The 45605-nt window shown below is 68.0% G+C and carries 45 protein-coding genes; 25 read left to right on the top strand and 20 right to left on the bottom strand.

All coding sequences use genetic code 11. The features are described from left to right. The first annotated feature begins 480 nt into the window (after positions 1 to 480). Positions 481 to 3258, top strand: a complete 2778-nt coding sequence (locus D573_RS0100005) for a valine--tRNA ligase (RefSeq protein ID WP_018937217.1) — start codon at positions 481 to 483, stop codon at positions 3256 to 3258. Between the two features lie 196 nt (positions 3259 to 3454). On the opposite strand, the gene D573_RS0100010 is transcribed toward D573_RS0100005, so the two are convergent. Beyond that, entirely contained in the window at positions 3455 to 4129 is a 675-nt protein-coding gene (locus D573_RS0100010) for a YdcF family protein (RefSeq protein WP_018937218.1), read from the bottom strand. Positions 4130 to 4139: 10 nt separating this feature from the next. Continuing rightward, on the bottom strand, positions 4140 to 5453 hold the full coding sequence (locus D573_RS0100015; RefSeq protein WP_018145368.1) for an NAD(P)/FAD-dependent oxidoreductase: 1314 nt from the start codon (positions 5451 to 5453) through the stop codon (positions 4140 to 4142). 221 nt (positions 5454 to 5674) lie between these two features. Here D573_RS0100015 and D573_RS0100020 point away from each other — a divergent pair, with 221 nt between their 5' ends. From D573_RS0100020 to D573_RS0100080, 13 genes are all read left to right on the top strand, one after another. Beyond that, positions 5675 to 5947: a phosphopantetheine-binding protein gene (locus tag D573_RS0100020; protein WP_026182088.1), complete on the top strand. Its 273-nt coding sequence runs from the start codon at positions 5675 to 5677 to the stop codon at positions 5945 to 5947. Beyond that, a complete protein-coding gene (locus D573_RS0100025; RefSeq protein WP_018937219.1) occupies positions 5944 to 6558 on the top strand; it encodes a hypothetical protein in 615 nt (204 codons plus the stop codon). The genes D573_RS0100020 and D573_RS0100025 overlap by 4 nt, the downstream gene beginning before the upstream one ends. Next, the gene (locus D573_RS0100030) at positions 6555 to 7904 is read left to right on the top strand and encodes an AMP-binding protein (protein WP_018937220.1); all 1350 of its coding nucleotides are present in this window, start codon (positions 6555 to 6557) and stop codon (positions 7902 to 7904) included. The genes D573_RS0100025 and D573_RS0100030 overlap by 4 nt, the downstream gene beginning before the upstream one ends. A gap of 13 nt (positions 7905 to 7917) precedes the next feature. Further along, a complete protein-coding gene (locus D573_RS0100035; protein ID WP_018145364.1) occupies positions 7918 to 8250 on the top strand; it encodes a hypothetical protein in 333 nt (110 codons plus the stop codon). Then, on the top strand, positions 8247 to 9146 hold the full coding sequence (locus D573_RS0100040; RefSeq protein ID WP_018937221.1) for a lipid A biosynthesis acyltransferase: 900 nt from the start codon (positions 8247 to 8249) through the stop codon (positions 9144 to 9146). The genes D573_RS0100035 and D573_RS0100040 overlap by 4 nt, the downstream gene beginning before the upstream one ends. Positions 9147 to 9204: 58 nt before the next feature. Beyond that, entirely contained in the window at positions 9205 to 9750 is a 546-nt protein-coding gene (locus D573_RS0100045; protein WP_018937222.1) for a LolA-related protein, read from the top strand. Between the two features lie 541 nt (positions 9751 to 10291). Continuing rightward, a complete protein-coding gene (locus D573_RS0100050; RefSeq protein ID WP_018937223.1) occupies positions 10292 to 12697 on the top strand; it encodes an MMPL family transporter in 2406 nt (801 codons plus the stop codon). 67 nt (positions 12698 to 12764) lie between these two features. Next, positions 12765 to 13952, top strand: coding sequence for a beta-ketoacyl-[acyl-carrier-protein] synthase family protein (locus tag D573_RS0100055; RefSeq protein WP_018937224.1), 1188 nt, complete (start codon positions 12765 to 12767; stop codon positions 13950 to 13952). After that, entirely contained in the window at positions 13949 to 14728 is a 780-nt protein-coding gene (locus D573_RS0100060; RefSeq protein ID WP_018169141.1) for a beta-ketoacyl synthase chain length factor, read from the top strand. Before D573_RS0100055 ends, D573_RS0100060 begins: the two co-directional genes overlap by 4 nt. 30 nt (positions 14729 to 14758) lie before the next feature. Then, positions 14759 to 15220: a hypothetical protein gene (locus tag D573_RS0100065; RefSeq protein WP_018937225.1), complete on the top strand. Its 462-nt coding sequence runs from the start codon at positions 14759 to 14761 to the stop codon at positions 15218 to 15220. Next, positions 15217 to 15939 (top strand): 3-oxoacyl-ACP reductase FabG, encoded by a 723-nt coding sequence (gene fabG, locus D573_RS0100070; RefSeq protein ID WP_018937226.1) that lies wholly within the window; start codon positions 15217 to 15219, stop codon positions 15937 to 15939. Before D573_RS0100065 ends, fabG begins: the two co-directional genes overlap by 4 nt. Before the next feature lie 7 nt (positions 15940 to 15946). Continuing rightward, positions 15947 to 16672, top strand: coding sequence for a glycosyltransferase family 2 protein (locus tag D573_RS0100075; RefSeq protein WP_018937227.1), 726 nt, complete (start codon positions 15947 to 15949; stop codon positions 16670 to 16672). Between the two features lie 92 nt (positions 16673 to 16764). Continuing rightward, positions 16765 to 17160 carry a hypothetical protein gene (locus D573_RS0100080; protein WP_018145355.1) on the top strand — a complete coding sequence of 132 codons (396 nt, stop codon included), beginning with the start codon at positions 16765 to 16767 and terminating at the stop codon, positions 17158 to 17160. A 243-nt stretch (positions 17161 to 17403) separates the two neighbouring features. Here D573_RS0100080 and D573_RS0100085 read toward each other — a convergent pair whose 3' ends face one another. Further along, the gene (locus D573_RS0100085) at positions 17404 to 17877 is read right to left on the bottom strand and encodes a YhcB family protein (RefSeq protein WP_018145354.1); all 474 of its coding nucleotides are present in this window, start codon (positions 17875 to 17877) and stop codon (positions 17404 to 17406) included. Between the two features lie 159 nt (positions 17878 to 18036). On the opposite strand from D573_RS0100085, the gene D573_RS0100090 reads away from it, so the two are divergent. After that, positions 18037 to 18588, top strand: a complete 552-nt coding sequence (locus D573_RS0100090) for a hypothetical protein (protein WP_018145353.1) — start codon at positions 18037 to 18039, stop codon at positions 18586 to 18588. A gap of 67 nt (positions 18589 to 18655) precedes the next feature. Next, complete coding sequence (locus tag D573_RS0100095; RefSeq protein ID WP_018937228.1) at positions 18656 to 19225, top strand: hypothetical protein; 570 nt, start codon at positions 18656 to 18658, stop codon at positions 19223 to 19225. 79 nt (positions 19226 to 19304) lie between these two features. On the opposite strand, the gene dacB is transcribed toward D573_RS0100095, so the two are convergent. From dacB to efp, 3 genes are all read right to left on the bottom strand, one after another. After that, positions 19305 to 20705 (bottom strand): D-alanyl-D-alanine carboxypeptidase/D-alanyl-D-alanine-endopeptidase, encoded by a 1401-nt coding sequence (gene dacB / locus D573_RS0100100; protein ID WP_018937229.1) that lies wholly within the window; start codon positions 20703 to 20705, stop codon positions 19305 to 19307. 175 nt (positions 20706 to 20880) lie between these two features. Further along, complete coding sequence (epmA, locus tag D573_RS0100105; RefSeq protein ID WP_018175849.1) at positions 20881 to 21840, bottom strand: EF-P lysine aminoacylase EpmA; 960 nt, start codon at positions 21838 to 21840, stop codon at positions 20881 to 20883. Between the two features lie 25 nt (positions 21841 to 21865). Then, complete coding sequence (gene efp, locus D573_RS0100110; protein WP_026182087.1) at positions 21866 to 22429, bottom strand: elongation factor P; 564 nt, start codon at positions 22427 to 22429, stop codon at positions 21866 to 21868. 77 nt (positions 22430 to 22506) lie between these two features. On the opposite strand from efp, the gene epmB reads away from it, so the two are divergent. The 3 genes from epmB (at position 22507) to D573_RS0100125 (ending at position 27600) form a co-directional block, all read left to right on the top strand. Beyond that, positions 22507 to 23550: an EF-P beta-lysylation protein EpmB gene (epmB, locus tag D573_RS0100115; protein WP_018937230.1), complete on the top strand. Its 1044-nt coding sequence runs from the start codon at positions 22507 to 22509 to the stop codon at positions 23548 to 23550. Positions 23551 to 23639: 89 nt separating this feature from the next. Beyond that, a complete protein-coding gene (locus tag D573_RS0100120) occupies positions 23640 to 25523 on the top strand; it encodes a hypothetical protein (RefSeq protein ID WP_018937231.1) in 1884 nt (627 codons plus the stop codon). Between the two features lie 4 nt (positions 25524 to 25527). Continuing rightward, entirely contained in the window at positions 25528 to 27600 is a 2073-nt protein-coding gene (locus D573_RS0100125; RefSeq protein ID WP_018937232.1) for an EAL domain-containing protein, read from the top strand. Positions 27601 to 27928: 328 nt separating this feature from the next. On the opposite strand, the gene dnaJ is transcribed toward D573_RS0100125, so the two are convergent. The 4 genes from dnaJ to hrcA form a co-directional block, all read right to left on the bottom strand. Further along, entirely contained in the window at positions 27929 to 29077 is a 1149-nt protein-coding gene (dnaJ, locus tag D573_RS0100130) for a molecular chaperone DnaJ (protein ID WP_018145345.1), read from the bottom strand. A gap of 124 nt (positions 29078 to 29201) precedes the next feature. Further along, entirely contained in the window at positions 29202 to 31133 is a 1932-nt protein-coding gene (dnaK, locus tag D573_RS0100135; RefSeq protein WP_018937233.1) for a molecular chaperone DnaK, read from the bottom strand. A 140-nt stretch (positions 31134 to 31273) separates the two neighbouring features. Further along, complete coding sequence (grpE, locus tag D573_RS0100140; RefSeq protein ID WP_018175853.1) at positions 31274 to 31840, bottom strand: nucleotide exchange factor GrpE; 567 nt, start codon at positions 31838 to 31840, stop codon at positions 31274 to 31276. A 119-nt stretch (positions 31841 to 31959) separates the two neighbouring features. After that, entirely contained in the window at positions 31960 to 33018 is a 1059-nt protein-coding gene (gene hrcA, locus D573_RS0100145) for a heat-inducible transcriptional repressor HrcA (protein ID WP_018175854.1), read from the bottom strand. Between the two features lie 114 nt (positions 33019 to 33132). On the opposite strand from hrcA, the gene D573_RS0100150 reads away from it, so the two are divergent. Further along, positions 33133 to 34011, top strand: coding sequence for an NAD(+) kinase (locus tag D573_RS0100150; protein WP_018169154.1), 879 nt, complete (start codon positions 33133 to 33135; stop codon positions 34009 to 34011). Positions 34012 to 34015: 4 nt separating this feature from the next. After that, on the top strand, positions 34016 to 35677 hold the full coding sequence (gene recN / locus D573_RS0100155) for a DNA repair protein RecN (RefSeq protein WP_018937234.1): 1662 nt from the start codon (positions 34016 to 34018) through the stop codon (positions 35675 to 35677). A 185-nt stretch (positions 35678 to 35862) separates the two neighbouring features. On the opposite strand, the gene D573_RS0100160 is transcribed toward recN, so the two are convergent. Genes D573_RS0100160 through D573_RS0100170 form a run of 3 tightly spaced genes read right to left on the bottom strand, consistent with a single transcriptional unit; the run spans position 35863 to position 37557 of the window. After that, positions 35863 to 36348 carry a gamma-glutamylcyclotransferase gene (locus tag D573_RS0100160; protein ID WP_018937235.1) on the bottom strand — a complete coding sequence of 162 codons (486 nt, stop codon included), beginning with the start codon at positions 36346 to 36348 and terminating at the stop codon, positions 35863 to 35865. A gap of 2 nt (positions 36349 to 36350) precedes the next feature. Beyond that, positions 36351 to 36863, bottom strand: a complete 513-nt coding sequence (locus tag D573_RS0100165) for a YcgN family cysteine cluster protein (protein ID WP_018937236.1) — start codon at positions 36861 to 36863, stop codon at positions 36351 to 36353. Then, complete coding sequence (locus D573_RS0100170; RefSeq protein ID WP_018937237.1) at positions 36856 to 37557, bottom strand: hypothetical protein; 702 nt, start codon at positions 37555 to 37557, stop codon at positions 36856 to 36858. Before D573_RS0100170 ends, D573_RS0100165 begins: the two co-directional genes overlap by 8 nt. Positions 37558 to 37659: 102 nt before the next feature. Between D573_RS0100170 and D573_RS0100175 the strand changes: the two genes are divergently transcribed. The 3 genes from D573_RS0100175 to D573_RS0100185 all read left to right on the top strand — a co-directional run bounded on the left by D573_RS0100175 (position 37660) and on the right by D573_RS0100185 (position 39587). After that, positions 37660 to 38796, top strand: coding sequence for a hypothetical protein (locus tag D573_RS0100175; RefSeq protein ID WP_018175858.1), 1137 nt, complete (start codon positions 37660 to 37662; stop codon positions 38794 to 38796). A 93-nt stretch (positions 38797 to 38889) separates the two neighbouring features. After that, positions 38890 to 39105, top strand: a complete 216-nt coding sequence (locus tag D573_RS0100180) for a hypothetical protein (protein WP_018145335.1) — start codon at positions 38890 to 38892, stop codon at positions 39103 to 39105. Positions 39106 to 39155: 50 nt separating this feature from the next. After that, positions 39156 to 39587: a hypothetical protein gene (locus D573_RS0100185; RefSeq protein ID WP_018175859.1), complete on the top strand. Its 432-nt coding sequence runs from the start codon at positions 39156 to 39158 to the stop codon at positions 39585 to 39587. 74 nt (positions 39588 to 39661) lie between these two features. Here the strand turns inward: D573_RS0100185 and D573_RS0100190 are convergent, their stop codons facing one another. Further along, the gene (locus D573_RS0100190; RefSeq protein ID WP_018175860.1) at positions 39662 to 40327 is read right to left on the bottom strand and encodes a tetratricopeptide repeat protein; all 666 of its coding nucleotides are present in this window, start codon (positions 40325 to 40327) and stop codon (positions 39662 to 39664) included. A 212-nt stretch (positions 40328 to 40539) separates the two neighbouring features. On the opposite strand from D573_RS0100190, the gene D573_RS0100195 reads away from it, so the two are divergent. Then, positions 40540 to 40818, top strand: a complete 279-nt coding sequence (locus D573_RS0100195; RefSeq protein WP_018937238.1) for a hypothetical protein — start codon at positions 40540 to 40542, stop codon at positions 40816 to 40818. A 107-nt stretch (positions 40819 to 40925) separates the two neighbouring features. Here the strand turns inward: D573_RS0100195 and D573_RS0100200 are convergent, their stop codons facing one another. From D573_RS0100200 to D573_RS14915, 6 genes are all read right to left on the bottom strand, one after another. Then, positions 40926 to 41114, bottom strand: coding sequence for a hypothetical protein (locus tag D573_RS0100200; protein WP_018145331.1), 189 nt, complete (start codon positions 41112 to 41114; stop codon positions 40926 to 40928). Between the two features lie 223 nt (positions 41115 to 41337). After that, positions 41338 to 43455, bottom strand: coding sequence for a TonB-dependent receptor domain-containing protein (locus tag D573_RS0100205; protein ID WP_018937239.1), 2118 nt, complete (start codon positions 43453 to 43455; stop codon positions 41338 to 41340). Between the two features lie 255 nt (positions 43456 to 43710). Beyond that, positions 43711 to 43884: a hemin uptake protein HemP gene (gene hemP / locus D573_RS13985; RefSeq protein WP_018937240.1), complete on the bottom strand. Its 174-nt coding sequence runs from the start codon at positions 43882 to 43884 to the stop codon at positions 43711 to 43713. Beyond that, positions 43881 to 44297 (bottom strand): biopolymer transporter ExbD, encoded by a 417-nt coding sequence (locus tag D573_RS0100215; RefSeq protein ID WP_018937241.1) that lies wholly within the window; start codon positions 44295 to 44297, stop codon positions 43881 to 43883. Before D573_RS0100215 ends, hemP begins: the two co-directional genes overlap by 4 nt. Positions 44298 to 44300: 3 nt before the next feature. Further along, positions 44301 to 45050, bottom strand: coding sequence for a MotA/TolQ/ExbB proton channel family protein (locus D573_RS0100220; RefSeq protein WP_018169164.1), 750 nt, complete (start codon positions 45048 to 45050; stop codon positions 44301 to 44303). 42 nt (positions 45051 to 45092) lie between these two features. Continuing rightward, on the bottom strand, positions 45093 to 45395 hold the full coding sequence (locus D573_RS14915) for an energy transducer TonB (protein ID WP_018169165.1): 303 nt from the start codon (positions 45393 to 45395) through the stop codon (positions 45093 to 45095). Positions 45396 to 45605: the final 210 nt, after the last annotated feature.

Below are 45605 nucleotides of genomic sequence, written 5' to 3' on the forward strand. Positions count from 1 at the left end.
TGTTTTGACCTGCCTCCCCGTTGTCGTCGCGCCGAGTGGAGAGGCTTTTCGCGGGACGATTCTAAATAGACACGGGGCGCTGGATGTCTGAGCGGAGCCGAAAGCGCAGCGAGTTCAGCGCCGCCCGCGAAAAGCCTCGGAGCGAGGGAAACCCCGGCCCGCGCAGCGGGCCGGGGTCGCGGCAGTCGGGCGTGTTTCTTGGGTACTTCTTTGCACGAGCAAAGAAGTACCTCGCGGCGCGCTGGCGAGTCAGCGCCTGGCAGTATGCGGACCGGAGGCACTGTAAACACCCAACGACGAACCGGGACCAGCCACAACAAGGCAGGCGGCAGCCTGGAGCCACCGTAAACACCGGAGGACGAACCAGAGCCAGCCTACACGGCAGACAACCGCCAAGGGCATATCCCCCGGGCGGCCAGCGCGCCGCGCCGTTATAATGCGCGGCTTTCCCTACACTCCGACCCGAGCGCGCCCGCGATCATGGACAAGAGCTTCGACCCGAAAAGCATCGAACAGACCCAGTACGACCGCTGGGAGGCCGCGAATATCTTCGCGCCGCCGGCGACGGGCGAGGCCAACTACTGCATCCTGCTGCCGCCACCGAACGTGACCGGCACCCTGCACATGGGGCATGCCTTCCAGCACACGCTGATGGACACCCTGATCCGCTACCGGCGGATGCACGGCGACCGCACCCTGTGGCAGGGCGGCACCGACCACGCCGGGATCGCCACGCAGATGGTCGTCGAACGCCAGCTGGCCGCCGACGGCAAGGGCCGCCACGACCTCGGGCGCGAGAAGTTCCTCGAGGCCGTCTGGGACTGGAAGGCCGAATCCGGCGGCACCATCACCCGCCAGATGCGCCGCCTGGGCGATTCCATGGACTGGTCGCGCGAGCGCTTCACCATGGACGACGGGCTGTCCGACGCGGTGCGCGAGGTCTTCGTGCGGCTGCACGAGGAGGGCCTGATCTACCGCGGCAAGCGCCTGGTCAACTGGGACCCGGTGCTGCACACCGCGCTCTCCGATCTCGAGGTCCTGTCCGAGGAAGAGGTCGGCCACCTGTGGCACTTCCGCTATCCGCTGGCCGACGGCTCTGGCCATCTGACCGTCGCGACCACCCGCCCGGAGACCATGCTGGGCGACACCGCCGTCGCGGTGCATCCGGAGGACGAGCGCTACCAGCACCTGATCGGCAAGACGATCCGGCTGCCGCTGGTCGGGCGCGAAATCCCGATCATTGCCGACGACTATGTCGAGGCCGAGTTCGGCTCTGGCTGCGTGAAGATCACCCCGGCGCACGACTTTAACGACTACGCCATGGGGCAGCGCCACGACCTGCCGGTGATCAACATCCTGACCATCGACGCCTGCATGAACGACAACGTGCCGGCCGCCTATCGCGGGCTGGACCGCTACCAGGCCCGGCAGAAGGTCCTCGACGACCTGGATACAGAAGGACTGCTCGAAAAGATCGACGACCACAAGCTGATGGTCCCGCGCGGCGACCGCTCCGGCACCGTGGTCGAGCCTTATCTGACCGACCAGTGGTACGTGAAGGCCGGCCCGCTGGCCGAACCGGCGATCAAGGCAGTGGAGGACGGCCGCATCCGCTTCGTGCCGGAAAACTGGTCGAAGACCTACTTCGAATGGATGCGCAACATCGAGGACTGGTGCATCTCACGCCAGATCTGGTGGGGCCACCGCATCCCAGCCTGGTACGACGCGGACGGCAACGTGTACGTGGGCCGCGACGAGGCCGAGGTGCGCGAGAAGCACGGCCTGGGCGCGGACGTAACCCTGGAGCAGGACGAGGACGTCCTCGACACCTGGTTCAGCTCGGCGCTGTGGCCGTTCTCCACCCTCGGCTGGCCGGAGAATACGCAGGAGCTCCAGGACTTCTACCCGACCAGCGTGCTGGTCACCGGCTTCGACATCATCTTCTTCTGGGTCGCCCGCATGATCATGATGGGCGAACACTTCATGGGCGATGTCCCCTTCCGCGAGGTCTACGTCACCGGCCTGATCCGCGACTCGGAAGGCCAGAAGATGTCCAAGTCCAAGGGCAACGTGATCGACCCGATCGATCTCATCGACGGCATCAGCGCCGACGACCTGGTCGCCAAACGCACCCGCGGCCTGATGCAGCCGCAGATGGCGCAGAAGATCGAGAAGGCCACGCGCAAGGCCTTCCCCGACGGCTTCCCCGCCTTTGGCACCGATGCCCTGCGCTTCACCCTGGCGGCACTCGCCACCACCGGGCGCGACATCAAGTTCGACCTCGGCCGCATCGAGGGCTACCGCAACTTCTGCAACAAGCTGTGGAACGCCTCGCGCTTCGTGCTGATGAACGTCGAGGGCCACGACTGCTCCGCCGCGGCCGATACCGCGGAGCACCGCACGCTGGCCGATCGCTGGATCCTTGACCGCCTGGCCGCCACCGCCGCGACCGCCACGCAGCAGCTCGATGCCTACCGCTTCGACCTCGCCGCGCAGACACTCTACGAGTTCACCTGGCACGACTACTGCGACTGGTACCTGGAGCTGACCAAGCCGGTGCTGAACGACGACGCCACGCCGGAGGCGGTCAAGCGCGCCACGCGCAATACCCTGGTCACCGTGCTCGAGGCCCTGCTGCGCCTGCTGCACCCGGTGACCCCGTTCATCACCGAGGCCATCTGGACCAACGTGAAACCGCATGCCGGCATCACGGATGACATCGAATTCCTGGTGCAGCGCCCCTGGCCCGGCCGCGACGGCTTCCCGCGTGACGCGACCGCCACGGCCGAGCTCGACTGGGTGAAGGACTTCATCACCGGGCTGCGCCGCATCCGCGCGGAGATGGACATCGCTCCCGCCAAACCGCTGCCGGTGCTGGTAAAGAACTGGACCGACGCCGACCAGGAGCGCTACACCCGCCACCGTGGCCTGCTGGAGTTCCTCGCCAAGCCCGAGAGCGTCACCTGGCTGGACGCCGCCGACGAGGCCCCGGAATCGGCGATGGCCCTGGTCGACGACATGCAGCTGCTGATTCCGCTGGCCGGGCTGATCGACAAGGACGCCGAGCTCGCGCGCCTGGACAAGGAAATCGGCAAGCTCGACAAGAACCTCGAACAGAGCGAGCAGCGGCTTTCCAACGCGAGCTTCGTCGACCGCGCCCCGGCCGACGTGGTGCAGAAGGAACGCGACCGCGTCGCCGAGATGCACGCCACCCGCGACCAGCTGGCCGCCCAGCGCGAACGCATCCGCGCGATGTGAGGGCGCTGTTCACCACGAGGCACACGCAAAAGACCGGAAAAGCATGTACGGGAGACGGGAAGGATCCAGGCTGACGGGCCGTACTGAGGACCGGCTGCACCCAAGGCGGTAGTAGCCTCGGGCCCATACCCCTTGAATCCCTGTTGATCGCTCTTGCCCGCCTTCGTGTCTTCGTGCGCTTCGCGCTTGAAGAACATCAGCTGATCCGTTCGAGCATGCCCCGGTGGCGGATCAGGCGCGCCAGGGTGCGGCCGGTGTGGTACCAGTGCAGCATCCAGCATTCGCGCGCCAGTCGCGCCGCCGATACGGTGGAGCCCGGCTCCGCCGGACAGGGGCAGACGCGCAATCCCATGCCGCGCGCGATGGCAACCGCCCGGGCGAGATGGAAGCGACTGGTCACCAGCACCAGGGGCGCATCACCGGCCTCCGCCGTCGCCGTCAGCAGATCGCGCGCATTGCGCAGATTCTCCAGCGTATGCCGCGAGGCGTCTTCGGTACGGATGCGCGTCGCCGCGATCCCGTGGTGTTGCAGAAAGGCCGCGCCCGCGGCGGCCTCGCTGGGAGCCCCGACGGAGGTCTGCCCACCCAGCACCAGGATCCGGGCATCGGGGTTCCGGCGCGCCAGACGCACGGCACGCAGCAGGCGCAGGCGGTAGCCCGGACCGGGCGCGCCCGACTCCAGCTGCTGCCCCAGCACCAGGATGCAGTCCCCGCGCCCGGGGCAGCGCCGCCGCCGCGACCAGTGCACGGTGTAGAGCCACAGCGCCAGCCAGGACAAGCCGCCGGTGGCCAGGATGATCAGATTCGACAGCGCAAAGGTCGCCAGGCCGTCCGGCCCGATGCGACCCAGTCCGACGCGCACCTCGCCCACGGGAGCCTTCTCAGGCCTCGTCTTCGGGCGTGGTGCCGCCGGTGAAGTGCAGCCGCGCGTTGCGCCGGCGCCGCGCCCAGAAGGCCAGGGCCCGCGGCAGGTTCAGCGCCATCTGCACGTAGTACACCGTCTTGAAGGCGCGCAGGGACCACTGCACACGGGTATTGCGGTAGACATCCCCGGCCAGCAGCGAGATCACCGCCTGCTCCATCCCGAAGGTATTGCGCGGACCCATGAACAGCTTGCGCATCACCGGGCTGTTGAAACGATAGATCAACCAGGAGAAACGGCGGACGCCACGGCGCACGTCGCGCTCAAAGGCACGCAGATAGCGTGCGGAGCGCGCCGGATGCTCCAGGCAGCGATCCACCGCATCGGCGGCGCGGAAGCCCCCCGACATCGCGATATAGACCCCGCTGGAGAACACCGGGTCGACAAAGGTGAACGCATCGCCGACCAGCAGATAACCCGGGCCGTGGGCCTGACTGGAGCGGTAGGAGAAATTGCCAGTGGCGTTGACCGGGCCGGCCAGCTCCGCGCCCTGCATGCGTTCGAAGGCCGGCGGGCAGAGCTTCAGCGTGTCCCACAGGAACGTCTCGGGCTTGGTCTTGCGCGTCTTCAGGTATTCGGGAAAACAGACCGCGCCCACGCTCATCGCCCCGTCGCGCAACGGGATCATCCAGATCCAGCCGTGCTGGAACCAGTAGATACTGATGTTGCCGGCATCGCGCCCGGCACGCCGCGGCACGTTGTTGAAGTGCCCGAAGATCGCGGCGCTGTTGTGTTCCGGGTTGCGCGCCTTCAGGTCAAGACGGCGCGCCAGGAAGGTATCGCGACCGGAGGCGTCGACCACGAAATCGGCCTCGAACTCCAGCGTGTTGCCGGAAGCATCGCGCGCGGTGACCTGCTGGGTCCCGCCCTTGGCGGGATCGGCCAGGGCGACATCGAATACAGTGACCTCTTCCAGCACCCGCACACCCAGGCGGGCGCTGTTTTCCAGCAACAGGTGGTCGAACTCCGAACGCCGCACCTCGCATGCCGACGCGGGTGTGTCGTCGTTCAGGGCACGCTCGAAGTAATAGGTTCGCGGCGCGTCGGGCGCCTCGGGGATGGTGAACTCGGCCCCGTGCTTGGGGATGCCGATTGCCGCGATGGCCTCGGCCACGCCCAGTTCCTCGAACAACGGCATATTCATCGGCAGCAGGGATTCGCCGATGTGGAAGCGTGGATGCCGGGCCTTTTCCAGCAGCACCACGTCGCGCCCCTTCTGCGCCAGTCGGGAGGCCACCGTGGAGCCGGCGGGGCCTCCTCCGATCACCACCACCTGGCAGCGCCCGTCGGTTACGGCTTCCTGTCCCGGTTGTCTCAAATCACGTCTCCGCTTGCCCGCCCGCAACCCCAGATAAGGCGACCCGGTCTGGTCGCGAGGGTACCACGGCCCCTCGGGTGTGGGTATCATCGGCGCCCACAGCAGGGTGACCCTCGCGCGAACGGCAAGTTCGGAGGCGATCACAAAATGCGCACATCACTGCACCGGGGGAACACGTGCCATCACAAACAGCGTTCGAACAGGAAGTCGCCCAACTGATCGTGGACAGCCTTAATCTGGAGGAGGTCGCGCCGGAGGAAATCGAGCCGGAAGATGCGCTGTTCCGTGAAGGACTGGGGCTGGATTCCATCGATGCCCTGGAGCTGGCCCTGGCCATCTCCCGCGCCTACGGCGTCCAGATCCGGTCGGATGACGAAAACAACCGCGAGATCTTCGCGTCCTTGCGTGCGCTGAGCGCCCATATCGAGGCCAACCGAGCCACGTCGTGAACACCCCACTCGCCGCCTGCGTGGCCCTGAGTTATCCGGTCGCGGTCGTCCTCGGCGTGACCTTCGAGATCCCGCTGGTGCCGCTGGCGGTCCTGGCCAGCCTGATCCTGGTGGCTGCATGGGCCTCGCTGGCCGCCACCGGACGTGGCGTGCTGGCCGCGAGCCTGGCCGTGGGCATAAGCCTGTTGCTCCTCGGCGGGATGGCCACCTGGCTGCTGTACGCATTGCCGGTACTCATCATGGGGCTCTTGTCGCTTCTGTTCGCGCGTTCGCTACGCAGCGACTCCACCCCGCTGATCACGCGCTATGCCCTGGCCATGGGGGCCTCCGACACCCCCGCGGTGCACCGCTACACGCGCAACCTCACCATTACCTGGGCCCTGCTGTGTGCCGGACTGGCGATCGTGTCCGCCTGGCTGGCGCTGTTCGCCACCGCCACCACCTGGGCCCTGTTTGCCAACGGGATCAACTACCTTTTGCTGGCCGGCCTGTTCCTGCTGGAGTATCCGCTGCGCCGCTGGCTCCTGCGCGACGAGCCGCACAACGGCTTCCTGGCCTATCTGATGGAGCTGGCGCGGGTCGATCACCACCGGATGCTGAGGCACCCGTGACAGATACCCCGCAGGTCACTCGACCACTGATCGCCGACACGCCCGCCCCGCTGGCGCGCATCGGCGACCGGGCGATCTCGCGTGCCGCCTTCCTCGCCGACGCACAGGCGCTGGCCGCACGCCTGCCGCAGGCGCAGGCGGCCTTCAACCTGTGCCAGGACCGCTACCACTTCGCGGTCGCCTTTGCCGCCATTCTGCTGCGCGGCCAGGTCAATCTGCTGCCCCCGAACCGCGGGAGCACCACCCTGGCCGAGATCGCCAGCCAATACCCGGACGCGCCCGCCCTGGTCGACGGCCCGGATGCCGAGATCGCAATCCCGATCCTGCGGGTATCCGCCCGCGGCGAAGCGGGCGAGGCCACCGGGGCGATCCCCGAGATCCCCGCCGACCAGACCGCTGTTCTGACCTTCTCCTCCGGCAGCACCGGCACCCCCACGGCCCATGCGCGGACCTGGAAGGCCCTGCATGCTGTCACCTGGCAGGCGCTGGAATGCTTCGATCTGGTGGATGGCTCCGGACCGACCCTGATCGGCACGGTCCCGCCGCAGCACATGTACGGTCTGGAGTCCACGCTCCTGTACGCCCTGCTGGGGCACGCCACCCTGCTCGCCGGGCGCCCGTTCTACCCCGAGGACATCCGTGCCGCACTGGCGGACTGCACCCCGGCCGTTCTGGTCACCACACCTTTTCATCTGAGCGCCTGCCTGCGTGCGGGGCTGGAGTGGCCGACCCCGGAACGCATCCTCTGCGCAACCGCGCCCCTGGACCCGGAAACGGCCGGCCAGGCCGAACGGGTGTTCGGCTGCCGGCTGGACGAGATCTACGGTTGCACCGAGGCCGGCGCCATTGCGACCCGCCGCACCACCCGCGAATCCGACTGGACGGCCTACCCCGGGGTGCAACTGCGCCGCAATGACGACGGCCTCGCGCGTGTCCAGGGACCCCAGCACCCCGAAGCGGTCCCGCTTCCGGACCACATCGAGGTCCGGGACGTCGGCCACTTCCGCATGGAGGGGCGCCTCGCCGATCAACTGAACATCGCCGGCAAACGCGCCTCCCTGGCCGATCTCAACCGCCGGCTCAACGCAATCCCCGGGGTACTCGACGGGGTGTTCATTCCGCCGGGCACCGATCAGGAAGCGCACGGCGTGACCCGGCTGGCCGCCCTGGTGGTGGCACCGGATCGCAGCGCGGCCGAAATCCAGGCCGCACTGGCCGAGTGCATGGACCCGCTGTTCCTGCCGCGCCCGCTGGTCCGCGTGGAGCACCTGCCGCGTTCGGCCACCGGCAAGCTGCCGCGCCAGATCCTGCTGGACCTGCTCGCCCACCACGGCCAGTGCGCCTGAGCCGCTCGCCCTGATGCAGACCCTCATCCAGTCCACCATTCGCCGCATCGGGGCCGGTCACCCATCCCTTCCCGGACACTTCCCCGGTCACCCGGTGGTGCCCGGCGTGGTCATCCTCGACCAGGTCGCGGCGGTGGCCCACGCCCACGGTCTCGGGCCGGTCGAGGCCCTCCCCCAGGTCAAGTTCCTCGCACCCCTGGGACCCGAGACGGCATTCCGGGTCGAGATCGATCCGCCCGGGCACGGCGGCCGTCAGGCCTTCCGCGTACTCGCGGCGGATGGCGAGGCCCCCGTCACCTTCTGTGCCGGCCAACTGATCACGACTCACGACACCGCGGACGCATGAGCCGCGGCTGGTTTCAGCAGGCGGAACGGGGCTCGCCCCTGGCCCTGCGCATCATCCTCTGGGTGGCCCTGAATCTCGGGCGCCGCGCCAGCCGCACCCTGCTCTACCCGATCACGGCCTACTTCCTGCTGTTCGCACCGCAGTCGCGCCGCCACAGTCGCAACTACCTGCGCCGCGTCCTGGGGCGCGAACCGCGCCTGGGCGATTTGGCCCGGCACCTGCACTGCTTTGCGGCGGTCATCCTCGACCGCGTCTTACTGCTCGCCGGCAAGGACGCCTGTCTGGACATCCAGGTACACAACCGCGAGACCTTCCTGGAACACGTGGACAGTGGCCGCGGCGCGATCCTGCTGGGCGCGCACCTGGGCAGCTTCGAGGCCCTGCGGGCGCTGGCGGTGGGCAAGTACGACTTTCCGGTCAAGGTCCTGATGTACAACGACCATAACCAGAGCATCACCCAGGTCCTGGAGGCCCTGAACCCCGAGGTCGCCGCCTCGGTGATCCCGCTGGGGCGTACCGAGACCCTGATCCAGGCCCGCGAGTGCCTGGATCGCGGCGAGCTGATCGCGACGCTGGGCGACCGCGTCGCCGAGAGCGACAAGATGGTCGCCTGCAACTTCCTCGGCGACACTGCGCTGTTCCCGCAAGGCCCGCTGCTGCTGGCCGCGGTGCTCAAGGTCCCGGTGATCCTGTGCTTCGGGCTCTATCGCGGGGGCAACCGCTACGATATCTTCTTTGAACCTTTCGCCGAGACCATCGAGGCCCCGCGCGGGCAGCGCGATGCAGCCCTGGCACACTGGGTACAGCGCTACGCCGATCGCCTCGAGGCGCGGGTGCGCGAGGCCCCTTACAACTGGTTCAATTTCTATGACTTCTGGGACGATCCATCCAAATAGGCGAGGCCACGGCTTTGGCCCGCGTATCCGCCAGTCCGGCATCACGCTGATCCTGGCCTTGGGCCTGCTCGTCCCTGTTTCGGCCCTGGCCAACGACACCCTCGGCGCCTTGCTCGAAGCCCTGACCACCGAGCGCGCGGCGACCCTCGCGTTCGAAGAACGCCGCGACGACCCGATGCTGGAATTCCCGGAGACCCGCTCGGGCTCCCTGGCCTTCGATCCCCCCGACACCCTCATCCGGCAGGTCGACGGCCCGCGTGGCGAGACCGTGCACATCGGGGGCGACACCCTAACCCTGGAACGCCGCGGCACCAGCCGCGAGATCGACCTGAACGAACAGCCTGCCCTGGCCACCCTGGCCGGACTGTTCCGCGCCCTGCTGACCGGCGACCGCGAGACGCTGGAGGCCGACTTCGAGATCGACGTCACGGGGGACATCGACGCCTGGACCCTGGAGCTGGTCCCGCAGGATCGCACCCTGCGCCGCATGGTCCCCGAACTGACCCTGAAAGGCGCCGACGGCGAACTGCACGAACTGGTCACCATCGAGGCTGGCGGCCACCACAGCCGCATGCGTTTCGAACCGCCGCAGTACGCGGACTAGGGAAACACTGATCAATGTGCACGCTCGCGTTGGCACCCCAGGTTTTCCGAGACAAGGCGCGCTGTGCAGCGGGTAGTGGTTCTACCAGCAAGCGGCGCAACGCAGGATCGGGGAACCTGGGGTGCCAACCCCGAAGGGGCTCGGCCGCTTTTGCACGGGAACGGCGTTGCGGCTCCCTTGTGCAGAATGACTGCACGGCAGTCACCGCGCCTTGTTCGCACGCAAAAGCGACTCGAGCGCGAGCGTGCACATTAATCAGTGTTTCCCTAGTGGTCCTTCAATGGGATCATTACGGGTTCAGTTGGTCTGTCAACGTTCAGGGCAAGGCGCGGTGCGCAGGCAATGGCCGTAGCCCTTTACAAGAGCCGGAACGCGGCCATGGGCCGTTGACAGACCAACCCTTCGGGCGTTCCTGTGGTGCTCCGCTGCGGCGTTGCGGCGCTTGCCAAGGGCTACGGCCATTGCCTGCGCACCGCGCCTTGCAGCGAAACGCCACAGGAGCGCTGAACCCGCAATGATCCCATTGAAGGACCACTAGCCCTTGCTGCGCCGCCACCCCTCCCGCGTTGCCCTGACGCTCTGGCTGGCCGCCCTGCTCCTGGCCACGCTGACGCTGACCCTGCGCGGCGAACTGGTCACCGACCTCCAGGGCTTTGCCCCTGACCCGGTCAGCGCGGACGGGATCGCCCTGGACCCCGGGGCCGGCCCCGCCGGACGCATGCTGCTGCTGGCCATCGCCGGTGGCGAGGCCCGCGAGCGGGCGGCAGCCAGCGATGCACTGGTCGCGGCCCTGGAGGATGCCCCCGATGTTGCCGGCATCCACAACGGCCGCCTCGACCCCGACGACCCGGCGCTGGATTTCCTGATCGAGCATCGCTACCTGCTAAGCCCCCGGGTCGATGCCGAACACTTCAGCCAGGACCGCCTGAGCGAACACCTGGAGGCCCGCCGCGACGACCTCGCCAGCGCCGTCCCGGAACTGCCGCGGGAACTGATCCCGCGTGACCCCACCGCGGAGGCCCGGGTCGTCCTGGAGCAGCTCGCCGCCAGCGGTGGCCAGGCGACGACCGGCGCCGAAGGCGTCTGGGTCACCCCCGACCGGGGACGGGCCCTGCTGGTGCTGCGGAGCGCGGCCGACGGCATGGACCTGGATGCCCAGGCCGCCCTGATCGAACGCACGCACGCGGCCTTCAGCGCCATCGACGAACCGAATCTGCAGCTGCAGATTGCCGGCCCGGCGGTGATCGCGGTGGACTCCCGCGCCACCATCCGCGGCGAGGTGACCTGGATCACCGCAGGCGCCAGCGTCGCGCTGGCCCTCCTGCTGCTGGCGGTGTTCCGCCATCCGCACCCGGTCTGGCTGGCGGCCGTGCCCCTGGCGAGCGGCATCCTGATCGCCGCGGCCGTGGTTACGCTGGTCTTCGGACACCTGCACGGGATCGCGCTGGCCTTCGGCATCACCGTGCTGGGCATTGCCCTCGACTACCCGCTGCACCTGTTCGCCCATGCACAACGAGGCGATGGTGAACCGTCCGGCGGCGAACGGGCCGACGGCGGGCGCCTCCCGCAGGTCGCGCGCGAGCTGTGGCCCGCCATTGCCCTGGGAGCCGGCAGCACGGTACTGGTGTATGCCCTGATGGCAATGACCGGGTTCTCCGGCATGGCGCAGCTCGGGCTGTTCGTATTGACTGGCGTGGCCGTGGCCGCCGTGGTCACCCGCTGGATCCTGCCCACGCTGGTCCCCACCCGCTTGCAGCGCGAAGGCCTGCCGCCGCTGCGCCTGCCCCTGCCCACGGGTCTCGCCCAGCCCCCCGCCATCGCGCGCTGGGGCCTCGCCCTGCTGGCCCTGGCCGCGATCGCCGTGGTCGCGAGTGCCGACCCCTTCCCGTGGGAGGATCGTCTGTCCGCCCTGCACCCGGTACCGGAGGACCAGATTGCGCTCGACCAGGACCTGCGCAGCGCCTTGGGGCTGCCGGACGTCCGCCATGCCCTGCTGGTCAGCGGCGACACGCCGGAACAGGCCCTGCACGCCAGCGAGGCCCTGACACCGGGCCTGGAGACCTTGCGCGAGACCGAGGCCCTGGACGGCTTCGGCCATGCCGCAAACGTCCTGCCCAGCCGCGCACTGCAGCGCGAGCGTCAAGCCGCGTTGCCGGAACCCGATACCCTGCGCGAACGCCTGGATGTGGCGAGCGCAGGGCTGGGGTTTCGCGACGGGGCCTTCGAGCCCTTCGTGAACGACATCCAGACGGCCCGCCAGCAAGACCTGCTGGAACCCGAGGGCCTTCCCGACGGGCCGCTGCGCAATGCCCTGGAACCCCTGCTCCAGCCTCGCGATGACGGCACTGGCTGGATCGCCTGGGTGCGCTTGCAGGGCGTCCATGACCCCGATGCCCTGACCCGCTGGGCCGAAGACGCACCTCTGGCCAGCGTGCCGGAACTGGACGGGGTGGGCATCCGCCACATCGACTTCTTCCGCGCCTCCGAAGAACTGGTGATCGGCTTTCGCGTCGAGGCCCTGCAACGGCTCGCGCTGGGAATGGTCGCGGTGGCCCTCCTGCTGCTGGTCGTCACCCGGGCGCCGGGACGCAGCCTGCGTATCCTGACCGCGGTGGGCACCGGGTTGCTGCTGACCCTGGCCACACTGATCCTGCTGGGCATCCAGCTGTCGCTGTTCCACCTGATCGCGATGCTGCTGATCACCGGGCTGTGCCTGGATTACGCCGTGTTCTTCAGCCGCCCACTGCGGGATGCCGCGGCGCGCCTGCGCAACCTGCGCTCGGTCAGCGTATGCGCACTGTCCACGCTGGTGGTGTTCGGTCTGTTGGCCCTGTCCAGTCTTCCGGTCTTGCAGGCCATGGGCCTCACGGTGGTGCTGGGCGTGGTATTTTCCTTCCTCGCAGCGGCCCTGCTGGCCCCCGAGGCCAGCCGCCGGCAAACTGCCTGAAGCAACGCCGAACTGGCCCAATCCACCCGGAAACCCCTCCGGCCACAACCCGCAGATACGCCCGTCCATGGACCCCCTGGTCATCACTGCCCACACCCTGACGAGTGCCGCCGGCACCGGGATCGCCGCCAACGCCGAGGCCCTGCGCAGCGGCACCAGCGGACTGCGTGCCTGCGACCTGGAGCGCGTCAACCTGGACACCTACGTCGGCCGCGTGCCGGGTGTGGAAGCCATCGCCCTCGAGGGTGCCCTGGCCCCGTTCCAGTGTCGCAACAACCAGCTGGCCGAACTGGGGCTGCGCCAGGACGGCTTCATCGCTGCGGTGGCGGCTGCAGTGGAGCGCCACGGGGCCGATCGGGTAGCCGTTTTGCTGGGCACCAGCACCTCCGGGATCGCCGCCACCGAGGCCGCGTACCACCGGCGTGACCCGCAGACCGGGGCCCTGCCACCGGACTACGACTACCAGCACACCCAGAACATGTTCTCGCTGGCCGACTTTGTTGCCACCCGCCTCGGCCTGTCCGGCCCCGCCATGGTGGTCTCCACTGCCTGCTCGTCCAGCGCCAAGGTCTTTGCCGATGCCCGGCGCTACATCACGGCGGGACTGTGCGACGCCGCCGTGGTCGGCGGCGTCGACAGCCTGTGCGGCATGACGCTGTACGGCTTCAACGCCCTGCAGCTGGTCGCCGCGCAGCCCTGCACCCCGCTGGATCGCGACCGGGCCGGGATCTCCATCGGCGAGGCCGCCGGCTTCTTCCTGCTGGAGCGCCCCTCCGCGAATGCCCACGGCGCACGGCTGACCGGTTACGGCGAATCCAGCGATGCCCACCACATGTCCGCCCCGCACCCGGAAGGCCTGGGGGCCGCGACGGCACTACAGCAAGCCCTGGACCGTGCAGGGCGGCAAGGCGACGAGATCGACTATGTGCTGATGCATGCCACGGCGACCCCGGCCAACGACCGTTCCGAGGCCCGCGCCCTGATCCACCGCCTGGGCCCGACCCCGCGCGCGGTGGGCAGCAAGGGCCTGACCGGGCATACCCTCGGGGCCGCCGGCGCGGTGGGGGTCGCGCAGGCACTGGCCAGCCTGGCCGGCGGCTTCGTGCCGGCGACCGCCGGGCTGCGGCACCCGGACCCGGAACTGGGCCTGGATGCACGGGCAGAGACCGAGGAACGCCCGGTTCGGCGGGTCCTGGTCAACGCCTTCGGGTTCGGCGGAAACAACTGCAGCCTGCTGCTGGAGGCACCGCAATGAACACCATTGGTCTGCATGCGGTCGGACTGCTGGGCCCGGGACTGGACGACTTCGAGACCGCCCGCGCCATCCTCGCCGGCACGGCGCCTCTGGCGGGCGACGCGATCAATATCCCACCCGTGCGGCTGCTCCCCGCCAACGAGCGTCGACGCACCACGACCACGATCCGCCTGGCCCTGAAGGTGGCGGAAGAGGCCACAACCGACAGCGATCGCAGCCAACTGCGCAGCGTGTTCGCCTCGTCCTCCGGCGACATGGACATCATCGATCGCATCTGCGACGCGCTCACCCAGCCGGAGCCGGTGGTTTCGCCGGTCCAGTTCCACAATTCGGTGCACAACGCCCCGGCCGGTAACTGGTCGATCGCCACCCGCAACCCCGCCCCGGCGACCGCCGTATCCGGCTACAACGCCACGGTGGCCGCCGGCTTGCTGGAGGCCGCGACGCTGCAACAGTGCGAGGGTGGCGAGGTGCTGCTCACCTGCTACGACGTACCGTCGATGGAGACATTCATCCGCGTGCGCCCGATCCACCATGCGTTCGCGGTCGCCCTGCGCCTGGGGCCGGTGGAGGGCGCCACCTGGCGGCTGCAGATGGACCTCAAGGGACCCGCCACCGCCGATCGCTGCGTGGCAGACGAACTGGAGGCCCTGCGCGAGAGCAACCCAGCGGCACGCGCCCTGCCGCTGCTGGAGCAACTGGCCCGGGGCACGGCCGGCCATGTTACGCTTGACGCGCCGTTGGGCCGGTCGCTGAGCATCCGCATCGAGCCCTGAACAATCGCCCGGATCAGGAAGATCCCGCGCATGCCATCGCGACCCGAAACCCTGGATCACGACGCTATCTGCCGGCTGCTGCCGCACGCCGGGGCGATGTGCCTGCTGGATTCGGTAGAGGCCTGGTCCGACGACGCCATCCACTGTCGTGCCGACAGCCACCGGGATCCGGCCAACCCGCTGCGCGGGGAAGGCGGCCTGCATGCCCTGGGGGCACTGGAATACGGCGCCCAGGGCATGGCCGTGCACGGGGCGCTGCTGGCGGATGGCGGCCCGCCCCGGGCCGGCTACCTGGCGGCCGTGCGCAACCTGCAACTGCGGGTCCAACGTCTCGACGGCCTCGACGACCCGCTCGAGATCCACGCCGAACGCATCCTGTCGGATACCCACAGCTCGATCTACGACCTGCGGGTCACCGCCGGTGACCGGCCGGTGCTGAGCGCCCGCGCGACGGTGATCCTGCAACCCGCCGACGAGGAAAAGACCCCGTGACTGCACGCGCCCTGATTACCGGAGCCAGCGGCGCCATCGGCGCCGCCATTGCCCAAGCCCTGGCCGCGGCTGGCCATGAGGTGGTCCTGCACGCCCATCGCAATGCCGACGCGGCCGAAGCAACAGCCGCGGCCATCCGCGCCGACGGCGGCCAGGCCCGCGTGCTGGTGTTCGACATCACCGACGAGGGGGCCTGCCGCGAGGCCCTGGAGCCCCTGGCGGCCGAACAACCGGTGCAGATCCTGGTGCATAACGCAGGCATCCATGACGATGCGCCGCTGGCCGGAATGCGCCGCGAACAGTGGGACCGACCGATCGACGTCGGACTGAACGGCTTCTACAACGTCACCCAGCCACTGCTGCTGCCGATGATCACCACCCGCTGGGGCCGGGTCGTGGCGATCTCCTCCGTCGCCGGGCAGATCGGCAACCGCGGCCAGACCAACTATGCAGCGGCCAAGGCCGGGCTCCATGGTGCCATTCGCTCGCTGGCCCAGGAGGTCGCCTCCCGCGGGATTACCGCCAACGCGGTCGCCCCCGGCATCATCGAAAGCCCGATGAGCGATTCGAGCTTCGATGCCGACCGCATCCGCAGCGTCGTACCCATGCGCCGCGCCGGCCAGCCCGCGGAGGTCGCGAGTGTGGTCGGCTTCCTCGCCAGCGAGGGCGCCAGCTACGTGTCCGGTCAGGTGATCGGCGTCAACGGCGCCCTCGCCTGACCCCGCCATGAGCCACGTCGTTGCCCTGATCCCGGCCCACAACGAGGCCGCCACCATCGAAGACGTCGTCGCCGGCGCCCGCGCCCACGTGGACCGGGTGATCGTGGTGGACGACGGCTCCGAGGATGCGACCGCAAGCCTGATCGAGGACCAGGCGGAGGTCCTGCGCCTGTCCGAGAATGGCGGCAAGGCGGCCGCGTTGTGGGCCGGGATGCAGCATGCCCTGGCCACCGGGGCCGATGCCGTGGTGACCCTGGACGCCGACGGCCAGCACGACACCACGGAGATCCCGGCCCTCATCGCCGCCTGGCGCGAGACCCCCGAGCGGCTGATCCTGGGGGCCCGACTCAAGGGCCGCGAACATACCCCGCCGCTGCGCCTGTTCGGCAACCGCATGGCGGACTTCTGGATTGCCTGGGCCTCGGGGCAACCGCTGCAGGATTCGCAGTCGGGGTTCCGCCTGTATCCCGCGGCGCTATTGCGACGCCTCGAGCTGCGTCATCACCGGGCGCGCGGCTTCGTGTTCGAAAGCGAGGCCCTGATCGTCGCCGAGCGGCTGGGATTCCCGGTGCGAGTGGTCCCGGTACGCTGTATCTACCCGGAGAACCACCGCCCCAGCCATTACCGCGCGACCGCGGACACCCTGCGCATCATCGCCATGGTCGCCGGCCACCTGCTGCGCCGCGGGATGCGCCCGCTGGGGCTGTTGCGCTCGCGGGGCCTGGTGCGCTGAAGGCCCCGGCGTGCCGCTCCGGGCCGCGCCCTTGGAAACCACCGGCACGCGTGTCTACACTCTCGACGCACCCATCCCAGAAGGAAAACGCCATGAATACCAGGACGTTGCTGGTCATCCTGTTTGCCAGCCTGATCGCGCTGGCCGGCTGCCGCGGCACGGTCCCCGTGCACAACGTCAGCGATACCACGGTCACCGATGTTGCGGGTGAACGCCCCAGCGCCGAACAGATGGAACGCGCCATCCGCACCGCCGGAACGGCGCTGGGCTGGCGCATGGAAGAAGTGGAACCGGGGCTGCTCGAAGGGCGACTTGCGCTACGCGACCACGTCGCCGAAGTGGAGATCCCCTATGCGGCGGGTGAATACAGCATTCGCTACAAGGACAGCACCAACCTGAACTACGCGGACGGCAATATCCACCCGAACTACAACAACTGGATCCAGAATCTGGACAACCAGATCCGGGCGCAGATCTCCGCCCTCTGATCCCACCCCGCAGCGCGTCGGGCACACCCCGGCGCGGTGCGCACGCTCCAGGGCAAAGGGCCTTTCATCACGAAGCGCATGAAGGCGGGGAGATCGGAAGGAATGCGGTGACGGAAGCGTCTTGCGCCTCCGTTGCGGTCTTGCCCACCATCCAGTTTTACACCGACCGGGTGATGCTTTTCAGGTTTTCTTCGTCCCTTCCTGTGCGTCGCGGTGATCCCAAACCGACTCCGCGGTCACGGGTCAGTCGGGGCGCGGGCGTTCGTCCGGCTTGCGTGCCTCGCCCTCGGAACTCTTGGGGGTCGGCTCGTCGTCCTGGGCGTCCGATTCGTTGGCGCCGCCGGCCGCCTCGCCGGGACCGGCGCCGTAGTCACGGCGCGTCATGTGCGACAGCAACTGCCCGGCCCGGTCCTCGAGGCGATCACGGGTCGGCTTGTCTGCCAGTTCCTCCGCGCTCTGCGCCAGGTGGTGGTAGAGGTCGCGGTAGGAACCCGCCATGGTCGCGAACAGCGTGGCCGTGCGATCGAAATGGTCGTTGACCTGGCTGCGGTAGCGGGTCAGTTCCTGCATGCGCCGGTCGAGTTCCTCTTCCAGCTCGCGGATCAGCTTGCGCTCATCACTGGTGACGCGGCCCACCCAGAAACCCACGAGGGCGGCAACCACGATGGCCAGAATCCCGAGGGCCACCCACAGCCCCACTGCTGTCTGTTCTTCCACCACGACATCCTCTGAAAATGGAGCCGCCATTGTGCCGCAGGCCCTCGCCGAACGCACTGCCGGGCATGCTAACCTCGCCACAACAGGGACACCGGAACCACGCAGGAAGGCCCCCGGAAGCCGTTTCAATCCGCCGTACAACCAAGAGCCAGACCCACCATGATCGAACCGCAACATGCCCAGCAGATCCGCCAGGCCCAGGCCGGCCTGATCAACCTGGTGGTGCAGGCCACCCAGAACCCGGAGACCCGCCGCGAACTGGAGCCAGTGCTGAACCAGGCCCACGAGGCCGGCTGGGGCGAGCTGATCCTGCGCATCCGCCGCGTGCTCGAAGGCGAACGCGACACGTCCCTGCTGCAGGGGCTGGACGACGAGGACACGGTGATCCTGACGGCGATCCTGGCCGGCCTGCAGGATCCCTCCACCCTGCCGGACCCCGAGCAAAGCGGCGATCCGGCGCAGGCCGCACCGGGGCTGGCCCAGATGATCCACGGCGCGGCCCACGGAGACGCCCAGTCGCTGCACTGGCTGTCGCAGATGGCCGAACAGATGAGCCGGGCCGGGGGCGACATGGCGCGCCTCGGTGGCATCACCAAGCGCCTGGTGGACGGCGAGCGTGACCCGGATGTGCTGTGCCGCGGCATGGACGCCCAGGGCGAGTCGCTGGTGCTCTCGATCCTCTCGGAGCTGGGCAAGCTCGAGCACCACTGACCAACCCGTGCGCCATTCCAGCATTTGCAGGCCGCGCGGCCGAGGCACGTTCCGCCTCGAGCATCTGATGCTGGCCGTAATTGCCCTGTGGCTCCTGCAAGGCTGCGCCGCAGTCACCCTGCAGCCGCCGGCCGAACCGGAAGACCCGGTCACCGTGGCACTCCTGGACCACGGCCATCACTCCAGTCTGGTCCTGCCGACCGCGACCCCGGACGCCTGGCTGCGCTATTCCTACGGCGACTGGTCGTTTTACGTCGAGCGGCGAATCAACCCCCTGCAGGGGCTGGCCGGGCTGTTCCTGCCCACACGGGCGGGCCTCGGCCGGCAATCCCTGACCGGCTCCAACCTGGAGGACGCGACGGCAACCCAGTTGCGCGTGCCGCTGGAGGAACTGCATCTGCTGACGGTCCCCGGGGCCAGGGTTACGGCACTGCGCGAGGCGCTGGAGGAAATCTGGCAGGCGGGCCACGATGACCGCAAGGTATCGACAGAATGGGACATGGCCTTTGTCGAACACCCCGAGGCCTACACCCTGCGCAACAACTCCAACCGCATGGTCGCGCACTGGCTGACGGCCCTGGAGGTCGATGTCTCGCGCCTCCCGATCATGTCCAACTGGAAGCTCGACTCACCCTGAGGTCAATCAGGGCCCCCTCACCACGAAGCGTGCGAACCTAACCCTTCGTGCGCGCTTCGTGGTGGATAAACGCCGGGCGTCAAAGGCGGTGGGCCCACTCCAGGACGGCATCCTGCAGGTTCCGACCGAGGCCCTGATGCGCGCGGGGGTCGTTGACCAGCACTACCACGGCCAGGTCGTCCCCGCCTTGCGTGCGCACGTAGCCGGCGACCGCAGAGACCTCGTTGAGGTGCCCCGTCTTCAGGTGCATCTGCCCGCGCAGGTCGCGCTGGCTGCCGTTGCGGAAGCGATTGCGCAGGGTCCCGTCCAGCCCGGCCAGGGCCAGGGAGGACTGGAATTCCGGACGGTGAGAGTGCTGCCATCCGCCCTCGAGGATCTGGCCCAGCTGGCGCGCGGTCATGCGGGTGTCGCGGCTGAGCCCCGACCCGTTGTCGACCACCATGCCACCCACCTCGACCCCCAACCCGCGCAGCGACTCCAGCAGGGCCTGCTGCCCCTTCTCCAGCGTGGCCGGCGGGGTGAAGTGACGCGCCCCCAGGGTCAGCAGCAGGTGGCGGGTCATCACGTTGGAGCTCCACTTGTTGGAGACCCGGATCAGATCCGCCAGCGGCCGCGAGGTATGACGCAGGATCGGTTCGTCGTACAGCACCGGCAGCACGCCGGGGCGAATGTCGCCGGTCAGCTCACCGCCCCACTGCGCCCAGTGCAGACGGAACATCTCGGCGTGATTGGCCTCCGGCGTCAGGACCGTCCTCAGCAGTTCGTAGTCCCCGCAGTTAACCGGGTACTCGCCGGACAAGGTCACGCGTTGCGCCTCGGGATCGGCGTCAAAGCGAATGCCCCGTTGCCAGGCCCCGCAGCTGCCACGCGACGGCTGCAGGCGATTCTCGATCGTCAGCCCCGGCAGCGGCGGATCCACGGTCACGTCAATCCCGTTCCCATGCCGCTCCGGCCGCACACGGAAGCGCTGGGCGTTGGCGTTTACGTGCAGGGCATAGGGAAGCTGGTTGTAGGCCCGCAGCGGCTGGTCATTGAATGCGGCCGGATGGCCCGGAGGCAGTTCGAAATGCGAGGCGTCGAGGATGACGTTGCCCTCGATGCGCCGCAGCCCGGTCTGACGCAACTGCCCCAGCATGCGCCAGTGCTCCTCGCTGACCATGCCGGGGTCCCCGGTCCCGCGGATCACCAGATCGCCGCGCAATACACCGTCGCGCACCGGACGCGTGGCCCACACCTCGGTGGTCCAGGTGTACTCCGGCCCCAGCTCGTGCAAGGCCGCCAGCGAGGTGGCCAGCTTGATGGTGGAGGCCGGGTTGTACGGCTGATCGGCATTCAGGCGCGCGAGGACCGCGCCATCGGACATCCGCTGCACCCACAGGCCCACATTTGCCGGCGGCAGACGCTGGTTCTCGATCGCCCGCTGCAGCGGTCCCGGGAGATGCTCGAACTGGGCCTGTGCGGCCAGCGGTGCCAGCCACAACAAGAGGATCAGAGCGACGGATACGAAACACCAGGAAGGTCCGGACCGGGGCCCGGGGCGACGCGAAAAACGACAAGGGGACATTGAGACCAGCCATCCTGCATGAGAGCCTTCGGCAACGGCCCCTATAGTGTGCCGCCATCCCGGCCGCGACAAGCCCTCCGGATGGGCTTCGTCACGCCCAGGGGAAATCGATCACCTGATCGATACGCGACACCCCCAACAGACGCATCAGCAGCCGGTCCACGCCCAGGGCCACGCCCGCGCAGTCCGGCAGACCCGACTCCAGCGCCGCCTCCAGGTGATCGTCCACGGGCGGAAGGGGCTGGCCGCGCGCGCGGCGCTGAGCGATGTCCCGCTCGCGGCGCTGGCGAAACACTGCGGGGTCGGTCAGCTCGTGATAGCCGTTGGCCAGCTCCAGGTCGCCCCAGTAGAGCTCGAAACGGGCGGCATAGCCCGGCCGGTCCGCGCAGGGGCGCGCGAGGACGGCCTGGCTCTCGGGGTAGTCGAACAGGATTGTCAGCCGGTCCGGCGGGAAGCCCGGCGCGATCACCAGGCTGATCAGGGCATCCAGCCAGCCATCCCGATCCAGCCCGCCGCGGATGACCAGCCCGTGGTCCCCCGCGACCCGTTCCAGCTCCGCGGCATTCGTCTCCGCCGGGTCCACCCCCAAAGTCGAGCGAAACAGATCGGCATAGGCGATCGCCTCGCACCCCCGGGGCGCGTGCCAGTCGGGAGACTGCGCGGCCTGATCCGCGATCAGGGCCACCACCTCGCGCGCCAGTGCATGGTGATCCAGGCCCAGGCGATACCACTCCAGCAGAGTGAATTCGGGGTTGTGCCGCGGGCCGGATTCACCCCCGCGGAACACCCGTGCGATCTGGTAGATATCCGGGGCGCCGTCCGCCAGCAGGCGCTTCATCGGGTACTCCGGCGAGGTCTGCAGGTAGCCGCGCTCGCCGCCGGGGGCCTGCGCCTCCCAGCTCTCCAGCATTGGATCTTGCGGCGCGCCCCGGCTCAGGATCGGGGTCTCGACCTCGAGCACCCCGCGGGCCGCGAAGAACGCCCGCAACCCGGCCAGGAGGCGGGCGCGCGCCGCGCGGGCCGGCGCCGCACCCGGACGCCAGTCGGTCATGTCGCAGCGCCTGCCGGGGTGCGGCTCACACGCGCGAGACGTACTCGCCGTTGCGGGTATCCACCTTCACCGTCTCGCCCTCTTCGACGAACAACGGGACCTTGACCACCGCGCCGCTCTCCAGCGTGGCCGGCTTGGTGCCGCCCTGCGCGGTGTCACCGCGCAGGCCCGGATCGCACTGGGTGATCTTCAGCTCGGTGAAGGACGGCGGCACCACCGACAGCGGCTCGCCGTTCCACAGGGTCACGGTGCAAATATCCTGTTCCTTCAGCCACTGCCCGGAATCACCCAGTGCGGCCTCCCCGACGGCATACTGCTCGAAGGTGTCCGGCACCATGAAGTGCCAGAACTCGCCATCGTTGTAGAGATACTGCATCTCGGTATCCATCACGTCGGCGGCCTCCACCGACTCGCCGGACTTGAAGGTCTTCTCCAGCACCCGGCCGGTACGCAGATTGCGCAGCTTGACCCGGCTGAAGGCCTGGCCCTTGCCCGGCTTGACGAACTCGTTCTCCACGATGGCCTGCGGGTCACCATCCAGCAGGAGCTTGAGACCGGCCTTGAATTCGTTGGTACTGTAGGTTGCCATTGCGCGCTGTCCCTCGATGATGCGTGGCGCGGACATGCCGCCCCGTCCGGAAACGATTCATGCCCACAAAGCCCGTCATGATAACGCGCGCGCCGCGCGGAACCCAGCCACCCGAACCGGCATCCACACCGGCCTGGCAGCAGGCGCTGGCGCGCGCGATCGCCGATCCCGAGATCCTCGTGGAACGCCTGGGGCTTCCGCCGGGGGCGCTGCCGGGCATGCACGCCGGGCATCAACTGTTCCGCACCCGCATCCCGGAGAGCTACCTGACGCGCATCCGCCCCGGCGACCCGTGGGATCCCCTGCTGTTGCAGGCCCTGCCGGACGCGCGCGAGGCCATCGAGTCCCCGGGCTTCGTCAGTGACCCGGTCGGCGACCATGAGGCCCTGGCCGCCCCCGGCCTGGTGCACAAGTACCATGGCCGGGTGCTGCTGCTGACCACCGGGGCCTGCGCCATCCATTGCCGCTACTGCTTCCGCCGCGAGTTCGACTATGCCGACCACAATCCGGCCCGGGACGATTGGGAACCCGCGCTGAACTACATTGCCGCGCATCCGGACATCCGCGAGGTCATCCTCAGCGGCGGCGACCCGCTGAGCCTGTCGGATACCCGCCTGGAACGGCTAACGGACCGGCTCGGAAACATCCCGCACCTCGAGCGCCTGCGCATCCACACACGCCTGCCGGTGGTGCTGCCGGAACGGGTCGACGACCGCCTGCTGGCCTGGCTCGGCAAGGGCCGTCTGCAGCACATCCTGGTGCTGCACGCGAATCACCCGCGCGAGTTCGCCGCACCGGCCGATGCCGCGATCGATCGCCTGCGCGCCGCCGGGGTCACGCTCCTCAACCAGGCGGTACTGCTGGCCGGCATCAACGACGACACCGAGACCCTGATTGAACTCCAGGAGGCCGGCTTCCGCCTGGGCGTGCTGCCCTACTACCTGCACCAGCTCGACCGCACCCGCGGCACAGCCCACTTCGAGGTACCGGACGCCCGCGCGCGCGAACTCTACCGCGCCCTGCACGCCCGCCTGCCGGGCTACCTGGTCCCGCGACTGGCGCGCGAGATCGCCGGAGAACCCGGAAAGACCCTGCAGACACCCTTTCCCGCACGTAAATGAGCGACGCCTGCACCCACACCGAATCCGCGGTTTGCTGCTAAAGTAACGCCAGAACCCTGCAACCGGCCCAGCAACCACTGGACACGCCCATGCTGCAAGCCCTGCCCGAGCTGCCCACCCAACCGGCCGGTCCCGACAGCTTCCCCCACCAGACCCCGCAAGCACTGGACGCCTGGTGTGCGGAGCTGCCCGGCAGCGAGCCGGAGCTCGGCATCCAGCGCATCCGCGAGGCCCTCGACGGGCTGAACGCGATCGTACTTCGCCCCGGAACCCGAGCGACGCTGGTCGCAATACTGGAAGATCATCTCCTGCCGCTACTCCCGGCCATGGAGCGACTGCTGCGCCAGCGGCCCCTGCCGCTGGGGAACCGCAGCCGCAAGCGTGCCGATGTTTACAGCGCCGCTGTGCGCGCCCTCCTCAACGCGGAGCTGCTGGTGGTCCGCGAACGCGCGGACGCGCACGACAACCGCCACGCGAAACGCCTGACGGCGCCCCTGCAGGCCGCAGTCGCACTGCTTGGGACCCTGAGCATGCACCACTGGCGGCTGTACCAGTCCGTGCCGCCGGGCCACTGGCAGCGGCTGTTCGATGTGCTGCGCCTGGCGCGTGAGCAGGGAATCGCCGACGAGCGGCCCGCCACCGACAAGCGCTTCGGCCCGCTGGAGGTGGACCGCATCGAAGCCATGAGCGCACGGCTGATGATACTGGGCAGCACCGACCCCAATGCGATGAAGATGGGCGAAATGGACTTGCTGGCTCGCTGGGCCAACACCCTGCCCCTTGCCTGCACCCCCGCCCCCGACCCGGAACAGCACCCCGACCTTCCCGTGCTGCGCTGCGATCTCGACCGCGACCACGCCCCGGGCCTGGCCCTGCGCGGGACACCGGCGACCGAACCCGCCTGCTTCATTGAGCTGACGCCGGCGCTGGACGCCCTTCGTGAACGCCCCGACGACCTGGAACCGCGCGGCCGCGGCGAGGGACAGCCGCTGGCCGAACACTTGTTGCGCCTGTGGTCGAACCTGCCGACCCGCCGTCACAGTCGCGAAAGCGCCAGCGATCTGCAGCGGATCTGCGTGATGGGCCTGGAACGTATCCATGATTTCCTGCTGATGGAGATGGGCAGCCGGCGTGGGTCCGAGACCGAGACCACCGGGGCAGCGGAAGCGCCGGAGACCGGCCTGAAATCCCTGCACGAACGCGACCGCGGCGTCAGCGTGTTCGAAATGTCGAAGGCCGCGCTGCGCGGTTCGGATCTCGCCCTGGTAGACAGCCCGCACCGTTCCGTCCGCGAGCGTGACCTGCAGCCACTTGCGGACGACTCGCCGAATACCGCCGCGACCGCCTGGGAGGATGTCGGGCGCGGGCTCGAGATCGCCGCCCGCGATGAATCCACGGGACCGATCACCAAGCGTCACCCCCCGGAACACTGGCAGGTGGACGACATCGGCGCCGGCGGCGTGCGTCTGCGCCTGGACAGCCCCCAACAGCCCTTGCTGATCGGGGACCTCGTCGGCTTGCGTGCCGTGGATGGTCATCGCTGGACCATCGGGGTCCTGCGCTGGATTCGCTTCGACGACCAGGCCGGCAGCCTGATCAGCATCGGCGTGGAGTTTCTCGCCGATCGCTGCCTGCCCATGCAGATTCAGGATTTCCGCAATGGCATGGCGGCGGGGGTCCCGCAATCAGGACTGTTCGCCCCGCAGCGCACCGATGCCGACGGGGCGGTACTGTTCCTGCCGGCGCAGGTGTTCGATCATGAACAACGTGTCGTCTGCTGGCTGAACAGGCGCGCCCGTGTTCTGGAACTGGACAGCGAGCGCACGGGCACTACGCTGTTTACCGAGGTCGGGTGCCGCATGACGGCCCTGGAGGTCCGCCAACCGGCTGGCGAGACGCCCGACACCGCCGACGGACCGGCCATCGCGGATGACGACGGACCGCCATTCACCACCCGCAACCGCGACGACTAGCCCCATGAACGAAACGATTCGCACGCTCTTCGTGACCAGCAACCCGAACCGGGCTGAAGAGGTCATCAGCAGTATCCGGACCCGCGGCAGCGCGATCCGACCGGAGCAGGTATCCGGTAGCGACGCCCTGGCCGAGGCGCTGGAGGGCCGGCGCTTCGACGTGATCGTCCTGATCGAACCCGGCCTGGCCCTGACCCGGGAACACGTCGACGCGGCGCTGCACGCATCCGGTCGACGCACCCCGCTGGTCATCATGACCGAGCGCCCCGAACCCGCGCGCATAGACGACTACGAGGCTGGCGCCTATGCCGTCGTCGATCACGAACTGCACGAACTGGCCGGCATCCTTGCGGTGCGCGCTGCCGAGCAGTTCCAGCTGCGCCAGCGGATGGGGCGCATGGACGCATCGCTGCAGGAGTCCGAACGCCGCTGCCAACTGTTGCTGGACAACTCGCGCGACGCCATCGCCTACGTCCACGAGGGCATGCACATCTATGCCAACGCGTCCTGGCGCGAGCGCTTCGGGATTGCCGATCCGGAGGAAGTGGAAGGCCTGCCGCTGATGGACCTGATCGCCCCGGAGAGCCGCGACGAACTGAAAGGCCTGCTGCGCCGCTTCCAGAGTGGCGAGGAAGGTGACCAGACCCATCAGGCCTTCCAGCTGCAGGCGTTTGACGGCACGCCGTTCGAGGCCAACCTGCGTCTGTCCACCGCCAGCGTCGAGGGGGAGGCCTGCACCCAGGTGCTGCTGGACTCGGCCCAGGAGGACCCGGAGCTGGCCGAGAAGATCGACTACCTCTCGCAGCGTGACCTGGTCACCGGGCTCTACAACCGCCAGCACTTCTCCGGGATGATCGAGACCGCGCAGAGCCAGGCCGCGCAATCGGAAAAGCCCTTCGCCCTGGTCACCCTTGCGGTGGACCGTTTCCCCGAGATCCGGGCCAACGTCGGCATGTCCGCGAGCGATCTGCTGCTTGCCGATATCGGCAAGCTGATCGAGGATCACTTTCCCGACCCGGCCATCGCCGCACGCCTGGAGGCCGAGCACTTCGGGATCGTGGTCCCCGACACCCGGCGCAACGAGGTGGAGGCCCGCATCCACGGTCTGATGGAAGCGGTCACCGGACGTGTCTTCGAGCTCGGCAACGCCTCGACCAACTGCAGCCTGTCGGCCGGCATCGTGATCGCCGACGAGACGGCGGTGGATACCGAAGAACTGCTGACCCACGCCGACCGCGCCCTGCAAGAGGCCGTGGAGGCCGGGGGCGGAAACCACCGCTTCTTCCGTCCCGCAGAGGGCGAGATGACCCAGGCGCAGAACGACCAGCAGTGGAAGCTGCGCATTCAGGACGCCCTGGAACACGACCGCCTGGAACTGCTGTATCAGCCGATCGTGAACCTGCACGGTGCCGATCGCCCGCGCTACTCGGTCTTCGTGCGCCTGCGTGACGCCGAGGGGCATATCCACGAGCCGGATGCCTTCCTGCCCAGTGCCGAGCGCACCGAGATGGCGGCACCCATCGACCGCTGGGTCCTGAAGACTGCGCTGCAGATGCTGGCGGAACAGCTGAAGAAAGACCCGACCACCCAGTTCTTCCTCAAACTGACCAACGGCTCCCTGGGCGACCCCTCCGTGGTCAGCTGGCTGCACGACGACCTGCACGGCATGCGCATCCCCGCCGACAACGTGGTCGTCGAGCTGAAGGAACCCACCGTGGTTACCCACCTGAAGCCGGCGATCCACGTCGCCCGCGGGCTGCAGGAAATGCACGGCCATCTGTGCATCGACGACTTCGGCAGCGGCCTGAACCCGTTCCAGCTCCTGCAGCATCTGGAGGCGGATCACATCAAGCTGGACCCGTCCTACGTGAAGAACCTGGCCGAGAGCGAGGAGAACCAGCAGTTGATCCGCGAACATACCGATGCCGCGCATGCCAAGGGCAAGCAGGTCATCGTGCCCTATGTCGAGGACGCCAGCGTGCTCGCCGTGCTCTACAGCCTGAACGTGAACCTCGTTCAGGGCTACTTCCTGCAGGCACCGATGCCCGCCCCCACCTTCGATTTCACCTCGACCTGAGCCCCCATCTCGCGGACTCCGGCTTCTCCCACAGAACGCGCAGAGGACACGGCACCGGGCAGGTCAAGGGCGACTCACAGCCAGACCCAGGGGTGTGAGGAACCGGGCTGACGGCCGCGCAGGGAGGCACGGCCCCGGCGGCGCTCATGCGGCCGCCCATCCCGTCTTCCTGCACAGCGTTTTCCTCCGTGAACCCCGTGTCTGTCGTCTGGCACGAAAATCGAGTCCGCAAAGCGAGGGGCTTCATGGAGGGCTGAGCACGCCCCCAACGCAACAGGCCCCGGTGAAAACCGGGGCCTGTGCGAAGCATCGTCCTTGCCCTGCGGGACTACTTGGACCAGAAGTTCAGGTCCTCGAAGAACCCCTTAACGCCGTCCAGCCAGGAGTGAGCCTGCGGGCTGTGCTTGGTACCGCCAGCCTGGGTGGACTCCTCGAACTGGCGCAGGAGCTGCTTCTGCTCCTTGGTCAGGTTGATCGGCGTCTCTACCACCACGCGGCAGATCAGGTCACCGACCCCGCCGCCATGCACGGACTTCACGCCCTTGCCACCGACCCGGAACTGCTTGCCGGTCTGGGTCTCCGCGGGGACCTTCAGCTTGACCCGGCCATCCAGCGACGGCACTTCCAAATCGCCGCCCAGAGCGGCCGTGGCGAACGACACCGGCACCTCGCAGTGCAGATCCGAGCCCTCGCGCCGGAACAACTTGTGCGGCTTGACCCGCACCTGCACGTAGAGATCACCCGGCGGGCCGCCGTTCATGCCGGCCTCGCCCTGGCCTCCCAGGCGGATGCGGTCACCGCTGTCCACCCCGGCCGGGATCTTCACGTCCAGGGTGTTCTGCTCCTGCACTCGACCCTTGCCGTGGCAGGACTTGCAGGGGCTGGAGACGACCTTGCCCGCGCCCTCGCAACGCGGGCAGGTCTGCTGCACCGAGAAGAAACCCTGCTGGATGCGCACCTGGCCGACCCCATTACAGGTCGGGCAGGTCTCCGGCGAGGTCCCCGGCTCGGCGCCCGAGCCATCACAGGCCTCGCAGCTGACGGTGGTCGGGATACGGACCTTCACCTCGGTGCCGAACACGGCCTCTTCCAGGGTCAGGTCCAGGTTGTACTGCAGGTCGGAGCCACGATAGGCCCGCTGCCCGCGGCCGCCCCCGCCACCTCCGAAGATATCGCCAAAGATGTCCTCGAAGATGTCACTGAAGTTGGAGGCCCCGGCGCCCCCGCCAAAGCCCCCGGCCGAGCCGTCCACGCCGGCATGGCCGTAACGGTCGTAGGCGGCGCGCTTCTGGTCGTCGCTGAGGACGTCATAGGCGGCGCGCGCCTCCTTGAACTTGGCCTCGGCCTCCGCATCCCCGGGGTTGCGGTCGGGGTGGTGCTTCATCGCCAGGCGGCGAAAGGCCTTCTTGATATCGGCGGCCGAGGCGTCCTTGGAGACGCCCAGCACCTCGTAATAGTCGCGTTGTGACATGGTCATTCCCTGCTGATTCGTGCGCGCGAACGCGGAATGCCTTCACGCAAACGCCCGGAGTAACGAGTACCCCGGGCGCGGCGTTCAAACAGTTCCGGCGGGACGCCATAGCGTCCCGCCGGCTGTGGCATCAGCCCTGCTTTTTCTGGTCGTCGTCGACTTCCTCGAACTCGGCGTCCACGACATCGTCGCCCTGCTGGCCACCCTCGGCCTGCTCGGCCCCGGCCTCGCCCGCGGCGTCCGCGCCCTGGGCATAGGCCTTCTCGGCCAGCTTGCCGGAGACCTCGGCCAGCTTCTGCGCGGCCTGCTCAATGGCCTCGGGGTCGTCGCCTTCCATCGCGGTCTTGGTCTCGGCCACCGCCGACTCGATCGCGGTGCGCTCGTCGTCGGAAACCTGGTCTGCCAGATCCTTCAGGGACTTCTCGGCCGAATGCACCAGGCCATCAGCCTGGTTGCGCGCCTGGACCAGCTGCTGGAACTTCTTGTCGTCCTCGGCGTGGGCCTCGGCGTCCTTGACCATCTGTTCGACTTCCTCGTCGGACAGGCCGGAGGAGGCCTTGATGACGATCTTGTTCTCCTTGCCGGTCGCCTTGTCCTTGGCCGAGACGTTCAGGATGCCGTTGGAGTCGATGTCGAAGGTGACCTCGATCTGCGGCACACCACGCGGCGCGGCCGGGATGTCCTGCAGGTCGAAGCGACCCAGCGACTTGTTGGCGCTGGCCATGTCGCGCTCACCCTGCAGCACGTGCACGGTCACCGCCGTCTGGTTGTCCTCGGCGGTGGAGAACACCTGATTGGCCCGGGTCGGGATCGTGGTGTTCTTCTCGATCAGCTTGGTCATCACGCCACCCATCGTCTCGATCCCGAGCGACAGCGGGGTCACGTCCAGCAGCAGCACGTCCTTGACGTCGCCACCCAGCACGCCGGCCTGCACCGCGGCACCGACCGCAACGGCCTCGTCCGGGTTCACGTCCTTGCGCGGCTCCTTGCCGAAGAACGCCTGCACCGCTTCCTGCACCTTGGGCATGCGGGTCTGGCCACCGACCAGGATCACGTCGTCCACCTCGGAGGCGGACAGGCCGGCATCCTTCAGCGCGACCTTGCACGGCTCGATGGAGCGCTTGACCAGGTCATCGACCAGGCTCTCCAGCTTGGCGCGGGTAATCTTCAGCGCCAGGTGCTTGGGCCCGGTGTTGTCGGCGGTGATGTACGGCAGGTTCACCTCGGTCTGCTGGCTGGAGGACAGCTCGATCTTGGCCTTCTCGGCGGCCTCCTTCACGCGCTGCATCGCCAGCGGATCGCCCTTGATATCGATGCCCTGGTCCTTCTTGAACTCGTCGACCAGGTAGTCGATCAGACGGTTGTCGAAGTCCTCGCCACCGAGGAAGGTGTCGCCGTTGGTCGCCAGCACCTCGAACTGGTGCTCGCCATCCACCTCGGCGATCTCGATGATCGAGACGTCGAAGGTACCGCCACCCAGGTCGTACACGGCGATCTTGCGATCCCCGCGCTGCTTGTCCATGCCATAGGCGAGCGCGGCCGCGGTCGGCTCGTTGATGATGCGCTTGACCTCGAGCCCGGCGATCTTGCCGGCGTCCTTGGTCGCCTGACGCTGGGAGTCGTTGAAGTACGCCGGGACGGTGATGACCGCCTCGGTAACCTCTTCGCCGAGATAGTCCTCGGCGGTCTTCTTCATCTTCTGCAGCACGCGCGCGGAGATCTCCGGCGGGGCCATCTTCTTGCCCTGCACCTCGATCCAGGCATCACCGTTGTCGGCTTTCACGATGTTGTAGGAAACAAGCTTGATGTCCTTCTGGACCTCGTCTTCCTGGAACTTGCGACCGATCAGGCGCTTGGAAGCGAACACGGTGTTCTGGGGGTTGGTGACCGCCTGGCGCTTCGCGGACTGGCCAACCAGCACCTCGCCGTCGTCACTGAACGCGACGATGGACGGGGTGGTGCGGGTGCCTTCCGCGTTCTCGATGACCTTGGCCTGGTCGCCTTCCATTACGGCGACGCAGGAGTTGGTGGTCCCGAGGTCAATACCAATGATCTTGCCCATGACTGAAATCTCCTGATGCGAAAAATTTTGCGCTGCAGAGCGTGTTTCTCTGCCAACTTGTACGGGAATCTGGGGCCCCGGGCCGGGTTTTCAAGGGGCAGCGTGTCCGATACCCCGAAAACCGGCCCGAAAAGACGGTGTCAGGCGCTTTCGTCGATGTTCGGCGAGGTCGGCGCCTTGGAGACCACCACCATCGCCGGGCGCAGCACGCGGTCCTGCAACCGGTACCCCTTCTGCATGGTGGCCACCACGGTGTTCGGCGGGTTCTCCGGGTCTTCCTGCATGGACATCGCCTGGTGACGCTCCGGATCGAAGCGCTGGCCGGTCGGGTCCTCGGACTGGATGCCGAACTTCTCGAACACCCGGGTCAGGTTCTTCAGGGTCAGCTCGGCGCCCTCGATGATGCGCTCGACATCCTTGGACTCGCGCGCCGCCTGCAGCCCCAGTTCCAGCGAGTCGCCCACCTCCAGCATTTCGGCAGCGAACTTCTCCATTGCGTACTTGTGCGCGTTCTCCAGCTCGCGCTCGAAGCGGCGGCGCTGGTTCTCCAGCTCGGCCTGGGCCCGCAGGGCCTGGTCGCGGCGCTCTTCGGCCAGAGCCTCGAGCTCCTGCAGCCGATCATCCGTGCCACCCTCGGCCTCGGGGGCCTCCTCGTTCCGGGTCTCGAGTTCTTCCGGCTGTTCCTGGGATTCCCGCTGTTCGGACATGCTGGCCTCGCAAATCAATGAAAAACAAAATCGCCCGCCGCGCCGATCACCGGCGGACAGGGTGGATTGGGTTGTCTATCTGGATGCTGGGGGCATTCCCCCCGGTTTCAAGGGGGTCGCTACTTCGAATCATCCACCGGGTGATCGCCCAGCGCCGAGCCCAGCAGGCGGGCCGTCACGTCCACAATCGGGATCACCCGGTCGTAGGACATCCGCGTGGGACCAATGACCCCGAGCACGCCCACCACCTCGCCGTCGACACTGTAGGGCGCAGTCACCACCGAACAGTTCTCGAACCAGTCGAGCCCCGATTCGCGGCCGATGAAGATCTGCACCCGGTCGCCGCGGATGCACTGGTCGAGGATGCCGAGGATCTCCTGCTTCTCGTTGAAGGCCTCCAGCAACTGGCGCAGGCGAGCCATGTCCGCCAGCTCCTCGTAGCCCAGCAGGTGGGTCTGCCCGGCCACGACCACATCGTCCGGGTCCTCGTCGCCCACCGCCTTCTCGCCCAGGTCGATCGCCGCCAGCATCATTGCGTCCAGGTCGTCACGCACGTCACGCATCTCGCGTAACAGCTCGGCGCGCACCGCATGCAGGCTCTTGCCGGCCAGATGGGCATTCAGGTAGTTCGCCATGCGCTGCAGTTCGTCCTGGCTGAAGTCACGGTCCAGTTCCAGTACCCGGTTCTGCACCTCCTTGCCGTCGATCACCAGGATCGCAAGGATGCGGCCCTCGCCCAGGCGCAGGAACTCGATCTGACTGAGCGCCACGTTGCGATGCCGCGGCAGGCGCACCATCCCGGCCATGCGCGTGACCCGCGACAGCAGGTTGCTGGTGGCGTCCATCAGGTCCTGGGTGCTGGCAGTCGGATCGAACCCCGACTGGATCGCACGGATATCCTCCGGCGAGGGATTGCGCACCTCCAGCAGGCTGTCGACGAACAGCCGGTAGCCGGCCGGGGTCGGTATGCGCCCGGCCGAGGTATGCGGCGAATGGATCAGCCCCATATCCTCGAGATCCGCCATCACGTTGCGCACGGTGGCGGCGCTCACACTGAGGCCAGAGGTCCGGGCCAGGGTGCGCGAACCGACGGGCTGGCCATCCCGGATATAGCTCTCGATCAGGGTCCGCAACAGGGTGCGGGCCCTGGCGTCCAGATTGATCGTTGCGTTTTCCATGGATCGTCAGCGCTCCACTCGGTCGAGTGCTTAAAGGTTCAGTCTTGGATCGTGCAGGAATCAGGTCAAGAAACCCCGGGTGCAGTCGCGGTCCCTTTTCCGGATAATGCCGGCATGATGCCAGACTTCAACAAGGTCGGACTGGTCGGCAAGTCCAGCGACTCGCGTACCGCGCCCCTGGTCGCGACCCTGGTGGGTCTGCTGCAGGAGCGCGGCCGCCAGGTCTTCATGGAACAGGAGATCGACGGCTTCGAGCGGCCGGACAGCGTCGGGCTCCTGCCGCTGGACGAACTGGCCCACGCGGTGGACCTGCTGATCGTGATCGGCGGTGACGGGACACTGCTGGCCACGGCCCGCGTCACCGCGGATGCCGACACCCCGCTGCTGGGGATCAACCTCGGCCGGCTCGGCTTCCTGGTGGATGTCTCCCCCGACACCGCCCCGGAGGAACTGGGCGAGGTCCTGGATGGCGCCTTCGAGCGCGAACCCCGGGCCATGCTCGAGGCCGAGCTGATCCGCGACGGCGTCACCATCCACCGCGGGATCGCCCTGAATGACGTCGTCCTCCACGTGCTGAGCGTGGTGCGCATTATCGAATTCGACACCGCGATCGACGGCATGGATGTCGGACGCCTGCGGGCCGACGGCCTCGTAATCGCGACCCCCACCGGTTCCACCGCCTACGCACTGTCCGCCGGCGGGCCGATCCTGACCCCCCAGCTGGACGCGATGGTGCTCGTGCCGGTCTGCCCACACAGCCTGAATCACCGCCCGCTGGTCGTCAGCGGCCGCTCCACCATCGAGATCCGCCTGTCCAGCGGCAGCCGCTCGCCGGCCCAGGTCGCACTGGATGGCCAGGAGAACGTGGACTTCGCCCCCGGCGACCTGCTGCGCATCCATCGCCGCGAACAGGCCCTGACCCTGATCCACCCCCGCGAACACCACTTCCTGCGCGTGCTCCGCACCAAGCTGCGCTGGGGCGAGCAGCCCTGATCCCATGTTGCATCTGATCAGCATCCGCGACTTCGCGATCATCGACCGGCTGGAACTGGAGCTGGACACCGGCCTGAGCGCCCTGACCGGCGAGACCGGGGCCGGCAAGTCCATCCTGATCGACGTGATCGGCCAACTGCTGGGCGACCGCGCCGACGCCGGCATGGTGCGCGAGGGCGCCGAACAGGCCGATCTGTCGGCCGAGTTCGCCCTGCCCGCCAAGGGCCCGGCCAGCGCCTGGCTGGCCGAACAGGACCTGGCCGAGGCGGACGACGAAAACGTCCTGCTGCGCCGCGTGCTGACCCGCCAGGGGAAGAGCCGCGCCTGGATCAACGGGCGGCCGGTCGCGGTGGGTCAGCTGCGCACCCTGGGCGAATGGCTGGTGGACATCCACGGCCAGCACGCGCATCAGCAGCTCTTGCAGCGCGATACCCAGCGCCACTGGCTGGACGGCTTCCTCGACGGCAACCCGACGCGCGATGTCCGCGAGGCCCACCGCGCCTGGCGCGCTGCGGCGAGCGCCCTGGACCAGGCACGCGAGGCCCAGGCCGACACCTCCGACCGCCTCGATCTGCTGCGCTTCCAGAGCGGAGAACTGGCCGAGCTGGCCCCGGTACAGGACGAATACCCCCGACTGCTGACCGAACAAAACCAGCTCGCCCACGGCACCGAGGTACTCACCGCCCTGCAGACCGCCAGCCAGCAGATCGAGGAGGACAGCGGGCTGGACACGCAGCTGGGCCAGGTCCTGCACGCCCTGCAGGACGCCGCGCAACACGACGAGCGGGTCAGTCCGGCGGTCGAGCTGCTGGAATCCGCCCGCATCCAGATCGACGAGGCCGGCGACCACCTGCGCCGCCTGGCCGACGGCATCGAGCTGGACCCGGAACGTCTCGCCGAGCTGGATACTCGCGTCAGCGAATACCTGCGCCTGGCGCGCAAGCACCGGATCGACCCCGAGGCCCTGCCGGGCCTGTTCGATGAACTGCAAACGGAACTGGATGCCCTGGAAAACGGCGATCAGACCGTTGAGGCCCTGGAGGCGCGCGAACAGCAGACCCGCGAGGCCTTCGATACCGCTGCCACGAAACTCACTCAGGCTCGCCGGAAGGCCGCCAGCCGCATCGGCCAGTCGGTCACCGAGACCATGCAGGAACTGGGCATGGCTGGCGGCCACTTCGAGATCGGGGTCGAGCCCGCCGACAAGCCGCAGGCCCACGGAGTGGACCACATTGAATTCCGCGTGGCCGCGAACCCCGGTGCTGCGCCGCAGCCGATGGCCAAGGTCGCTTCCGGCGGCGAGCTCTCGCGCATCGGGCTGGCGCTACAGGTACTGGCCAGCGAGCAGCAGACGGTGCCCACGCTGATCTTCGACGAGGTCGACAGCGGCATCAGTGGCGCGGTCGCCGAGGTGGTCGGGCGCAAGCTGCGCAGCCTGGGCGAGCGCCATCAGGTCCTGTGCGTGACTCACCTGGCCCAGGTCGCCGCCCAGGCGCACCACCAGCTGGAGGTACAAAAGAGCCACGCCAAGGACGGCACCCGCACCGCGATCCAGCCGCTGGACGACGAACGCCGCGTGGAGGCCCTGGCCCGCCTGATCGGCGGCACCCAGCTCACCGAGACCACCCGCACCCACGCCCGCGAACTCCTCGCCTCCGCCGGCTAGCGCCTCCCCGGAACCACGAATACCAGGGAAACCGTAGGATGCAATGAGCGCAGCGAATCGCATCGTTCAAGACGTGGCACTCACCCCATGGGCCACCCGATGCGATTCGCTGCGCTCATCGGCATCCTACCGCTTTCGGACCGGGCCGCCGGCGTCCCGGGACCACAATGAACACGCCGCCCGGATCAGGACCGCGCCGGCCAGGCCCCATCCGGCAGGTAGCGCGCATCGGGCGGCAATTGCGGCATCCAGTACACCCAGAGGGCCCGGGGTCCCTCCTCCGTCCAGGCGGGAACCAGCGCGCGGCGATATTCCCCGCGGCCGTCGCGGCGGAGGCCTTCGAGGGCGTCCACTCGCGGGAGGGTGCAGGCCGGGTCGGGCAGACGGATCCATTCGCCCAGGACGCGGCCGCAGGCATCCCCGGCCCGCACGGGTGGCACCGGGTTCCGGACGAGCCGCTGGCGGCCTGCATCGCGCACGGGATCGGGGCCCGCCTCCAGCAGGATGCTGTCACCGGGGATCTGTACGGCCGGGTAGCCCACCGGCAGGTCAAAGATCGTGCCTTCGATCGACGCGGGGCGGATCCGGAGGGCCCGCTCGCAGAATGCACGGTGGTTGGCAAAACCGCACTTGAGCGTCCCGTAGACGAACAGGTCCACCACCTCCGGCATGGCTACTCCCGCGGCAGACGGACCACCGGGCGCCACAGGCGCGCGGACTCGGGCACCTCGCCGGGCCAGTCCACGACGTAGTCGATCAGTGGCAGGTCCGGGGCGTCCTGCTCGCGGATCACGCGCCCGGCCACTGAAACGCGGGCGCGGCGGACCGTCTCCGGATCGCCGCTCAGCAGCGGATGCCAGGCTGGCAGAGGGTGGCCCTCGAATCGCAGCCGGTAGGCGCAGGTCGGTGGCAGCCAGTGATAGTGCGGCAGGTCCTTCCGGGTCAGCTGGATGCAGTCCGGCACGAAGTCGCGGCGGTTCGTGTAGTCGGAGCAGTAGCCGGTCTCGCAGTCGAGCAGATCGCAGGCCAGCCAGGTAAAGGCCAGCTCGCCCGAGTCCTCGTCTTCCAGCTTGTGCAGGCAACAGCGCCCGCAGCCATCGCACAGGGCCTCCCACTCGGCATGGGTCAGGCTCTCGAGCGGGCGCTCCCAGAACGGGCGGTCATCCGTCGGGTTCGACTCACTCATGATCCCCGTGATCCTCGCCCAGACGGCGCCGCCCCTCATCGCGCAGGCGCTCCACCGTCTGCCCCCAGCGGTCCTGGGTGACGTAATGCATCAGCACGCGGCCGCGCCGCGGGACCAGGATAACCAGCCCCTCCTCGGGGTAGAGCCAGTAGCTGTGATCGGAGGCGATGCGCATCCGCTCGCGGGGCTCGCCGAAGCGCTTGGTGATCAGGTCCTCGGTCCATTGCGCGCGGGGGATATAGCTCATCTCGACGATCGGCACATTGCCCAGCGAGGTCAGGGCATTGTCGCTCAGCCCGTAGCGCCGGGCGCCACTGGGCATCGGGCGCTCGGAGGTGACTTCGGACTGAATCCGGTCCAGCGCGGCCTCGTCCAGATCCGGGCGCAGGATCAGGTTGGCCTCGAACGGCGGGATGCGCGCGTTCACGTAATAGGCCTCCAGCGAACGCGAGCCGTCCGCGTCCACGAACAGTCGGATATCCGGCACCGGCAGGCGGTGCATCAGATCCGCCATGGTGGTCTCGCCCAGCACGACCCCCAGCACCCGGGTGCGCTGGCGGTCCCCCACCTCGATCTGCCAGGGCAGATCGGAGAACTGCTGGCTGCGCATCCCGCCGGGGTTGGAATAGACCCACATGGCCAGGGCCAGGATGACCCCCATCACCACCAGCCCGATGATCCAGCGTATGCCCATTCCGCGATTCCCCTCGAGACAACGTGTAGCCCGCCCGTGGCGGGCGCTGTGCGGCGCCTCGTATAATGCGGCGCTCGCCCGACGACCGGATAACAGCCCACCATGTTCGCACGTTTGTCTGCCTGGATCACCGCCCGCTCCGTCCCCGGCGAAAGCAGCGGGCGCATCCTGGTCCTGGCCCCGCGGGCCACTCTGGAGACCGCCGCCGACTGGCTGCAGGAGCTGGCCGGGTCCGTCGGCCCCATCGCCCTCGGCGTCACCGACTGTGGCCAGGACCGCGAGGTCGAGGGCCTGATCGACGGCCTCCCGGCCCTGGCGATGCGCCCCGAACTGGCCGCCACACGTCTGGCGCGCCTGCAACCGCGCGCCATCCTGGTCATCGGCCCCCTGCACGCTGGCGATCTGGACCTGGGACCCGCCCTCGGCGCGGTCCACGTGCCACGCATCTGGATCAATGCCGAGGGTGACGGCGCGGCAGGCGTCGAATGGAATGCGGTCTTCGCTGCACGCGAGGCCGCTACCCCCTCCGGCCCGGTCGAGGTGATCGGCGATCCGATCGCCGGCGCGGTGGAACTGCCGCCCGCGCCATCCGGGGATGACGGGTTCTGCGAGCGTTTTCGCGAGTACCACGAGAAGGGTCACCCGATCCTGCTGGCACCCAATACTGGCCCGGGCGAGGAGGCCTTCGCCTTCGCCGTGTTGTTCGCGGTCCTGCGCAAGAGCGCCGCCATCCTGTTGCTGGCCCCGGCCGACCCGGCACGCCACGAGCCGGTCTATCGCGACGCGATCAAGTACTCCCTGCCGATCATCCGCCACAACCGCTTCATGACGTCCTTCGTGCCGCGCAAGAACCGGGTCTACTACATCGAGGACCCGGAGACCCTGCACGCCGCCTACACCTGCGCCGACGTGACCCTGCCGGGTGGCACCCTGGCCGCCAGCGAGACCCCTCCGGACCTGGGGCTGCCACTGGCCTGTGGCAGCGCGGTGATCTGCGGCCCCGCGCAGCACGAGCGCCATCCGGACGCCGCCACCCGGCTGCGCATCGCGGCCGAACACACCGGCCTGGTCGCCCGCGGCGAGGACCCCGAACAGGTGGCCGAAGAGGTGCTTGCCCGCCTGGCGGAAGGGATTGATCGGCAGGCTCGCCGCGAGCGTCTGGCTGCATGGCAGGCGCGACAGGCCGGCGCCCGCGAGGCTGTTCAAGCCCGCCTGCAAGGCTTGCTCGGCACCTCCTGACGCCTTCCTGGATGGGCTTCCGGTGAAGTGCAACTAATTGATCTATAATTCGGTCGTAGGGTTGCAACCGAAAACCATAACGAGTTCGAAACGATGATCGACGGCAGCACCTCCCTCGCGGGCATTCAGAAGGGCATGACCAGCATGCGCCAGCAGGCACATACGGTGGCCACCGAGAATGCGGGCAGTCGCGAGGGCATGGGCGCCCAGGTCGGCATGATCGCCAGCCAGAATCAGATCGAGGCCTCGGTGAAGACCCTGCAGGCCGAAGATCGAATGATCGGCTCACTGCTGGATGTGCGCGCCTGAATCCAGGCGACAAGACCACGTAACGATCAGGGGGCTCGACGAGTCACACGATGGAAGTCCCAGTCTCCAACCCCTCAGCTGCAGTACCGATCGGCACACGCCCGACCGGAAGCGACCGGCTGGGCCTGGGCCAACTCTCCACCCCGGCGGATTTCGAACGCCCGCTGAACGATCCGGAGGCCGGCGCAGCCCGCCGGCCGCTCGAAGACCGCCCGGAACAGGACGACAACCGGCGCGGTGATGCCGAACAGGATCAGGGACTGGCCTTCCCGCGATCGGACCAGGAGATGGCCTCCCGCGCCCGCGTGGCGGCCCAGATCGAGGCGTTCCGCAGCGGCAATGATTCCGCCGAGGCCATGCCGGCGGACGGCGGCCCGCTGAGCGGTGGTGGTGTCGAGGCCCTGCGCCGTCGCGTGGAACTCGCGGTCAGCCTGGCCGGCCCGGCCGAAGAGCCGCGCCGCGAACTGAACGTAGTGATCTAGCCCAACGCCAACCGCAACGCCTTGCCCCTTTCTCAGTCTCAGGGGCACCCCAGCGCAAGCGCCCGACCGACCCGCTATTGCAGACGGGGCGACGAATGGCCCTGCAACCACTCCTGCGCACGCTCACCGGCATGCAGGCGCTGCTCCGGGCTCAGCTCGCGAGCGACCCGCTCGCGGTGCCGCGCGGCGCTCGCAACCCCCATCTCCGCCGCAATCGCATACCACTTGAACGCCGACACGTCGGACCGCTCCACGCCCTCGCCCATCGCGAACAGACGCGCGAGATTGGCCGCCCCACGCCCCTCACCGGCCTCGGCCGCCAGCAGGTACCACTGTGCCGCCTGTTCCGGGTCCTGCGGCAGGCCCCGGCCCTCGTCGAACTTGAGACCCAGATTGAACATGGCCTGGGCGTTCCCGCGCTCGGCGGCAATATGGAACCAGCGCGCGGCCTCGTTGGGATTCGCCTCCGGCCCATCACCCTGCTCGAACAGCACCGCCAGGTTGAAGGCCGCATCCGGGAAGCCGGCCTCGGCTGAGCGCTGGTACCACTGCGCGGCCTCGAGCGGATCCCGGGGCAGGTACTGCCCTTCGTCCAGCAGCACGCCAAGATTAAACGCGCACTGCGGATCCCCCGCCTCGGCACCCTGGCGCCAAAGGGTCATCGCAGCGTCATGTTCGCCCCGGGCCCAGGCCGAGCGGGCCTGATCGAGGAGGGGGTCGGGTTGGGAGGATTGCGCCATCACTACGGTCCGTGAATTGCCTGGGCATCACTGTAGCGGTGGGTTCGTGATGCGTCGACAAACCGCACGGGGATACGTGATGAGCGCCACGATCGCCTCACCGAAACGATGGAGTGTGATGAACTTCTCGCAACATATGAGGGGGTATTCCGGTCAACCGGATTGAACGTCATTTGTCCGTTCACATTCACCCCGGATACACAGGAGTTTCCATGAAACATTCCACCAAGATCCTGGCCGCCATGGCCATCGCACCCCTCGTCTTCCTGATGGGCTGCTCCGACGGCGACATGGGCATGGACGAGTTCGAAGAGCAACAGATGCAGGAACAGCCCGAGACCGGTGAAGGCGGCATGCAGAGCGCCCCACCAACCCAAGACGGCATGCAGCAACAGCAGCCGCGGGAAGGCGACATGCAGCAGCCCCCGATGGATGACGGCATGGACGAGCAGGGCGGCTCCCTGGAACCCGAGGGTGACGACCGCCTCTGATCCTGCCCCGGATCCGTCACCCAGGCGACCAGCTGGCGCTGGTCCGCCACAAAAAAGCCCCGACACGCTGCGCGTGCCGGGGCTTTCACGTACTGCAGGGCAGGAAATCAGTTGCTGAAGGTGTCTTCCATCTCGTCGCCGGCATCCTCCATCGAATCGCCCGCATCGTCCATGGCGTCATCGATGTTCTCGCCGGCCTCTTCCGCCGGGCCCTGATTGTCACACCCCGCGAGGGTGGCACTGCCCAGCGCCATCATCAGGGCAAGCATCAGGATCGTCAGTCGCGATTTCCACATGGTGTTCTCCTTTACCGTAAGGGTCCTTTCTCGCTTCGCCCCCAGTACCCGACAGTTACCCGTCGAACCGGGGACACTCGGGGCATTCGACCGGGAAGCCCAACATACGATCCGTCTTGCCGGAAACCCGCCCTCCAGAATGTGACGGGCTACCGATTCCGGTTTCCCATACAAGAAGACCGCACCCGAGGAAGGTGCGGTCTTCGATGCAAGAGACACCGACTCAGAACCGGTGCGTCAACCCGACCGAGAACGTACGCGGTTCGTTGGGCCGGGCACCGTCCGGGGAACGGGAGATGATTTGTTGCTCATCCAGCACATTGCTCACCCGGGCATAGAGGTCGGTGTTCCTGCCCAGGGGATACTGGCTCACCAGGTCGATCGTGGTCAGCGACTCGGTGCGGTCGAATGCGCCCGTGCTCCGGTTACAGCCATCGCTGTTGCAGGTCGCGTCGATGTACTTCACGACCGCGTAGTGGTTCCAGCCACTCGCGTGCTCGAGGCCCCCTCGAAGGCTGAACTGGTGGCGCGGGACCCCCTGCAAGCGATCGCCCTCTTGCTGCCCCGAGGCCGGGTTGTCCGCGCTGGCCTTGGCGCTGGTGTAGGTGTAGCTGGCCTCCAGGGGCGCGTGGAAGGATCCCAGATCCATCCCCGTGGAGGCCCGCAACTCCAGTCCGGAGATGACCGCCTCCCCGGTCGTGAAGGTCCCGGAGGTGGCGCCGTCCGAGCAGGGCGTCGCCACCGAGCAGTTCTGCACGAAGTCGGAGAAATCGCTGTAGAAACCAATCGCCTCGACAAACGCATGGTCGCCCTGATACCGGGCGCCCAGTTCCCAGTTCGTGCTGGTTTCCGGGTCCTGGTCTTCGGTCGCACCGCCCCCCAGGGGAGCAAACCCACGGTGAACCCCCGCCAGGAGTTGCCAGCGGTCCGTGAAGTCGTAGGTGAGCGAGGCCCCGGGCAGCCAGACGCTGCTCGAGTTGGAGCGCCGCGAATCCACGACGTTACGCTGCGTATCGGCATACTGGGTCCGCGAGGTCTCGACATCCTCGTAGCGCAGCAGCAGGTTCGCGGTCAGCCGGTCACTGACGTACCACTCGTCGGCGAGCCAGAAGCTCCAGGCCTGCGCATCCTCGAACCGGTTGTTGCTGCCCGTCGGCTGGATGGTCTCCTGATAGACGAGGGAACCGTTCACCTGATCGTAGATGTCGTCCGGCTGGAAGCGATCCATCTCGTCCTGGTGGTAGCGGGCACCCACGCGCAGCCAGTGGTCCCCGAAGTCCATGCCCAGTTCGGTCTGGATGCCCTCGGAGACATATTCGCGGTTGTTGTTGCGGTAAGTCAGTCCCGCCACATCGTCCTCGCCCCGGAGGATTCGTTGCGCGGTCGCATCGCCCCGATTGGCGTCATCAATGAACGCGCTACCCCCGCCCAGCTTGAACCAGTTTCGGGCGAATTCGTTGCGGTACAACGTGGTGGTCATGCGCACGCGGTCGGACCAGTCGATGTCGTGCGTGAGACTCAGACCAAGGTGATCGTTCTCCATCTGATCGATCCCGGACAGGCCATAGCGCCGGTTGGGATCACGCGCGAAATCCGCGTCGGTCAGGCCAAGATAGGTCTCGTTGGACGTTTCCTCCGAGTACTGGACCTTGGCCTCGATGCTCTGGCGCTCGCCATCCCAGCGCAGCTTGCCGACATAGTCCTGGATGTCGTAGCCAGTATCGCGGTGGCTGCGATCGATATCCTTGAAGCCGGCCCCGTTGCGCTGGACGGTCTCGACCATGTAGCTCCAGTCACCGGAGCGATCCCCGAACATCGCGTGCACGTCGGTGCCGCCCCGATCGTTCACCACCGTCTCGATGGAGCCTCCGCGTTCCCGGGGGATGGGCGTGGACACCAGATTGATCACGCCCCCGGTGGTCTGCGGCCCGTGGCGCAACAGCGGGGCGCCCTTGAGCACTTCGATCTCGTTGATCCGCATCGTGGTCGGGAAATAGTAGGCCGCCGGATTGGAATACGGTGCCGGGGCAATCAGCACGTTGTCTTCCATCAGGGTCACCTTGCTGCTGCGTCCCGGAGGCGCCGCGCGGATCCCGATATTGGGGCGCAGACCCGCCCCGTCTTCCTCCTGCACGTACACGCCGGGCACGGTCTTGAGCGCCTGGTGGATGTCCGTGGTCCCTTCGGTTTCCAGCTGTTCGCGACCCACCACGGCCGCCGAGCCGGGCAGCCGCTGCGTCGCGGTCACGTCTCCGAGGATTTGCACCGGCGCCAGCCGGGCCTCGGTTCCGGATTCGGCTGTCGGGGCAGCCTCGTCGGCATGCAGCGCGGGAATCCCCACGGCCCCGGCAATTGCGAGTACGACGGCACGTCGCCTCCATACCCCGGAGTTGCGCGAGTGGTCGGCGGGTCGTGCGATTCGGCGGCTTGCCAGATGGTTTCGAGCCATTGTTGTCTCCCTTGAGTTGGCCAGCATCAACACCGCTGCGGACACCGGGGCGCCGCAGATCGGTGACGGATTGGAGGCTGGCTGAGGGAGGGACTCCCCTGGCTGGCAGGTGCCGCGGTGAGGACCGCGGCCGGTGTTTCACGAGATTTACTTGGTCAGGATCAGCTTGTCGTTGGCGGTCCGGCGCAGGGTGTACCACTCGCCGCGGTGGCAGATACGGATCTGCCGCGCGGGGCCCAGCAGTTGCTCGCTGGCAATCTCGCGCGGGCCCGGATCCTGGCGGACAGCCGGCTTGCCGGGTGGATACGTTCCGGAATTCATTGTTCCCCCTCCGGTTCGGAGACGAAGGCCATGCGGCTCACCCCGGACTGGCGCACCTCGGCCATTACCCGGGCCAGGCGTTCGTAACGCGTGTCACGATCCGCGCGCAGATAGATCGCGATGTCCGGTTGTGTCTCCAGCGCCTCGCGCAGGCGCGCCGGGAGACGCTCCAGCGAGACCGACTCGTTGTTCCAGTACAGGTCGCCGCTTCCGTCCAGGGACAGCGTCACGCTGTCCGGCAGCTCGTCCACCGGCTCGCTGGTGGCCTGAGGAAGATCCAGGTCCACCGAGTGGGTAATCACCGGTGCAGTGATGATGAAGATCACCAGCAGCACCAGCATCACATCCACCAGCGGGATCACGTTCATGTCCGACATTGGTTCGCTGGTGTCGCCCATGCGTCCGAAGGACATGGCTTAGCCCTCCTGGTGCAGGCCGTCGTCCGGCAGTGCATGCGGATCGGTGCGACGGTCACGCGCCTCGCGAGCATTGCCGGGCTTCAGGTCAGAGTGCATCAGCAGCGCATGCACATCGTGTGCAAAGGCCTCGAAGTCCTGATGCAACAGGCGCTGGGAGCGATTGAAGATGTTGAAGAAGGCCACCGCCGGGATCGCCGCGGCCAGGCCGGCGGCGGTCGCCACCAGGGCCTCGCCGAGCGGACCCGCCACCAGATCCATGGACACCGACGACTCCTGTGAGATGTCGATCAGGGCGCCATGGATACCCCAGACGGTACCGAGGAGTCCGACAAAGGGCGCCAGCGCCCCGACCGAGGCGAACACGATATTGCCGGCCTGCATGCGCAGCAGCTGCCGGTCCATCGCCTGGCGAATCCGGCGCACCACGTGGTCGTCCAGGCGCTGCTCGGCCTTGTCCGAGCCATCGCGCACACCGCGGTAGTCGTCGAACGCGGCAAACGCCTCCTGACCGATCACCGCCAGCGGGCCGCGCTGGTCGTGGATCGCGTCGTGGAAGGCCGGCGCCGTCTGGCTGGCATCGAAGGCCGCCAACGCGGCGCGGTTGTCGCGACGCACGCCAATCAGCGTCAGCAGCTTGCTCGCGGCAATCGCCCAGGTCGCGACGGACATCAGCAGCAGGATCGCGAAGACCGCGACCAGCACCGGGTCACCATGGCGAAACACGTAGAAGACATCGAACTCGTTCATGCAATCATCCCCGGCTGCGCAGCGCTTCATGCGCCGGCCTTGTCATCGAATCGAAAAGTCCATCGGTACGAGCACCACGCCCTCCACCGCGCGTCCCCCACGGCGGGCAGGCTCGAACTCCCAATGCTCGATCGCCGCCTCGGCGGCATCGTCCAGGCGCCGGTGGCCGCTGCTCTCCTCCACCGACCAGTCCAGCGGCTGCCCCTGCGCGGAGACCCGGACTCGCAGCAGGACGGTACCCTCCTCCCCTCGGCGCAACGAGATTCGCGGATAGTCCGGCGGCGGGTTATTCAGGTACTCCGCCCCGAACCCCGGCTCCTCGAAGGGCTCGTCCTCTTGGCCCACCGGACCACCGGGGGCCGCCTCCGTCGCCGGCTCCTGGTCTTCGGCCGGCCCGGACGCGCCCGAACGACTCGGTTCTGGCTCCGGTTCTGGCTCCGGTTCTGGCTCTGGCTCTGGCTCTGGCTCTGGCTCTGGCTCTGGCTCTGGTTCCGGCTCTGGTTCCGGCTCTGGTTCCGGCTCTGGTTCCGGCTCTGGTTCCGGCTCTGGTTCCGG

Source organism: Thioalkalivibrio sp. AKL9, assembly GCF_000377825.1.
Taxonomy (GTDB): domain Bacteria; phylum Pseudomonadota; class Gammaproteobacteria; order Ectothiorhodospirales; family Ectothiorhodospiraceae; genus Thioalkalivibrio; species Thioalkalivibrio versutus.

What these genes read in the sequence shown, in the direction of transcription:
- D573_RS0100005 (WP_018937217.1), top strand. Translation starts at nt 481, where the DNA reads ATGGACAAGAGCTTCGACCCGAAAAGCATCGAACAGACCCAGTACGAC.
- D573_RS0100035 (WP_018145364.1), top strand. Translation starts at nt 7,918, where the DNA reads ATGCAGACCCTCATCCAGTCCACCATTCGCCGCATCGGGGCCGGTCAC.
- D573_RS0100040 (WP_018937221.1), top strand. Translation starts at nt 8,247, where the DNA reads ATGAGCCGCGGCTGGTTTCAGCAGGCGGAACGGGGCTCGCCCCTGGCC.
- D573_RS0100055 (WP_018937224.1), top strand. Translation starts at nt 12,765, where the DNA reads ATGGACCCCCTGGTCATCACTGCCCACACCCTGACGAGTGCCGCCGGC.
- D573_RS0100060 (WP_018169141.1), top strand. Translation starts at nt 13,949, where the DNA reads ATGAACACCATTGGTCTGCATGCGGTCGGACTGCTGGGCCCGGGACTG.
- D573_RS0100065 (WP_018937225.1), top strand. Translation starts at nt 14,759, where the DNA reads ATGCCATCGCGACCCGAAACCCTGGATCACGACGCTATCTGCCGGCTG.
- D573_RS0100075 (WP_018937227.1), top strand. Translation starts at nt 15,947, where the DNA reads ATGAGCCACGTCGTTGCCCTGATCCCGGCCCACAACGAGGCCGCCACC.
- D573_RS0100080 (WP_018145355.1), top strand. Translation starts at nt 16,765, where the DNA reads ATGAATACCAGGACGTTGCTGGTCATCCTGTTTGCCAGCCTGATCGCG.
- D573_RS0100090 (WP_018145353.1), top strand. Translation starts at nt 18,037, where the DNA reads ATGATCGAACCGCAACATGCCCAGCAGATCCGCCAGGCCCAGGCCGGC.
- D573_RS0100095 (WP_018937228.1), top strand. Translation starts at nt 18,656, where the DNA reads ATGCTGGCCGTAATTGCCCTGTGGCTCCTGCAAGGCTGCGCCGCAGTC.
- epmA (WP_018175849.1), bottom strand. Translation starts at nt 21,840, where the DNA reads ATGACCGACTGGCGTCCGGGTGCGGCGCCGGCCCGCGCGGCGCGCGCC.
- efp (WP_026182087.1), bottom strand. Translation starts at nt 22,429, where the DNA reads ATGGCAACCTACAGTACCAACGAATTCAAGGCCGGTCTCAAGCTCCTG.
- epmB (WP_018937230.1), top strand. Translation starts at nt 22,507, where the DNA reads ATGATAACGCGCGCGCCGCGCGGAACCCAGCCACCCGAACCGGCATCC.
- D573_RS0100120 (WP_018937231.1), top strand. Translation starts at nt 23,640, where the DNA reads ATGCTGCAAGCCCTGCCCGAGCTGCCCACCCAACCGGCCGGTCCCGAC.
- D573_RS0100125 (WP_018937232.1), top strand. Translation starts at nt 25,528, where the DNA reads ATGAACGAAACGATTCGCACGCTCTTCGTGACCAGCAACCCGAACCGG.
- dnaJ (WP_018145345.1), bottom strand. Translation starts at nt 29,077, where the DNA reads ATGACCATGTCACAACGCGACTATTACGAGGTGCTGGGCGTCTCCAAG.
- dnaK (WP_018937233.1), bottom strand. Translation starts at nt 31,133, where the DNA reads ATGGGCAAGATCATTGGTATTGACCTCGGGACCACCAACTCCTGCGTC.
- grpE (WP_018175853.1), bottom strand. Translation starts at nt 31,840, where the DNA reads ATGTCCGAACAGCGGGAATCCCAGGAACAGCCGGAAGAACTCGAGACC.
- hrcA (WP_018175854.1), bottom strand. Translation starts at nt 33,018, where the DNA reads ATGGAAAACGCAACGATCAATCTGGACGCCAGGGCCCGCACCCTGTTG.
- D573_RS0100150 (WP_018169154.1), top strand. Translation starts at nt 33,133, where the DNA reads ATGATGCCAGACTTCAACAAGGTCGGACTGGTCGGCAAGTCCAGCGAC.
- recN (WP_018937234.1), top strand. Translation starts at nt 34,016, where the DNA reads ATGTTGCATCTGATCAGCATCCGCGACTTCGCGATCATCGACCGGCTG.
- D573_RS0100160 (WP_018937235.1), bottom strand. Translation starts at nt 36,348, where the DNA reads ATGCCGGAGGTGGTGGACCTGTTCGTCTACGGGACGCTCAAGTGCGGT.
- D573_RS0100165 (WP_018937236.1), bottom strand. Translation starts at nt 36,863, where the DNA reads ATGAGTGAGTCGAACCCGACGGATGACCGCCCGTTCTGGGAGCGCCCG.
- D573_RS0100170 (WP_018937237.1), bottom strand. Translation starts at nt 37,557, where the DNA reads ATGGGCATACGCTGGATCATCGGGCTGGTGGTGATGGGGGTCATCCTG.
- D573_RS0100175 (WP_018175858.1), top strand. Translation starts at nt 37,660, where the DNA reads ATGTTCGCACGTTTGTCTGCCTGGATCACCGCCCGCTCCGTCCCCGGC.
- D573_RS0100180 (WP_018145335.1), top strand. Translation starts at nt 38,890, where the DNA reads ATGATCGACGGCAGCACCTCCCTCGCGGGCATTCAGAAGGGCATGACC.
- D573_RS0100185 (WP_018175859.1), top strand. Translation starts at nt 39,156, where the DNA reads ATGGAAGTCCCAGTCTCCAACCCCTCAGCTGCAGTACCGATCGGCACA.
- D573_RS0100190 (WP_018175860.1), bottom strand. Translation starts at nt 40,327, where the DNA reads ATGGCGCAATCCTCCCAACCCGACCCCCTCCTCGATCAGGCCCGCTCG.
- D573_RS0100195 (WP_018937238.1), top strand. Translation starts at nt 40,540, where the DNA reads ATGAAACATTCCACCAAGATCCTGGCCGCCATGGCCATCGCACCCCTC.
- D573_RS0100200 (WP_018145331.1), bottom strand. Translation starts at nt 41,114, where the DNA reads ATGTGGAAATCGCGACTGACGATCCTGATGCTTGCCCTGATGATGGCG.
- hemP (WP_018937240.1), bottom strand. Translation starts at nt 43,884, where the DNA reads ATGAATTCCGGAACGTATCCACCCGGCAAGCCGGCTGTCCGCCAGGAT.
- D573_RS0100215 (WP_018937241.1), bottom strand. Translation starts at nt 44,297, where the DNA reads ATGTCCTTCGGACGCATGGGCGACACCAGCGAACCAATGTCGGACATG.
- D573_RS0100220 (WP_018169164.1), bottom strand. Translation starts at nt 45,050, where the DNA reads ATGAACGAGTTCGATGTCTTCTACGTGTTTCGCCATGGTGACCCGGTG.